The sequence below is a fragment of the Pandoraea iniqua genome, from assembly GCF_902459685.1.
Lineage (GTDB): Bacteria > Pseudomonadota > Gammaproteobacteria > Burkholderiales > Burkholderiaceae > Pandoraea > Pandoraea iniqua.
Genome location: NZ_CABPSF010000002.1, coordinates 914,529 through 970,215, shown reverse-complemented (window position 1 = coordinate 970,215; position 55,687 = coordinate 914,529). Strand labels below are relative to the sequence as shown.

General features: G+C 63.8%; 55 protein-coding genes (1 of these 55 running past the window's edge). 19 read left to right on the top strand and 36 right to left on the bottom strand.

Annotated elements, in window-relative coordinates; all coding sequences use genetic code 11:
• Positions 1–191 precede the first annotated feature (191 nt).
• Positions 192–1,082, bottom strand: a complete 891-nt coding sequence (locus tag PIN31009_RS10115) for an alpha/beta fold hydrolase (RefSeq protein ID WP_150790130.1) — start codon at positions 1,080–1,082, stop codon at positions 192–194.
• Between the two features lie 74 nt (positions 1,083–1,156).
• Positions 1,157–2,137 carry a ferritin-like domain-containing protein gene (locus PIN31009_RS10110; protein ID WP_150790129.1) on the bottom strand — a complete coding sequence of 327 codons (981 nt, stop codon included), beginning with the start codon at positions 2,135–2,137 and terminating at the stop codon, positions 1,157–1,159.
• Between the two features lie 49 nt (positions 2,138–2,186).
• Here PIN31009_RS10110 and PIN31009_RS10105 point away from each other — a divergent pair, with 49 nt between their 5' ends.
• The 3 genes from PIN31009_RS10105 (at position 2,187) to PIN31009_RS27880 (ending at position 4,382) form a co-directional block, all read left to right on the top strand.
• The gene (locus tag PIN31009_RS10105) at positions 2,187–2,711 is read left to right on the top strand and encodes a gamma carbonic anhydrase family protein (protein ID WP_058379389.1); all 525 of its coding nucleotides are present in this window, start codon (positions 2,187–2,189) and stop codon (positions 2,709–2,711) included.
• 248 nt (positions 2,712–2,959) lie between these two features.
• A complete protein-coding gene (hslO, locus tag PIN31009_RS10100; RefSeq protein ID WP_150684064.1) occupies positions 2,960–3,895 on the top strand; it encodes an Hsp33 family molecular chaperone HslO in 936 nt (311 codons plus the stop codon).
• Between the two features lie 7 nt (positions 3,896–3,902).
• On the top strand, positions 3,903–4,382 hold the full coding sequence (locus PIN31009_RS27880; protein WP_174997073.1) for a hypothetical protein: 480 nt from the start codon (positions 3,903–3,905) through the stop codon (positions 4,380–4,382).
• A 95-nt stretch (positions 4,383–4,477) separates the two neighbouring features.
• On the opposite strand, the gene ftsB is transcribed toward PIN31009_RS27880, so the two are convergent.
• The 9 genes from ftsB to PIN31009_RS10055 form a co-directional block, all read right to left on the bottom strand.
• Entirely contained in the window at positions 4,478–4,891 is a 414-nt protein-coding gene (gene ftsB / locus PIN31009_RS10095; protein ID WP_150684062.1) for a cell division protein FtsB, read from the bottom strand.
• 71 nt (positions 4,892–4,962) lie between these two features.
• A complete protein-coding gene (gene eno, locus PIN31009_RS10090; protein ID WP_058379392.1) occupies positions 4,963–6,246 on the bottom strand; it encodes a phosphopyruvate hydratase in 1,284 nt (427 codons plus the stop codon).
• A 391-nt stretch (positions 6,247–6,637) separates the two neighbouring features.
• Positions 6,638–7,492, bottom strand: coding sequence for a 3-deoxy-8-phosphooctulonate synthase (gene kdsA, locus PIN31009_RS10085; protein ID WP_150684061.1), 855 nt, complete (start codon positions 7,490–7,492; stop codon positions 6,638–6,640).
• Between the two features lie 36 nt (positions 7,493–7,528).
• Positions 7,529–9,187 carry a CTP synthase gene (pyrG, locus tag PIN31009_RS10080; RefSeq protein WP_150684060.1) on the bottom strand — a complete coding sequence of 553 codons (1,659 nt, stop codon included), beginning with the start codon at positions 9,185–9,187 and terminating at the stop codon, positions 7,529–7,531.
• 123 nt (positions 9,188–9,310) lie between these two features.
• Positions 9,311–10,141, bottom strand: a complete 831-nt coding sequence (locus tag PIN31009_RS10075; RefSeq protein ID WP_150684059.1) for an alpha/beta fold hydrolase — start codon at positions 10,139–10,141, stop codon at positions 9,311–9,313.
• A gap of 123 nt (positions 10,142–10,264) precedes the next feature.
• Complete coding sequence (locus PIN31009_RS10070) at positions 10,265–13,102, bottom strand: DNA internalization-related competence protein ComEC/Rec2 (protein WP_150790128.1); 2,838 nt, start codon at positions 13,100–13,102, stop codon at positions 10,265–10,267.
• 44 nt (positions 13,103–13,146) lie between these two features.
• The gene (locus tag PIN31009_RS10065; protein WP_150790127.1) at positions 13,147–14,013 is read right to left on the bottom strand and encodes a TatD family hydrolase; all 867 of its coding nucleotides are present in this window, start codon (positions 14,011–14,013) and stop codon (positions 13,147–13,149) included.
• A 195-nt stretch (positions 14,014–14,208) separates the two neighbouring features.
• On the bottom strand, positions 14,209–14,940 hold the full coding sequence (gene lolD, locus PIN31009_RS10060) for a lipoprotein-releasing ABC transporter ATP-binding protein LolD (protein ID WP_246185588.1): 732 nt from the start codon (positions 14,938–14,940) through the stop codon (positions 14,209–14,211).
• Entirely contained in the window at positions 14,933–16,186 is a 1,254-nt protein-coding gene (locus tag PIN31009_RS10055) for a lipoprotein-releasing ABC transporter permease subunit (RefSeq protein ID WP_150684056.1), read from the bottom strand. Before PIN31009_RS10055 ends, lolD begins: the two co-directional genes overlap by 8 nt.
• Before the next feature lie 216 nt (positions 16,187–16,402).
• Here PIN31009_RS10055 and PIN31009_RS10050 point away from each other — a divergent pair, with 216 nt between their 5' ends.
• Positions 16,403–17,482 (top strand): regulator, encoded by a 1,080-nt coding sequence (locus PIN31009_RS10050; protein ID WP_150790126.1) that lies wholly within the window; start codon positions 16,403–16,405, stop codon positions 17,480–17,482.
• Positions 17,479–19,176, top strand: coding sequence for a single-stranded-DNA-specific exonuclease RecJ (gene recJ, locus PIN31009_RS10045; RefSeq protein WP_150790125.1), 1,698 nt, complete (start codon positions 17,479–17,481; stop codon positions 19,174–19,176). Before PIN31009_RS10050 ends, recJ begins: the two co-directional genes overlap by 4 nt.
• A 41-nt stretch (positions 19,177–19,217) precedes the next feature.
• Here the strand turns inward: recJ and PIN31009_RS10040 are convergent, their stop codons facing one another.
• From PIN31009_RS10040 to PIN31009_RS10020, 5 genes are all read right to left on the bottom strand, one after another.
• Complete coding sequence (locus PIN31009_RS10040) at positions 19,218–19,718, bottom strand: cupin domain-containing protein (RefSeq protein ID WP_150790124.1); 501 nt, start codon at positions 19,716–19,718, stop codon at positions 19,218–19,220.
• Entirely contained in the window at positions 19,708–20,355 is a 648-nt protein-coding gene (locus PIN31009_RS10035; RefSeq protein WP_150790123.1) for a hypothetical protein, read from the bottom strand. The genes PIN31009_RS10040 and PIN31009_RS10035 overlap by 11 nt, the downstream gene beginning before the upstream one ends.
• A gap of 20 nt (positions 20,356–20,375) precedes the next feature.
• On the bottom strand, positions 20,376–22,571 hold the full coding sequence (locus PIN31009_RS10030) for a TonB-dependent siderophore receptor (protein WP_246185587.1): 2,196 nt from the start codon (positions 22,569–22,571) through the stop codon (positions 20,376–20,378).
• Positions 22,572–22,667: 96 nt separating this feature from the next.
• On the bottom strand, positions 22,668–23,717 hold the full coding sequence (locus PIN31009_RS28155; protein ID WP_246185586.1) for a helix-turn-helix transcriptional regulator: 1,050 nt from the start codon (positions 23,715–23,717) through the stop codon (positions 22,668–22,670).
• Positions 23,718–23,839: 122 nt separating this feature from the next.
• The gene (locus tag PIN31009_RS10020; RefSeq protein WP_150790122.1) at positions 23,840–24,745 is read right to left on the bottom strand and encodes a LysR family transcriptional regulator; all 906 of its coding nucleotides are present in this window, start codon (positions 24,743–24,745) and stop codon (positions 23,840–23,842) included.
• 195 nt (positions 24,746–24,940) lie between these two features.
• Between PIN31009_RS10020 and PIN31009_RS10015 the strand changes: the two genes are divergently transcribed.
• From PIN31009_RS10015 to lysS, 4 genes are all read left to right on the top strand, one after another.
• On the top strand, positions 24,941–25,183 hold the full coding sequence (locus PIN31009_RS10015) for a YjiS-like domain-containing protein (RefSeq protein ID WP_150684050.1): 243 nt from the start codon (positions 24,941–24,943) through the stop codon (positions 25,181–25,183).
• A gap of 140 nt (positions 25,184–25,323) precedes the next feature.
• Positions 25,324–26,428 (top strand): peptide chain release factor 2 gene (prfB, locus tag PIN31009_RS10010; RefSeq protein ID WP_174554614.1). Its coding sequence is split into 2 segments (ribosomal slippage): positions 25,324–25,395 and positions 25,397–26,428, totalling 1,104 coding nucleotides; the frame shifts between segments, so codons are not numbered across the junction.
• Between the two features lie 3 nt (positions 26,429–26,431).
• A complete protein-coding gene (locus tag PIN31009_RS10005) occupies positions 26,432–26,911 on the top strand; it encodes an Ivy family c-type lysozyme inhibitor (protein WP_150684049.1) in 480 nt (159 codons plus the stop codon).
• Positions 26,912–26,927: 16 nt separating this feature from the next.
• Complete coding sequence (lysS, locus tag PIN31009_RS10000) at positions 26,928–28,466, top strand: lysine--tRNA ligase (RefSeq protein ID WP_087722950.1); 1,539 nt, start codon at positions 26,928–26,930, stop codon at positions 28,464–28,466.
• 102 nt (positions 28,467–28,568) lie between these two features.
• On the opposite strand, the gene PIN31009_RS09995 is transcribed toward lysS, so the two are convergent.
• Positions 28,569–29,576: a hypothetical protein gene (locus tag PIN31009_RS09995; protein WP_150790121.1), complete on the bottom strand. Its 1,008-nt coding sequence runs from the start codon at positions 29,574–29,576 to the stop codon at positions 28,569–28,571.
• Positions 29,577–29,704: 128 nt separating this feature from the next.
• Positions 29,705–30,331: a hypothetical protein gene (locus PIN31009_RS09990; protein ID WP_150790120.1), complete on the bottom strand. Its 627-nt coding sequence runs from the start codon at positions 30,329–30,331 to the stop codon at positions 29,705–29,707.
• Between the two features lie 322 nt (positions 30,332–30,653).
• Here PIN31009_RS09990 and PIN31009_RS09985 point away from each other — a divergent pair, with 322 nt between their 5' ends.
• Positions 30,654–31,352 (top strand): glycine zipper 2TM domain-containing protein, encoded by a 699-nt coding sequence (locus PIN31009_RS09985; RefSeq protein ID WP_150684045.1) that lies wholly within the window; start codon positions 30,654–30,656, stop codon positions 31,350–31,352.
• Between the two features lie 92 nt (positions 31,353–31,444).
• On the opposite strand, the gene iscX is transcribed toward PIN31009_RS09985, so the two are convergent.
• The 12 genes from iscX to uvrB all read right to left on the bottom strand — a co-directional run bounded on the left by iscX (position 31,445) and on the right by uvrB (position 42,501).
• The gene (gene iscX / locus PIN31009_RS09980) at positions 31,445–31,639 is read right to left on the bottom strand and encodes a Fe-S cluster assembly protein IscX (protein WP_058379410.1); all 195 of its coding nucleotides are present in this window, start codon (positions 31,637–31,639) and stop codon (positions 31,445–31,447) included.
• 57 nt (positions 31,640–31,696) lie between these two features.
• Positions 31,697–32,038, bottom strand: a complete 342-nt coding sequence (fdx, locus tag PIN31009_RS09975; protein ID WP_087688231.1) for an ISC system 2Fe-2S type ferredoxin — start codon at positions 32,036–32,038, stop codon at positions 31,697–31,699.
• 23 nt (positions 32,039–32,061) lie between these two features.
• Complete coding sequence (gene hscA / locus PIN31009_RS09970) at positions 32,062–33,939, bottom strand: Fe-S protein assembly chaperone HscA (RefSeq protein ID WP_150790119.1); 1,878 nt, start codon at positions 33,937–33,939, stop codon at positions 32,062–32,064.
• Positions 33,940–34,026: 87 nt separating this feature from the next.
• On the bottom strand, positions 34,027–34,557 hold the full coding sequence (gene hscB / locus PIN31009_RS09965) for a Fe-S protein assembly co-chaperone HscB (protein WP_150790118.1): 531 nt from the start codon (positions 34,555–34,557) through the stop codon (positions 34,027–34,029).
• A 100-nt stretch (positions 34,558–34,657) separates the two neighbouring features.
• A complete protein-coding gene (locus tag PIN31009_RS09960; protein ID WP_150790117.1) occupies positions 34,658–34,960 on the bottom strand; it encodes a DUF3565 domain-containing protein in 303 nt (100 codons plus the stop codon).
• Complete coding sequence (gene iscA, locus PIN31009_RS09955; protein ID WP_058379415.1) at positions 34,926–35,249, bottom strand: iron-sulfur cluster assembly protein IscA; 324 nt, start codon at positions 35,247–35,249, stop codon at positions 34,926–34,928. The genes PIN31009_RS09960 and iscA overlap by 35 nt, the downstream gene beginning before the upstream one ends.
• A 37-nt stretch (positions 35,250–35,286) precedes the next feature.
• Positions 35,287–35,694 carry a Fe-S cluster assembly scaffold IscU gene (gene iscU, locus PIN31009_RS09950; protein WP_058379416.1) on the bottom strand — a complete coding sequence of 136 codons (408 nt, stop codon included), beginning with the start codon at positions 35,692–35,694 and terminating at the stop codon, positions 35,287–35,289.
• A gap of 18 nt (positions 35,695–35,712) precedes the next feature.
• Positions 35,713–36,936: an IscS subfamily cysteine desulfurase gene (locus PIN31009_RS09945; protein ID WP_058379417.1), complete on the bottom strand. Its 1,224-nt coding sequence runs from the start codon at positions 36,934–36,936 to the stop codon at positions 35,713–35,715.
• 31 nt (positions 36,937–36,967) lie between these two features.
• Positions 36,968–37,492: a Fe-S cluster assembly transcriptional regulator IscR gene (gene iscR, locus PIN31009_RS09940; protein ID WP_058379418.1), complete on the bottom strand. Its 525-nt coding sequence runs from the start codon at positions 37,490–37,492 to the stop codon at positions 36,968–36,970.
• 116 nt (positions 37,493–37,608) lie between these two features.
• The gene (locus PIN31009_RS09935) at positions 37,609–39,708 is read right to left on the bottom strand and encodes a site-specific recombinase (RefSeq protein WP_150790116.1); all 2,100 of its coding nucleotides are present in this window, start codon (positions 39,706–39,708) and stop codon (positions 37,609–37,611) included.
• Between the two features lie 107 nt (positions 39,709–39,815).
• Entirely contained in the window at positions 39,816–40,292 is a 477-nt protein-coding gene (locus tag PIN31009_RS09930) for a low molecular weight protein-tyrosine-phosphatase (protein WP_174997071.1), read from the bottom strand.
• A 121-nt stretch (positions 40,293–40,413) separates the two neighbouring features.
• Positions 40,414–42,501, bottom strand: a complete 2,088-nt coding sequence (gene uvrB / locus PIN31009_RS09925) for an excinuclease ABC subunit UvrB (RefSeq protein WP_150684281.1) — start codon at positions 42,499–42,501, stop codon at positions 40,414–40,416.
• Between the two features lie 320 nt (positions 42,502–42,821).
• On the opposite strand from uvrB, the gene PIN31009_RS09920 reads away from it, so the two are divergent.
• Positions 42,822–44,021, top strand: a complete 1,200-nt coding sequence (locus tag PIN31009_RS09920; RefSeq protein WP_150684040.1) for an amino acid aminotransferase — start codon at positions 42,822–42,824, stop codon at positions 44,019–44,021.
• Positions 44,022–44,316: 295 nt separating this feature from the next.
• Complete coding sequence (locus PIN31009_RS09915; protein WP_058379423.1) at positions 44,317–45,558, top strand: polyhydroxyalkanoate depolymerase; 1,242 nt, start codon at positions 44,317–44,319, stop codon at positions 45,556–45,558.
• Between the two features lie 88 nt (positions 45,559–45,646).
• Here the strand turns inward: PIN31009_RS09915 and PIN31009_RS09910 are convergent, their stop codons facing one another.
• Positions 45,647–46,285, bottom strand: coding sequence for a TetR/AcrR family transcriptional regulator (locus PIN31009_RS09910; protein ID WP_150684039.1), 639 nt, complete (start codon positions 46,283–46,285; stop codon positions 45,647–45,649).
• Between the two features lie 102 nt (positions 46,286–46,387).
• On the opposite strand from PIN31009_RS09910, the gene rsxB reads away from it, so the two are divergent.
• A complete protein-coding gene (gene rsxB / locus PIN31009_RS09905) occupies positions 46,388–47,269 on the top strand; it encodes an electron transport complex subunit RsxB (RefSeq protein WP_150790115.1) in 882 nt (293 codons plus the stop codon).
• Positions 47,270–47,337: 68 nt separating this feature from the next.
• On the top strand, positions 47,338–47,982 hold the full coding sequence (nth, locus tag PIN31009_RS09900) for an endonuclease III (protein ID WP_150684037.1): 645 nt from the start codon (positions 47,338–47,340) through the stop codon (positions 47,980–47,982).
• Positions 47,983–48,105: 123 nt separating this feature from the next.
• On the opposite strand, the gene PIN31009_RS09895 is transcribed toward nth, so the two are convergent.
• Together PIN31009_RS09895 and PIN31009_RS09890 are read right to left on the bottom strand one after the other, a co-directional pair.
• A complete protein-coding gene (locus tag PIN31009_RS09895; RefSeq protein WP_150684036.1) occupies positions 48,106–48,699 on the bottom strand; it encodes a malonic semialdehyde reductase in 594 nt (197 codons plus the stop codon).
• A 146-nt stretch (positions 48,700–48,845) separates the two neighbouring features.
• Complete coding sequence (locus PIN31009_RS09890; protein WP_150790114.1) at positions 48,846–49,754, bottom strand: DMT family transporter; 909 nt, start codon at positions 49,752–49,754, stop codon at positions 48,846–48,848.
• 89 nt (positions 49,755–49,843) lie between these two features.
• On the opposite strand from PIN31009_RS09890, the gene PIN31009_RS09885 reads away from it, so the two are divergent.
• Positions 49,844–50,275, top strand: a complete 432-nt coding sequence (locus PIN31009_RS09885) for a DUF1841 family protein (protein WP_087688244.1) — start codon at positions 49,844–49,846, stop codon at positions 50,273–50,275.
• Positions 50,276–50,438: 163 nt separating this feature from the next.
• Here PIN31009_RS09885 and PIN31009_RS09880 read toward each other — a convergent pair whose 3' ends face one another.
• Positions 50,439–50,840: a c-type cytochrome gene (locus PIN31009_RS09880; RefSeq protein ID WP_058380385.1), complete on the bottom strand. Its 402-nt coding sequence runs from the start codon at positions 50,838–50,840 to the stop codon at positions 50,439–50,441.
• 37 nt (positions 50,841–50,877) lie between these two features.
• Positions 50,878–51,234: a c-type cytochrome gene (locus tag PIN31009_RS09875; RefSeq protein WP_058379430.1), complete on the bottom strand. Its 357-nt coding sequence runs from the start codon at positions 51,232–51,234 to the stop codon at positions 50,878–50,880.
• Between the two features lie 281 nt (positions 51,235–51,515).
• On the opposite strand from PIN31009_RS09875, the gene PIN31009_RS09870 reads away from it, so the two are divergent.
• From PIN31009_RS09870 to PIN31009_RS09855, 4 genes are all read left to right on the top strand, one after another.
• Positions 51,516–52,358, top strand: coding sequence for an AAA family ATPase (locus tag PIN31009_RS09870; protein ID WP_087688245.1), 843 nt, complete (start codon positions 51,516–51,518; stop codon positions 52,356–52,358).
• A gap of 13 nt (positions 52,359–52,371) precedes the next feature.
• The gene (locus PIN31009_RS09865) at positions 52,372–53,547 is read left to right on the top strand and encodes a vWA domain-containing protein (RefSeq protein WP_150790113.1); all 1,176 of its coding nucleotides are present in this window, start codon (positions 52,372–52,374) and stop codon (positions 53,545–53,547) included.
• Positions 53,548–53,596: 49 nt separating this feature from the next.
• The gene (locus tag PIN31009_RS09860) at positions 53,597–54,820 is read left to right on the top strand and encodes a benzoate/H(+) symporter BenE family transporter (protein ID WP_150790112.1); all 1,224 of its coding nucleotides are present in this window, start codon (positions 53,597–53,599) and stop codon (positions 54,818–54,820) included.
• A gap of 103 nt (positions 54,821–54,923) precedes the next feature.
• Complete coding sequence (locus tag PIN31009_RS09855; protein ID WP_150790289.1) at positions 54,924–55,262, top strand: DUF2322 family protein; 339 nt, start codon at positions 54,924–54,926, stop codon at positions 55,260–55,262.
• Positions 55,263–55,391: 129 nt separating this feature from the next.
• On the opposite strand, the gene PIN31009_RS09850 is transcribed toward PIN31009_RS09855, so the two are convergent.
• On the bottom strand, positions 55,392–55,687 hold the end of the coding sequence (locus tag PIN31009_RS09850; protein ID WP_058379434.1) for a class I SAM-dependent methyltransferase. 535 nt of this gene lie beyond the right edge of the window; 296 of the gene's 831 nt are visible here — the last part of the coding sequence; its start codon lies beyond the right edge, outside the window; it ends in the stop codon at positions 55,392–55,394.

Genomic DNA, 55,687 nt, shown 5'->3' with positions numbered 1-55,687 from the left:
CGCGTCATCCGCACCGAAATCCGGCGCATGACGTCGTATGACGCATTCATTCTACCGCTCAAGTGGACGCGATGCGAGTCGCCATGTGGTTTTCGAGGCACGGTACTACGCGTGCGCAAGCGCTCGCCGGACGGGCTGGCGGCGCGTTTTCGCCGATGCCGCCGCTGCCGCCGCTGCGGGGCAAGCCAGCGTCAGTCGCGGCAAAAGTCGTCGATCAGCTTCGCCACCGCTTCCGGCTGGTCGTGGTGAAGCATGTGTCCCGCGTCGTCGACGAAGGCCTCGTTCAGATTCGGAAACACCTCGAAACGCTCGCGGAAAACCTCCTTGCCCTGCGCCCCCATAAAGTGGCGCAACACCTCCGAGTCGATGGCTTCCACATGCAATACCGGCGCACTGACGTTACTCCAAACCGCCATCGCTTCATCCAGACGATAGGGATAGGGGTTCGTCATCTTGTGCGCGGCGTCGGCCAGCAAGTGCCATTGACCGTCGCGCTCCTGACGCGCCCAACGCTGCGCCAGCCACTCGGCGCGCGCCGGCGACAATCGCGGGTTGGTCTTACGCAGCCGCTCGGCCACGTCGGCGTGCGTGGCATACGGGCGCAACGTCGGCGGGTTTTGCAGATCGTCCAGCCAGCGGCCCAACTGACGAATCGCTGCCAGCGGCTGCGAGGGCGGCAAGCCGAAGCCCTCCAGATTTACGAGACGGCGCACCCGCGCCGGCCGCACGCCCGCATACAGACATGCCACGTTGCCGCCCATGCTGTGACCGATCAGGTTGATGGCTTCGCCCGGTTCGGCATACACATCGATCAAGGCGTCGAGATCGCCGAGATAGTCGGGAAACCAGTAGCTGCCGCTGCGGCCGTCGGCGACCGGCCAATCGGTCAGACCGAAACCCCGCCAGTCCGGGGCGAGCAGATGCCAGCGCTGCGCCAGCGACTCCGCCACGAACTGGAACGAGGCCGACACGTCCATCCAGCCATGCAATAGAAACAGCTTCGGCGCGCCGGGCGTGCCCCATTGCCGCACATGGTGGCGCAGGCCGCGCACGGTAAGAAACTCGGATCGCGAATCGGTCATGACGCCGCCAGATAGTGAAGATCGAAACAATTAAGGAAAGTCGAGTATATCGGCATCAAAAACAGGACGACGCCTCACCCGCCCGCTTGCAACGCGGCCAATTCGTCGTCATCGAAACCCGCGGCGCGGCGCGCTTCGAGATTGAACGGACCGCGCAGTCGCGGGGCACCGTATTGGGCGGCCAATCGGGCATACGTTTCTACGGGTTCGCAACCGGCGCGCTCGCACCCCCAGCGGTACCAGCGGTTGCCGATGGCTACGTGACCGATCTCGTCGCGCAGGATGATGTCGAGAATCGCTGCGCCGGCCTTGTCGCCTGCGCTCGCCAGCTTGGCCCGAATCGGCGGGCTGGCGTCCAGCCCCCGGGCCTCCAGCGTGCGCGGCACCAACGCAAGGCGGGCGAGCCAGTCGCCCGCCGTCTTGCGCGCCATCACCCACAGGCCGTCGTGTGCCGGGAAACATCCGTAGCAGTAGTCGTCGCCCAGTGTCGTCAGATGTTCGGCCAGCAACGAGAAGTGATAGGCCTCTTCAGCGGCGACCAGCAACCAGTCGTCGTAGTAAGCGCTCGGCAGGCCATCGAAGCGCCACAAGGCGTCGAGCGCCAGATTGATGGCGTTGAACTCGATATGCGTAAGCGCGTGCAGCAACGCCGCGCGGCCCGCCACGGTCGTCACGGCGCGGTGCTCGAGCTCGCGGGGCGAGACGAGACGGGGCTCGGCCGGCCGGCCCGGGATGCCGGGCTCATCGACGCCATCGAGCTCACCTGCCACGCCGGCTGCGCTGCGTTCCCCGGCGCCATCCGCCACCGCGCTCAACTGCCGCTCGGGCTGCCAGATCGCATTCCCGGCGAGCACCGCTTCTCGCAGAGCGATCACGCCCGCCGCCTTCACGAACGGATCGCATTGCCGCAGCAGCGCCAATGCGCGCTCGCGAGCGCACGCGCCGGACACAGCAAACGGTTCGGCAGACGCGGGGCGATCGCGGGAATCGGGAGAATCGGGGGTATTGAGGCCAGTGGCGCTGTCACCGCCGGGCGCAGGAGTGAAATCGGGCATGACGTTACAATAGCAATTTCGTCGATTTTAACCGCGAACCAAAGCCGCCATGCCGATCTATAAACTTGGAGACAAGACCCCGCAGATCCACGAGAGTGCTTTCGTGGCAGACACCGCAACGATCATCGGCGAGGTGGTCCTTGCCGAGAACAGCAGCGTCTGGCCCGGGGTTGCCATTCGCGGCGATAACGAACCGATTCGCGTGGGTGTGGGCACCAATGTTCAGGAAGGGGCCGTCCTGCACGCCGACCCGGGTTTCCCGCTGACGCTGGCGCAAGGTGTCAGCATCGGCCATCAGGCGATGCTGCACGGCTGCACGGTGGGTGAGAATTCGCTGATCGGCATTCAGGCCGTGCTGCTCAATGGCGCGGTCATCGGCCGCGACAGTCTGGTGGGCGCCGGCGCGCTGGTCACCGAGCGCAAGACGTTTCCGGACCGCTCGCTGATCCTTGGCGTGCCCGCCAAGGTGGTGCGCGAGCTGACCGATGAAGAAGTGGCCAATCTCAAGCGCAACGCCGATACGTACGCGTCGCGCCGTCAGGTGTTCAAGGAACAACTGGTGCGCATCGGCTAAGCCGTTGCAGGGAGGGCGTTGCATGCGCCGGCCGGCCCGGTGCGTGGGTGCCCTCAGAAATGGGTTAAACGAGTGGGCTAAATGAGCTAAATGGGCCCGATACCGGCGAAACCGGTCAAAACGGGCCCCAGTGTTGAAAATGCGGCGCGTGCCCCCAGATATTGCAGCATCCACGTCAACCGCCGGCCCCGCGCGTGCCCTCCAAGGCACGATTCGCTGGCGTTGCCGCATTTTTCAGGAATTCGACCGTGTCCGATCAGCTTCAGAAATTCATGTTCGACGCCGCGCCCGTGCGAGGCGAATACGTCAGCCTCGACGCCACTTGGCGTGCCGTGCTCGAACGTCACAACTACCCGGCACCGGTCCGGCACCTGCTTGGCGAAATGATGGCCGCCGCCGCCCTGTTCACCGCGAACATCAAGTTCGACGGCGCGCTCATCCTGCAACTGCACGGTGACGGCCCCGTCAGCATGATCGTGGTCGAGTGCAATGCCGATTTCACGATGCGCGCCACCGCCAAGTACAGCGGCGACATTCCGGACGACGCCTCGCTCAAAGCGATGGTCAACGTGAACGGCCGCGCACGCTTTGCGATCACGCTCGATCCGCGCGTCAAGCAACCGGGTCAGCAGCCCTATCAGGGCGTGGTGGCGCTGTCCGACGAGCATGGCCCGCTGCCCGACATGGCGTCGGTGCTCGAGCACTACATGCACCACTCGGAACAGCTCGATACGCGCCTGTGGCTCGCGAGCGACGATACCCGCACCGTAGGCGTCCTGCTGCAAAAGCTGCCGGGTCACGGCGGCACGGCAGGCAGCGGCGCGGAACTAGCGCCGGAGATCGACGAGGACACTTGGAACCGTGTCTGCCAGTTGGGCAATACGCTCAAGCGCGACGAAATGCTCTCGACGGACCGCGAAACGCTGTTGCACCGCCTCTTCTGGGAAGAGACCGTGCGCGTGTTCGATCCGCAGACGGTCTCGTTTCGCTGCACCTGCTCGCGCGAGCGCGTCGCCAACATGCTGCGAACGCTCGGCGAAGCCGAAGTGATGAGCGTGTTCGACGAGCGCCCCAATGTGGAAGTGGCCTGCGAGTTCTGCCGCCAGACCTATCACTTCGACAAGGTGGACGCCGCGCAGCTGTTCTCGGAGCAGCCGCACTCGGCGCCTTCGCAGCATCATTGAGGTCGACATGACCCGACCGCAGCTCGCTTCCCCTGCCCGCCTCTCGCAGCGTCGACCCTCGCAGCTTCGACCCTCGCAGCGTCGCCCCTCGCTTCAACGGTTGAGCGGCGCGGCGGGTGCATGCCTGCTGACGCTGGTGGCAGGCTGCGCGCAATGGCAATTGCCGCCGCCGGACGCGCCGCCCGTGCGTTTGCCGGCGTCGCAACTGGAGCCGCAGCCGGCGCTGCCGGCCGCGTTGACGGCCGAGCAGCAGCAAGACCTGACACGCCTGAACAAGCGTATCTACGATGAACAGGAACGCACGATCGAGCGCGAGCGCCTTCAGCGCGCCATCGACGATGCGATGCGCAGCTACGCGAGCAACGCCTACTTCTACAGTGGCTGGGGCGGTCCGGGATGGTATGGCCCCGGTTGGTACGGACCGGGCGGCTACGGCCCGGGCTGGTACGGGCCACGCACGACGGTCGGGGTTGGCTTCGGCTTTTGACGTCCCGGCAGGCACAATAAAAAAGACGCTCATATGAGCGTCTTTTTTTCTTTCAACGTACGACTTCGTGCCACCGATCCAGCCAGCGGCAGCGATCAGTGATGCTGCGCCTTCTTGCCCTTGGCCTGCGTGGCCGGTGCGGCAGGCGGCGTATTGCCCACCGTCTTGTGGGCGGGTTCGTTCGACGACACGAGGGGCGCGTCCGTGCCCGAGGCGGCTTGCGGGCCGCCACTGCCGTCGGGTGCGACGAATTGCACGAACACCTCGCCGTCCTTGACCATTCCCAGCTCGAAACGAGCGCGTTCCTCGATCGCCGACGTGCCTTCCTGCAAATCCTGCACTTCGCCGGCAAGACGATCGTTACGTTCTTTCAACTGCTCGTTCTTCTGCTGTTCGGCGCTCAGTTGGTCGCGCAGTTCGTGCACATACAACCAACCACCGTGGCCGAACCAGAGCGGATACTGAATGACTGCCAACAGCAGCACCAGTACCAAGGTCACCATTCGCATGCTTTCGCCTGGCAGGAAATCCGGGAACGGGGCCCCGAGCGGACTCGGGGCTCACTTCCCGGGAATCGGAATTAGCGCAGATTGTAGAACGTTTCCTTGCCCGGGTACGTCGCGATATCGCCGAGATCTTCTTCGATACGAAGCAGTTGGTTGTACTTGGCGATACGGTCGCTACGCGAGAGCGAACCGGTCTTGATCTGACCGGCGTTGGTGCCCACGGCGATATCGGCGATCGTCGAATCTTCGGTTTCACCCGAACGGTGCGACACCACGGCCGTGTAGCCGGCGCGCTTGGCCATCTCGATGGCGGCAAACGTCTCGGTCAGCGTACCGATCTGGTTGATCTTGATCAGGATCGAGTTGGCCACGCCTTGCTCGATGCCTTGCTTCAGGATCTTGGTGTTGGTCACGAACAGATCGTCACCGACCAGTTGCACCTTCTTGCCCAGCTTGTCGGTCAGGATCTTCCAGCCGGCCCAGTCGTCTTCCGACATGCCGTCTTCGATCGACACGATCGGGAACTTGTCGCACAGCGCGGCCAGATAGTCGGCGAACTCTTCCGACGTGAGCGACAGGCCTTCGCCGGCCAGCTCGTACTTACCGTTCTTGAAGAACTCGGTCGATGCGCAGTCCAGCGCCAGCACGACGTCGTCGCCCAGACGGTAACCGGCCTTCTCGACGGCTTCCTCGATGGTCTTGAGGCACTCTTCGTTCGACGCGAAGTTCGGCGCAAAGCCGCCTTCGTCGCCCACGGCCGTGCTCATGCCCTTGTCGGCGATGATCTTCTTGAGGGCGTGGAAAATTTCGGCGCCGCAACGCAGGGCTTCACGGAAGCTGGTCTGGCTGACCGGCATCACCATGAATTCCTGAATATCGAGGCTGTTGTTGGCGTGCGCGCCACCGTTGACGATGTTCATCATCGGCACCGGCATTTGCATCGCGCCCGAACCGCCGAAGTAGCGATACAGCGGCAGGCCGGCTTCTTCAGCGGCAGCCTTGGCCACGGCCATCGACACGGCCAGCATGGCGTTCGCGCCGAGGCGCGACTTGTTGTCCGTGCCGTCCAGCTCGATCAGGGTCTTGTCCAGGAAGGCCTGTTCGGCGGCGTCCAGACCCATGATGGCTTCCGAAATCTCGGTGTTGATGTGCTCGACAGCCTTCTGCACACCCTTGCCAAGATAGCGGCTGCTATCGCCGTCACGCAGTTCGATGGCTTCGCGCGAACCGGTCGATGCGCCCGACGGCACCGCAGCGCGGCCCATCACACCCGACTCCAGCAGCACGTCGCACTCGACCGTCGGGTTGCCACGCGAATCCAGCACTTCGCGCCCGATGATATCTACGATTGCACTCATGAATTCCTCAATATCTGAAAGACAAAACGCTAAAGGGAACCTGCATCGCGCCGCAGCCCGTCAAGCCAAACCCACACCGGGCGCGAACAAGCGCGCCGAATCCTGACGTAGGCACCGATGCCGCGCTCGCGCGCGCATCGGCAAGGCATTACATAAACGGGGGAACAACGGCGCCTCGAAATGAGGCACGGCGGCCTGTGGGGTGACATCGATGCCGTCGGTGCGCTCGGCGTACGGCACGCTGGCATCTCCTTGGGGCTCGCCCCGCGGCGGGCACATTGTCCCGCTGCGCGACAAGCTTAACGACTCGACGCCAGGCTGCCAAGGCGTCGCACCGCTATACCCGTCCTGTGGGCGTACTGATAGTGGCCCCAGGACGGCGTGTCTCATTTCAGTTGAAATTGTTTTCCAGGAACTGGCCCTGCTTCACAGCGGCATCAATGGTCTTGAGCGTCGTGAGCAGTTCGCGCATGCGGCCGAGCGGCACGGCATTGGGGCCATCCGAGAGCGCCTTGGCCGGATCAGGATGGGTTTCCATGAACAGGCCCGACACGCCCACAGCCACCGCAGCGCGCGAGAGCACCGGCACGAATTCGCGCTGACCACCGGAGCTGGTGCCCTGCCCGCCGGGCAGTTGCACCGAGTGGGTGGCATCGAACACGACCGGCGCACCGGTCTCGCGCATGATCGCCAACGAGCGCATGTCCGAGACCAGATTGTTGTAGCCGAACGAGACACCGCGCTCGCAAGCCATGAACACGTCATCCGGCAGACCGGCTTCGCGGGCAGCGTCGCGGGCCTTGTCGATGACGTTGATCATGTCGTGCGGTGCGAGAAACTGCCCCTTCTTGATGTTCACCGGCTTGCCCGACTGGGCGCAGGCGCGGATGAAATCGGTCTGGCGGCACAGGAATGCCGGCGTTTGCAGCACATCGACGATCGGTGCGGCCACGGCCACATCCTCTTCGGTGTGCACGTCGGTGAGCACCGGCACGCCGAGCTGGCGGCGCACTTCTTCGAGGATCTTCAGACCGGCCTCGCGGCCCGGGCCGCGAAACGACCTGCCCGAACTACGATTCGCCTTGTCGAACGACGACTTGTAAATGAACGGGATGCCCAACGCGCCCGTAATTTCCTTGAGCTGACCGGCGACGTCGATCGTCATTTGCTCCGACTCGACGACACAGGTACCTGCAATCAGGAAAAACGGCTGGTCCAGACCAACCTCGAAACCGCACAGCTTCATGGGAACTCCTTGTTTCTCGCCCGCAGCAGCTCAGCCTCAGGCCGCTTTCTTGCGCGACTGCTGACCTGCCAGCGCCGCCTCGACATACGCCTTGAACAGCGGATGGCCGTCACGCGGCGTCGAGGTGAACTCCGGGTGGAACTGCACGCCCACGAACCACGGGTGCACCTGCTGCGGCAATTCCATCATTTCCGGCAGGTTTTCCGTCGGCGTGCGTGCCGAGATCACCAGACCGGCGGCTTCGAGCTGCGGCACATAGTGATTGTTGACTTCGTAACGGTGACGGTGACGTTCGTTGACCGTATCGCCATAGATGCGCGAGGCCAGCGTTTCGGTCTTGACCGGCACACGTTGCGAACCGAGGCGCATCGTGCCGCCCAGATCCGAATCTTCCGTACGTTGCTCGATCTTGCCGTCGCGATCCTGCCACTCGGTGATGAGCGCCACGACCGGGTGCGGCGACGACGGGTCGAATTCCGTGCTGTTGGCACCGCCGAGCTTGGCGACGTCACGCGCGAATTCGATCACGGCGAGCTGCATACCGAGGCAGATGCCCAGATACGGCACGCGGTTCTCGCGGGCGAAGCGAATCGCCTTGATCTTGCCTTCGGTACCACGACGGCCGAAACCGCCCGGCACGAGGATGGCGTCCAGATGCTTGAGCGCATCGGTGCCGTCCTTCTCGATCTGTTCCGAATCGATGTACTCGATGTTCACGCGCGTTTCCGTGTGGATCGCGGCGTGACGCAGAGCTTCGATGAGCGACTTGTACGACTCGGTCAGATCGACGTACTTGCCGACCATGCCGATCGTCACTTCGTGCTTCGGGTTCTCGACGGCCTGCACCAGACGGGTCCACATGGACAGGTCGGCCGGCTTCACTTCGAGCTTGAGTTCGTCGCAGATGATCTTGTCCATGCCCTGATCGTGGAGCATCTGCGGAATCTTGTAGATCGTGTCGACGTCCCACACCGAAATCACGGCGTCCTGCGGGATGTTCGCGAACAGCGAAATCTTGGCGCACTCGTCTTCCGGAATCTGACGGTCGGCACGGCACAGCAACACGTTCGGCATGATGCCGATCTCGCGCAGCTTCTGCACGCTGTGTTGCGTCGGCTTCGTCTTGAGTTCGCCGGCCGTCGCGATGTACGGCACGAGCGTCAGGTGCACGAAGGCCACGCTGTTGCGGCCCAGTCGCAGGTTCATCTGACGTGCGGCTTCGAGGAACGGCAGCGACTCGATGTCACCGACCGTGCCGCCGATTTCGACGATGGCGACGTCCGGATGGCCGTCCCATGCCGAGCGCGCGCCGCGTTCGACGAACGCCTGAATCTCGTTGGTGATGTGCGGAATGACCTGAACGGTCTTGCCGAGGTACTCGCCACGGCGCTCCTTACGGATCACCGATTCGTAGATCTGGCCCGTCGTGAAGTTGTTCGCCTTGCGCATCTTGGCGCTGATGAAGCGCTCGTAATGGCCAAGATCGAGGTCGGTTTCTGCGCCGTCCTCGGTAACGAACACCTCACCGTGCTGAAACGGGCTCATCGTGCCCGGATCGACGTTGATGTAGGGGTCAAGCTTGAGGAGGGTGACTTTTAGGCCACGCGATTCGAGAATCGCGGCCAGAGATGCGGCAGCAATTCCCTTACCAAGAGAGGAAACCACGCCGCCCGTGACAAAAACGAATTTAGTCATCGCAGTAATTGCTCGCGGGAAAGCCGGATTATACCCGAAAGCAGGCCCGCCCTCGACGTGCCAAACGGCAAATATTGGCCTTGACAGGAGTCGCGTGCGCCGTTCCCAGCAAGGCTGACGCGCTCAGGCGGCGAGCGGCCGGCGATAACCACCGCGTAGTTCCGTGAGCATGTCGCGTACCGCGGCAGCCGTCTCGAGCGGGCGCTCCATCGGGAACAGGTGGGTGCCCTGCACGTAACGCAAATGCGTGCCGACGATTTGCCGCGTCGCGCGCATGCCGGCCTGACGCAGCTCGCGCGACTCGGTGCCCGCGAGAAAGCCCACCGGCACCGGCACCCCGCGCATCGCCCGCACGGCCAGCAGCGGCGGCAACGTCAGGTAAATGCGGTATTCGATCTCGCGCGCGAACGCCAGCCGCCGGGCTTCGCCCTCGCCGGTCGGCAGCGTGCCGCAGTCGATGTAGTCGCGCAGCACGTCCTGATCCCAACTGGCAAACACCGGCTTGCTCGCGAAATGCTGCCAAGCCGATTCCCAGTCAGGCCAGCGATCGCGGCGCTTTTTGGTCACCCCGGCAGGCGACATCCGTTCATAAAGCCCGGTCAGCATCCCGAGTCGCAGCATCTGCGTGCGCCAGCCCGGCGTGACGATCGGCGAATCGATCATGACCACGCCCCGCACACACTGTGGCGCCTTGAGCGCCGCCATCAGACTCAGGAATCCGCCGAGGGAATGACCGACGAGCCAGACCGGCTCGCCGTGATATTGACGCGTGAGCGTGTCGACCAGCTCGTTGCGCAGATAGCGCCATCCCGGCGTCACCGGATAACGCGGATCGTGGCCGATACGGTCGATCGCGCGCACGTCGTACTCGTCGGCCAGCGCGCCGAGCATCTTGCGGTACACACCGGCCGGAAAGCCGTTGCCGTGCGAAAAATGGATGATGTCTCTTGTCATGGAATGTTCTTGTCTTGGCGCGCGCCTGCCTTATGCAATCCAGCAACCCAGCAACTCAGCAACACACTCCGCCAGTGCACGTCGGCGCATTCAGCGCCGATTGGCCGCGCTCGCCGGACCATTCTAGCGAACCGTCTGCCCGCGACCGGTAGAGGTTTCCGTCGAATCGGACGGGCCGGCAACGGCCGGCGCCTCCAGCGTTTGCGCCGACCAATACCGCCGATGGGCGTCGCGGAAGGCCAAAACGTCGATCCCCCGGCGCGAAAACGAGAACCGCACCGCCCCATGCCTGACGCTTTGCCAAACGCTCGCCCCCACGTCGCGATAACGCCCGACGACCGCCGGGCGGGGGTGCCCGAAGCGGTTACGGTACCCCGCTTGAAACACGACGTGACGCGGCCCAACCGCCTTCACGAACGCCGGCGTCGATGACGTCAGACTGCCATGATGCGGCGCGAGCAGGACGTCGGCATGCAGCAAACGGCGCGGATACCGGGTCAGCAGACGTTGTTCCTGCGGCGCTTCGGCGTCGGCGGCGAGCAACGCGCTGTGACGTCCGTTGGCGATGTGGAGCACACAGCTGAGGCCGTTCGGGCCCAGTCGCCCTGCCCAACCGGCTCGCAGAGTGGCCGTGTCGGGATGCAGGAAGCGGAACGTCACGCCGTCCCATGTCCATTGCTGGCCTGACCGGCACGTACGATGCGACTGCGCCTCGCGCCGGACGGGATGCGAGCCCGGCAACGACGAGATCACCGGCGTCGACGGATACGCTTTGAGCACGCTACGCGCCCCGCCATAGTGGTCGTCGTGGGCGTGGCTCACGATGAGCCCGTCGAGTCGTGCAACACCCTGCGCGCGCAGATACGGCACCACGACGTACTGCCCCGCATCCGCGCGCGAGCCCAGCGGCGGACCGGTATCGAACAGCAGCGTGCGTGTCGCTGTCTCGACGAGGACAGCGTTGCCCTGCCCGATATCCAGCATCGTCACGCGAAAGTCGCCCGTGGCAGGCCGTTGTGGCGACGAAAGCAAGGCGGGCCACAGTAGCGCGAAACCGGTCAGCCGCAGCGTCAGCCACCTTGTCACCGTGCGGTGTACCCAGCCCGAAGCGGGCCAAAGGCACGCCGCCACGCCGATCACCGCCAGCGCAGTCGTCCAGACCGGGGCGATGCCGGGACGCCAGACCGCCCATGGCCATTGAGATAGCATCCGCAGCCACTCCGCCAGCCAAACGACGGTGCCATGGGCGATAGCAAGTGCCACCTGCGCCGCAGACGCCGGCAACAGCAAGCTCAGCAACGCCAGCGGCGTGACGATCAGCGTCATGACCGGTATGGCGACCGCATTGGCGAGAGGACCGAGCAAGGGCACCGTGCCGAACCACGCCAGCGTCAACGGCACCATGCCCAGCGTGATCGCGAGTTGCGCGCGAGCCGCCTGCCCGAGCCGCGTCCGAAACCCGTGTCGCCACCGCGTGAGTGCGCACTGCTCGAACCGGTCGACGATAGGATCTTCGGCGGAAGGCGATTGCCCCCGCCTGCCCCCTGCCGCGCGACGACGCTCGCTTGCCTTGCGACGGCGGCCGGCGAGCACCAGCACGGAGACGGCACCAAAAGACAACCACAAGCCGGGGCTGACGACCGACCACGGGTCCAACGCGACAATGACAGCGAGCGCCCACGCCAGCACGTACGACGGCGCCGCCATGCGTCCGGTGAGCAGCGCCAGAACCAGAATCGCCACCATACCGACGGCCCGACGCGCCGGCACGCCCCACCCGGCAATTGCGCCGTAGGTCACTGCCGCCATCAGCCCCGCGACAGCAGCCGCTTTGGGCGCAGGCCACCCTAGCGGCAGGCCCACATGCCAACCTGCGGGCAGGCCGAACGAGCGCCGCCATAAATAACCGGCCAGCGAAGCCAGCGCCCCGGCCACCAGAGACACGTGCAGCCCCGAAATCGCCAGCAGATGACTCACGCCCGTATCGGCGAATATCTGCCAATCGTCTGGCGCGATATCGCCTCGTTCGCCGAGTGCCAATGCCATCAGCACACCGCCGTAGCGAGCGCCGGGCGCCAACGCGGCACGAAAATCGTCGCGCAACCGTTCGCGCCACGCCGCCAGCCGGTAACCCGGCGCAGGGCCGGCATCGAGGCGACGCGCGGCAGGCACGTCGAGCTGTACCGCGTTCCCGACAGCATCGCGCCTTCCATCGGGGCGGCTTGCGTGACTACCGTTCGCTCGCACATAGCCGGTGGCTCGAATTCCTTGCGAAAACGCCGCGAACTCGGCATCGAAACCATGCCAGTTGGCGAAACCCCGAGGCACGCTGAGTCGCACCGGCAAATGCCATCGCTCGCCTGCCCTCGGGACACGGCGCAGGCTTCGGCCCGCTTGCCCCGGCCAGACAAGCTGAATACGGCGCGGCACCGCTGCCACGGGTGGCTTCGGCCCGGCATTGGGCGATTCAACACGCCCCAAGCGCTCCCGCAAATCACCCTTGCGCCGGTGCAGGTCGTCCGTCAACGACGCCGCGTCCACATCGAAGACAAAGCGCAGTCCATCACCGGCGCTGACCGGCAGCGAGGCGACGACGCCCGTCACGATGATGTCCCGGCCTTCCATCGCCACAGGTAAGGCGTCGGCCAATCGTTGACCAGCCCGATACGCGGCCCATGTGAAGCCCAGCACGGAGACCGATAGCGCCAAAGCAATCAAGACACAGGCCTGCTGCCAAGCGCACAGGGAAAGCGCGGGGCGTCCCACCGGAACGTCGCCGGTCGCCGCCCGGGATGCACTAAAGCACCTGCTATTCCACGTCACCCCCAACCAGCCCCCCACCGCCATCAGCCCACCACCCGCAATGAGGCAGGCCACGGCAAGCCATCGTGCCGACGGCAGCTCGGCCGACTGTTGCAGCCACCCAATACCCGCGACCCAAGCGAGCAGCACGGTTCTCATGACGTCACCGCGTCACGACAGCAGATCCTCACGACGACGACGCGTCAGTGCGAACCAGACTCGCTTGAAGAGGAAGGAGAAGAAAGGAAAGCGGCATCTACATCAGCCGGCGCCCCGGGCGCCATCGCCATGGCAGCCCGCAAGCGCGGCAGCACACGCCACGCGTTGGCACAGGTGGCCGCCGACAGCACCTCGGGCGTCACGCCGCGCAGCTCGGCGAGTACATTTGCGATGCGCGGCAGTTCGACCGGGCTGTTGCGCTGCTTGTAGCGCCATTCGGGGGCGATATCGGGAGCGTCGGTCTCGAGCACCAGCGCATCGAGCGACAGATCCACCGCCAGCCGCCGGATCTGCAACGCGCGGTCGAACGTCATCTGCCCGCCAAATCCCAGACAGAAACCGCGTTCGATGAACATATCCGCCTGTTGACGGCTGCCGTTGAACGCGTGCGCGATCCCGCCCCGTGGCGTGTAGATGCGCAACTGCTTGAGCAGCGCGTCTTGCGAGCGCCGCACATGCAAGATCACCGGCAAATCGAAATCGCGGGCGATCTTCAGTTGTTCAACGTAGAAGAACTGCTGCCGCACCGGATCGAGCGTCTTGACGAAGAAATCGAGGCCGATCTCGCCGATGCCGACGAAGCGCGGGTCGCTCATCGCCTGTTCGACTGCGCGACGCAACGTCGCAATATCCTCGTCTTTCGCCCGCGGCGTGTAGAGCGGGTGAATGCCGAGCGCGTAAGCGCCGCCCGGCATCGCACGCGCGGCGGCACGCGCCGCGTCGAACGTCGCACATTCGACAGCGGGCACGACGAGCCCGTGCACGCCGGCGGCTTGCGCGTCGGCAATGACAGTGTCGCGGTCGGTGTCGAACTCACCGGCGTCGAGATGGCAATGGGTATCGATCCACATGGTCAGGTGTCCTTGAGCGCTAATTCTACGGGGCGATGACAAGGCTCGCATGCCCGGCGTTTCGTGACCATCGGACAACGCCGTGTCTGCCTCTCGGAATCTGCCGAATTCTCAGCGCAAAAAGCAAAACGCCGGGATCGTCCCGGCGTTCTGTGTCTCGCTTCGTACTAACGGCAGTTCATCAAGCCATCCGGCTCACGCCGCTTCCAGCACCCCGTCGCGAAGCCGCAGTGCGCGGTCGCAGCGCCGGGCCAGATCGATATCGTGGGTCACGATCACGAAGCTGGTCTTGAGCGTTTCCGACAGCTCCAGCATCAGCGAAAACACACTCTCGGCGGTATGTCCGTCGAGATTGCCGGTCGGCTCATCGGCAAGCACACACGCCGGTTGCGTCACCAGCGCGCGCGCCATGGCCACGCGCTGGCGCTCGCCGCCCGACAGTTCGCCCGGACGATGCTTCACGCGTGAGCCCAGCCCCACGCGCTCCAGTATCTTCATGGCGACTTCGCGCGCCTGCTCGGTCGGCATCCGGCGAATACGCAGCGGCATCGCCACGTTATCGAGCGCCGTGAACTCGGCCAGCAGATGGTGGAACTGGTACACGAACCCGAGCGATTGATTGCGCTGGTTGGTCTTCTCGCGCTCGCCGAGCGTCGAAAACGGCTTGCCGAGCAGCGAGACTTCACCGCGCGACGGGTCGTCCAGCCCGCCCAGCACATGCAGCAACGTGCTCTTGCCCGAGCCCGACGCCCCGACGATCGCCACCTTCTCACCGGCAGCCACATCGAGGCTGGCACCGGCTAGCACGGTCACGTTGAGTTCGCCCTGACGGAACGTTTTGTGCAGATCGCGGGCGCGCAGCACGGGGCCGTCATAAGCGAAATTCGACGCGGAATTCGGCGTGGTCGCCACGTTAGCTTTACTCATAGCGCAGGGCCTCCGCCGGTTTGACGCGCGAGGCACGCCAGCTCGGATAGATCGTCGCCAGTGCCGAGAGAATGAAGGAAATCACACCGATGCGGATCACGTCAGACGATTGCAGATCCGAAGGCAGTTCGTTGATGAAATAGATCGATTGCGGCAGGAAATGAATGCCCAGCATGCGCTCGATGAACGGCACGATGACGCCGATATTCAGCGAAATGAAGCAGCCCAGCGCAATCCCGAGCAGCGCGCCGATAAAGCCGATGGTCACGCCCTGCACGATGAAGATCTTCATGATCGAGCGAGGCTGCGCCCCCAGCGTGCGCAAGATCGCGATGTCCGCATATTTGTCGGTCACGGTCATCACCAGCGACGACACCAGATTGAACGCCGCCACCGCGATGATCAGCGTCAGAATGATGAACATCATCCGCTTCTCGGTCTGCACCGCGATGAACCAGTTCTTGTTCTGCTGCGTCCAGTCGCGCACCCACATGTTGCCCGTCAGCGACTTGGCGAGCTCGCGCGCCACGATCGGCGCCTGCTCCATGTCCTGAATCTTCAGCCGCACGCCGGTAGGCCCGTCGAGCCGGAACAGCGTTTCGGCGTCGTGCAGGTCGATCAGCGCCAGCGAACTGTCGTATTCGTAATGCCCGGCCGTGAAGATCGCCACCACGGTGAACTGCTTCACCCGTGGCAGCACCCCCGCCGGAGTAATCGTGCCCTGCGGAGCGACGAGCGTTATTTTGTCCCCGACGATCACCCCCAGACCGCGCGCCAGCTCACTGCCCAGTACGATGCCGAAGCTGCCGGGCGTCAGGTTTGCGAGCGTGCCGCCCGTGATCTGCTTGCCGAGATCGGACACCTTGGCTTCTTCGCTCGGCACGATGCCGCGCAGCACCACACCGCGCACGTTGTCGTCGCGTGTGAGCATGGCCTGCTCGCCCACGTACGGGGCGGCGGCAATCACGTTCTTGTTCTGCAATGCTTCGGTGGCCGTGCGCTGCCAGTCGGGCAGGTTGCCGTCGACCGCAAACACTTCGATGTGCGCCAGCACGGAGAGCATGCGGTCGCGCACTTCCTTCTGAAAGCCGTTCATCACGGAAAGCACCACAATAAGTGCCGCCACGCCCAGCGCAATGCCGGCCATGGAGATGAACGAAATGAAGGAGATGAAACCGTTGCCTGAGGATCGCTTGCCGGTGCGCGTGTAGCGCCAGCCGATCTGCCATTCGTATGGGAATTTCAAACGGATTCCTGATTCTTAATAAGGATCGATCGGAACGTGCTGTGCCGCGCGGGAGCGCATGGCAACGGCTTGTGGCGGCACCTCGCGCGACTGCCACCCCGGCCGTACCCGGCGCCGGGAGGGTGTTGCGGGCGTCGCAGCAGGCGGCACGTTCCGTACCTGACGTCAGGGTCACCCAACTGCCAGCGCGAAGTTTGCCATACAATTCGCCTCGACATGGATACACCTGCCCTGCACTTTCTTCTGCCGTTCGCGCTGCCCGCGTCGGCCCACTTGCCTGCATTGCTGGCTGGATTGGAGTTGCCTGCGCTCGAAAAGTTGCTCGCGCGCGGTGTCCAGTCGGCGCAGGACATTCCCGAAGACCCGTTTGTCCCCACGCTCCCGCACGAGCGCTGGCTGGCCGACGCCTTTGGCCTGCCCGGCGGACCCGCCCGGGCGCCGCTCGCGCCGTTCATGCTGTTTGAAGACAGCGGCTCGCTCGACACGCGCTTCTGGTACTGCGCCCAACCCGCGCACATCCACATTGCGACCGATCATCTCGTGCTGACCGACCCCGCCGAACTCGAACTGAGCAAGGAAGACTCGGCTGCACTCTTCGCCACCGCCCACGCCCTGCTGGCAGAAGAAGGCGGTGAGCTGATCGCCCCGCGCCCCGACCGCTGGTATCTGAGCGCACCGGTGCTTGGCGACCTGCTGACGGCCTCGCCCGCGCGCGCCGCCGGTCGCAACGTCGACATCTGGCTGCCGCAAGGCAAGGCCGAGCTGACGTGGCGCAAATGGCAGAACGAGGTACAGATGGCGTGGTACGGCCATCCGGCCAATCAGGCCCGCGAAGCCCGCCGTCTGCCGCCGGTCAACGCCATCTGGTTGTACGCCGGCGGTCAGCGCATTGCCGCCCCGCGCCTGAACCGGCCGTGCGTCACGGTGCTCGCCGACGCCCCTGCCACGCGCGGTCTCGCCCGTCATCTGCAAATTGCCCTGCACGACACCGCCGCCGGCATTGACGCCGCCAATGGCCGAACGCTCGTCCAGATCGATACCCTGACGTCCCATTTTCTGATGGAAGACTGGGCCCGCTGGCGCGACGCGCTCGTCGAAATCGACCGCCTCTGGCTGGCGCCCGCCCTCGAGCGGCTCGCCAAGGGCAATGCCCGCGAAGTGAGCCTCACGCTCTGCGGCGACAGCCACAGCGTGACGATCCTGTCGCGCAGCAGCGACCTGCGTAAGTTCTGGCGCCGCCAGCCGCTCGCCGCGCGCCTGCTGCCGCTCGCCCGCGTCGGCGAGGAGGTGGCATGACCGATATCGTCACCCGCATCGTCGACGACGGCATTGCCGACACGCTCGCTCGCGACGGCGTGCACCCCGTGCTGGCCCGCCTGTTTGCTTCGCGCGGCGTTGCCGCCAGCGAAGAAACCGAAACGGCGCTGGCGCGGCTCGTCCCGCCCACGCAACTCAAGGGCGCGCAGGACGCGGCCGTGTTTCTGGCCGACGCCATCGCGGCGGGCAAACAGATGCTCGTCGTGGCCGACTACGACTGCGATGGCGCCACCGCGTGCGCCGTGGCAGTACGTGGTCTGCGTATGTTCGGAGCGAAAGTCGACTACCTCGTGCCGAACCGGTTCGAGTACGGCTACGGCCTGACGCCGGAGATCGTGGCGCTTGCCGCACGCGGCAAGCTGGGGCCGCCGGATGTGCTGATCACCGTCGACAACGGTATCGCCAGCCTCGACGGCGTGGCCGCCGCGCAGGCGCTCGGTATCGAAGTGGTCGTCACCGACCACCACTTGCCCGGCAGCGAACTGCCGAATGCGCGCTGCATCGTCAATCCGAACCAGCCGGGCTGCGAATTCCCGAGCAAGAATCTGGCGGGTGTGGGGGTGATGTTCTACGTACTGCTCGCCCTGCGCGCCGAGTTGCGCCAGCGCGGCGCGTTCGACGCCCGTGAGCAACCGCGCCTCGACACCCTGCTCGATCTAGTGGCACTGGGCACCGTCGCCGACGTGGTCAAGCTCGACACCAACAACCGGATTCTGGTCGCGCAAGGCCTCTCGCGCATGCGCGCTGGGCGTATGCACCCCGGCATCAATGCGCTGTTCCGGGCGGCGGCTCGCAATGCGCGGCAGGCAGGCAGCTTCGATCTGGGCTTCGGTCTCGGTCCGCGTTTGAACGCGGCCGGCCGTCTGGCCGATATGTCGCTGGGAATCGAGTGTCTGCTGACCGACGACGACGCCCGCGCGTGGACTCTCGCCCAAGAACTCGACGCGATGAATCGCGAGCGGCGCGAGATCGAAGCCGGTATGCAGCAGGAAGCGCTGGCCGACCTTGCCCGCTTCGACCCGCGCGCGGCCACCACGTTGTGCGCGTTCAACGAGACGTGGCATCAGGGCGTGATCGGCATTGTCGCCGCACGTCTGAAAGAGAAGTTTTACCGCCCGACGATTGTGTTTGCGCCGGGCGACGATGGCCAGATCAAGGGCTCCGGCCGCTCGATTCCGGGCTTCCACCTGCGTGACGCGCTCGATCTCGTGACCAAGCGTGAACCCGGTCTGATCGGCAAGTTCGGCGGCCACGCCATGGCCGCCGGTCTGACGATTGCTGCGGACGATCTGACACGCTTTCAGGCCGCGTTCGAAGCGGTCGGTCAGGAATGGCTCGATGAGAAGACGTTATCGCGCGTGATCGAGACCGATGGCGATATCGGCGACGAGTGCTTCGTGCCGCCGTTCGTGGCGCTGCTCGATGCGCAGGTGTGGGGGCAAGGCTTTCCGCCGCCGGTGTTCTCGGGCGAATTCGAAGTGCTTTCGCAAGCGATCCTCAAAGACAAGCACCTGAAGCTGCAACTCGGCCGCGGCCGCATGCGCTTCAACGCCATCTGGTTCAATCATGCCGACACGCTGCCGAGCCGCGCACGATTTGCCTACCGGTTGGCGGCCGACACGTTCAACGGCGTGTCGCGCGTGCAGATGATCGTCGAGCACGCACAGGCGTGAATCGATAACGCGTGTCCGTGGGCGGTTCACGGACACGTGCATCATCCGAACGGCGCCGCTGCGCGCCGCGTGCGGCCGGTGGGCGTGACGAACGCCAGCACTGCCGGATCGAGCACCCGCACCCGGTGCCAGCAACGCGCGGGCACCACCGCCAGCCGGGGTCCGGCCAGTTCCAAGGTCCGGGTGACACCCGCCAGATCGACGTAATCGATCGCGAGCGTGCCGCGCGCCACCATCAGCAACTCATCGCCCGCTTCGTGACACTCCCAGACATCGGCATGCACCGAGGCATCGTCCGGCGCCTCGAACATGCCGATCATCCGGCGCGCCCCGCTGCGGGTGGCCAGCGTCGCCAGCATGCCGTCGTCGTAGAGCCCGACCAACGCGTCGCGCCCGGTGCCGCATGCCCACGGCAGACGCGCACCCAGCGCGCGTTCGCTATCGCTACTGGGCTCGCCTAGGTCGCCTAGGTCGCTTGGGTCACCCGAATCACGCTGGTTGCTTTCGTCATCGCCACCGTTATCGATGGCATCAGCGCCCATTCCCCGCCTCCCCGGAGGCCGCGCCGTTACCTGCGCTCGCGAACGACACCTTTGCCGATACGTGACGCGGCCCCATCACCCGCTGACCGGTCAACACGATCGTGCGCATCGCTTCGGCCCAGCCTTGCATCGACGACAACGCGACCTCGGCATGCACGACGCTCGTGCCGACCGAACTTGCGCGCTTCGGTGCCTTGCCCGCCGGCCAAGCGCGGCGCAGCTCGTCGTCGACCGGGGTGTCGTGAAAGCCACCGCTCATGGTGATGTCGAAGGCCAGCGTCGCGGGCTTCTCGCTACCCGCTTTGCCTGCCCCGCCAGTGCAATAAGCCATCCCGGACACACCAAAACGATGCTCGCCTTCCGAGACCAGCCCGGTCACCTGAAATGTGCGTTGACCGATCGCTGCGGCGCCGTCGCGCGGCGCCAGTACCAGCGCGATGGGCAACGGCCCTTCGCCTTCGAGTTGATAGGTGCCCTGCAACGTCGTCGTCATGACGGCAGACGTGCCACAGATCGATGCAGCTGGGGGCGCTTGCATCGCTGCGGTCTGCGCCACACCTGACATCGGCAGGCTCGCGCCGATGGCCAGCAGACAGGCGGCCAACATGGGGCGGATGAAATAGGTCGAGTGCTTCATGAATGCGTTCCTCGTGGGTGTCAGTAGTCGGTCCGCAACGTCAACATCACGCTGCGCGGGTTGCCGTAGTGGTTGTTCCAGCTCGCGTTTGACAGGCTCTGGTAGTAGCGGCGATCGAACACGTTGTTCAGATTGAGCGAGGCCGAGATGTGCTTGTTGTAGCGATACCCCGCCCGCAGATTGAGCGTCGCGTAGCCGCCCTGACGCAGCACGATGCCGTTGGAAGTGGCCGACGTCTCGCTCTGCACGTCAACACCGCCGCCCACGCTCCAGCGCCGCCCGTCGAACGGCAACTGGTAGTTGGTCCACACGCGCAGCAGATGGCGCGGCGCGAAATCTGCAAACGATTGCCCCTGCATCGTGGCATCGCTGAGGTACTTCGTCGTGTTGAAGGTGTAGCCGGCGAACACGTTCCACGCGTCGGTGATCTGCCCGCTGGCCTGCATTTCCACCCCCTGACTCTGCACTTCGCCCGACGCGATGTAGCGGCACGTCGTGCCCACACACGGCACGCTCGGGTCGGTCTGCGCGCGGTTCTTCTGACGAATGCGGAACACGGCGAGCGACACATCGAGCGCCCCGTCGAACAACTGCCCCTTCACGCCCGCCTCATAGCTCGCGCCGGTAATCGGCTTGAGCAGGCTGTTGCTTGCATCGAGGACGGTCTGCGGCTGGAAAATGTCGGCGTAGCTCGCGTAGAGCGACCACTTGTCGTTCAGATCGAAGACCAGCCCGCCGTACGGCGTGGCCCTCGCGCCGGTGCGATAACTGCTCGCAGGCGCGTGCTGATCCCACCACGAGACGCGTGCGCCGAGCACCAGCGTGAGCGGCTGGGCAAGGCGGATGCGTCCCATCGCGTAGGCACCGTTCTGCACGGTGCGCGTCGGTGTCACGCTCGAGAACGGGGTCGTGCCGGGCTCCCCAATCGAATTCGGATCCCATCGGTAGATGTCGACAGGCTTGCCGTTGATCGACGGCACCAGTGCCGCGCTACGCTGCTGCGTGGTCGCTTCCAGCCGTTGCAGGCCGAACAGCAGGTGGTGTTCGCGGCCGAACAACTTCACCGGGCCATCGATCTGCAAATCCACGCCGGTCTGCGTGTTGTCGAAACGATAAGCCGCGCCGGTCAGTTGGCTGCCCGCACCCGTCGCCGGATTGATCGCGCCAAACGCGACGCCGTATTTCAGGTCGCCGCCGGCGTCGAGATAGTTCGCCGAGAGCTTGGCGGCCCAGCCGTTGCCGAGCTGCTGTTCGAGCGTGCCGAAGACGCGCGTTTCGGTCCAGTCGAAGGTGTCCCACGACGAGCCGAGGAAGATCGAACGCGGCAGGTTAAGATCGCCGCCCTTCGTCGAGAACGGCACGCCTGCGAGATTTGGCGTCGAGGTAGTGCGCTGGTGCTGCACGCCAACGCGCAATAACGTAGAGGACGTCAGGTCGGCTTCTGCCACGCCGTACACGGTGGTGGCGTGCTGTTTGCCGAAGTCGTAATACATGCGCTGCCGGTCGTCCGACACGGCCACGCGTGCACGCAACGAACCGCTGGCGTTGAGCGGGCCGCCGATGTCGGCTTCTTCGCGATATCGGTCCCAACTGCCTAGCGTGACCGCCGCCGATGCTGCAAACGTCTTGCCCGGCAGTTTGTGCACGAGGTTGATCAGCCCGCCCGGGTTGCCGGTGCCGTGGAAGAGGCCCGTCGAGCCGCGAATGATTTCGACACGCTCGTAAGGCGTCATGTCCTGCGGGCCGGCGGCCGTGTTGGCCATGAGCACCGGTACGCCGTCTTGCTCGAAAGCGTCGAGCTTGAAACCGCGCGAGTAGAACGCGGTGGTCAGCAGCACATAGGGCTGCACGGTAATGCCGGGCACCTGTTGCAGCACATCCTCAATGCTGTGCGCCCCCTGCTGCTCCATGAGCTTTTGGTCGACGACGGTCACGGTTTGCGGCAGGTCACGCACGGACGGCGCGAGCTTACCGAGCACCGAGCCCTGCGCCGTTGTATCGCGCGTGGCGGAGGCACTGACATGGGTCGTCGGCAGCGCGGCCGTGTCAGTGCCGGTACTGGTGCCAGTGCTGGTGCCAGACGCGGCCTCCTGCCCCAGCGCAGGCATAGTCCCTGCGCCCATTACAACGGCCAGCGCCGCCATCGCGACGGCACGCCACACCCCGGGCGCCACCGTCGGCATTGCTTTGAAACCACTTGGAATATTCGAAGACATCAGCAGCACACCAACGAGATTGAAAATCAATCCCGCTATCGTGCCGAGGGGCAGGCGGATGCACTCGCGCTTGCATCACCTTCACTGGTGATTGCGTCACGAATACGGCGATACGCCTTCGCGTGTCAGCGTGTGCGGCAGCATGCCGAAGCGCGCACGGAAGGTTTTCGAGAAGTGGGAATCGGTATAGCCGCACTGCCACGCCGCTTCGCTCACGCTGATGCGCCGGGCGCTGAGCAGCGCATAGGCTTGTGTCAGACGGCGCTCTCGCACGTAACCGTGCACGGTGGTGCCGAATTGCTCGCGAAACCCTTCACACAGTTTGTTGACGTTGATGCCGACTGTGCGTGCCAGTTGCGGCAGCGACGGCGGTGTCTGCAATTGCTCGTCAAGCAGATCGCGCGCTGCGAGCAATGCTTTGCGCAGCGTTGCCTGACGTGCGGATTCGCCGCTCGCCGGCATGGCGGTGTTTGGCTGGAACGCGGCACAACGTGCCAGCGCTTCGAAGGTTTGTGCGACTAGCGCCAGTCGCTGCCACGGGGCGTCGGTGTCGGGGGATGACGCCATCATTGAGGCGTTGCTGGCATCCCCCGTCTCCGGCGTCGAAGCCATTGCGTTCGCCCAGCGCCATTCGTCGGCACTCATCGCGCGCGTCAGCACCGCGCTGTCCCCCGCCCAATCGCCCATCGCGCGGGCTTCGTTGCGGTGAGGAGGGTGACCGGTGCCATATGCCGCGTCACGCCATCGATGCGTCAGGGCGTTCGCATCGAGACCGCAAGTTGCGCGCAGATAATCTTCGGACAACCGCAGGCTGCAATACCGCAACGCCCCCGCGTGGCGATACACGTTGTCGATATCGAACGACGCCGCGCCGAAGCACACATTGACGCTCGCCGCCCCGGCCGTCAGCAGCGGCTCGCCGCAAGCGCCCCACTGCAACGTGCCATCCAGCAGGAAAACGATCTTGATGTCGCCCGCCGTCAGCGACTCACGAACAGACTCGCCCGCACTCGCGTGCTGAACACCTTGTGACAGCGACAACCCATCGAGATCGAACGAGCGGCGCCACGGCTGTCGCGCATGCGGAATCTGCAAATCGTGCTGATCGTGCTGATCAAGGTGAGCGCGTGGCGTGCCGGTGCACATCGTCGTTTCCGTCATCAAATGTTAATGAGACCCATTATCATTTGATGACGTCGCTAATGCAATCCAGTTAGGCAATCCAACCATGCAATCCAGTCATCGATCTTTCGCATGGCGCGGGAACGTCAGACCACGGGCGCTTCCTGCGCTTCCGACACATAGTCCCGCATGACCTTCAGGAACGCCTCGCGCGCCGGATGCACATCCACGCCACGATGCCGGACGAAGAAGTTCGGCACGGCGGCCAGATCGTCCAGCGCGTGCCCGACGATGGCCGCCTCTTGCCGGTAGCGTAGATACACGCCGCGCGGCACCAGCGAGTAACCGACGCCCGCGCCCACGCACGCCACGATCGTCGCGTAGCTGCCGTAGCTCAGAATGCGCCCCGGCGTGACGGTGTTCGCCGCCAGCCATTGCTCCATCGTGGCGCGATACGGACACCCCGGCGGCCACATCAGCAGCGTGGCGCCGGCCAGATCTGCCGCTTCGTGCACCGTATCGGCACGCGCCGGCGCGACCAGCACGATGGGCTCGCGATAGATTTCATCGGCCACCACAAACGCCTGCGCCTGTGCCTCCAGACACGCCGTGCCTGCGATGAGCGCCGCATCCACGCGGCCGTGCTGAATCTCGTCGAGCAGATTGAGCGAGGTGTCGGTCACCAGATTCAACCGCACCTTCGGATACGCCGCGTGAAAGCGCGCGAGCACCGCCGGCAGGCGCGACGTTGCCGACGATTCGATCGCCCCGAGCGAGAAGTCGCCCGACGGTTCGCTCGATGGATTCAACGCTGCGCTCGCCTCGCGCGACAGCGCGAGAATCCGGTCGGCATAGCCCAGCAAGGTGCGTCCGCTCGGCGTCAGTTGCAGACGCCGTCCCTGCCGGTGGAACAGCTTCACGCCCACCGTGTGTTCCAGCGAACGAATACGGGCCGTCACGTTCGACTGCACACAGTGCAACGCTTCGGCGGCGCCCAGCACACTGCCCTCGTCGACGATGGCCTTGAAGGTTTGAAGTTGCAGAAAATCCATGGTGCCGGGCTCGCTGAATGATCTCGGGGTGTGTCGTCGTGCGTCGACACTTCAATACTAGTGAATAAATCATACTCAACATTTCACTTTTTTAGTACCCGCAGAAGGCATAAGCTTCGGGTTATCCCTAGTTCGTTGCCGCCACAGCATCCCGCCACTGGCACTGCGCAACGCACCCGAAAAGGAAGTCACATCATGTTCCGCCCGCTGTCTGCCGCTAATGCCGCGAATGCCACCCAAGCCGTCAACGCCAACGTGCCGTCTGCCGTGCTCGCGCAGACCACGCCGCTCAGTCTGTTCTTCCGTACCGTCGACCAGTGGCGCGTGCGTTACGAACAAGGGCTGCAAGCCGAAGCCCTCGCCGCACTCGACGACGCCACGCTCGCCGACATCGGTTACGCGCGCGACGCCTTCGGCCTGCGCCATCAGGCACGCTGAGTCGAGATCGAGCGCCGGGCCCCATCGGGCCCCATCGATCAGGCAGGTGCAATGCGTCGAAAGTCGCCAAAAGGCCCCGGATTGGGGCCTTCGCTGCGTTATAATCGCGGTTTTCACCGAATTCGCACCTGTCATCACACATGGAAGCCGAACGCCTAAACGCACTTGAATCCCTCCTCGCCGACCTGCGCACCCGCGTCGGCGAGCTCAGGGGGTATCTTTGACTTCGATGTCAAACAAGCCCGCCTGATTGAAGTCAATAAAGAACTCGAAGACCCGAACATCTGGAACGATTCCAAGCGTGCGCAAGCGCTCGGCAAGGAAAAGAAGGCGCTCGACAGCATCGTCACCAACCTGACTGAGCTCGACGCCGGCCTTTCCGATACGCAGGAATTGTTCGACATGGCCCGCGAAGAAGGCGACGAAGACTCGCTGGTGGCGCTGGAAAGCGACACGCAGGTGCTCGCCGCGCGCGTGGGCGACATGGAGTTCCGCCGGATGTTCAACAACCCGGCCGACCCGAACAACGCCTTCATCGACATTCAGGCCGGCGCCGGCGGCACGGAAGCCAACGACTGGGCCGGCATGCTGCTGCGCCAGTACCTACGCTATTGCGAACGCAAGGGCTTCAAGGCCGAAGTGCTCGAAGTGTCGGACGGCGACGTCGCCGGCATCAAGAGCGCCTCGCTGAAGGTCACCGGCGATTACGCTTATGGCTATCTGCGCACGGAAACCGGCGTGCACCGCCTGGTGCGTAAGTCGCCGTTCGACTCGTCGGGCGGCCGTCACACGTCGTTCGCCAGCCTGTTCGTGTACCCGGAAGTGGATGACTCGATCGAGATCGACATCAACCCCGCCGACGTGCGTACCGACACGTACCGCGCCTCGGGTGCGGGCGGTCAGCACATCAACAAGACCGACTCCGCCGTGCGTCTGACGCACATCCCGACCGGCATCGTCGTGGCCTGCCAGAACGATCGTTCGCAGCACCGCAACCGCGCCGAAGCGTGGGACATGCTCCGCTCGCGCCTGTTCGAACACGAGATGCGCAAGCGTCGCGCCGAGCAGGACAAGCTGGAGTCGAGCAAGACCGATGTGGGCTGGGGTCACCAGATTCGCTCGTACGTGCTCGATCAGTCGCGCGTCAAGGACCTGCGCACGAGCGTGGAAACCGGCAATACCGGCAAGGTGCTCGACGGCGATCTGGACGACTTCATCTCCGCGAGTCTCAAGCAGGGAGTGTAAGGAATGGCGTTTGTCCGCACGCTAGCCGTGTGGGTGGTCGGTGCGTTGTGTCTGCAACGCGCCGCCATGGCGGGCCCGGCCAGTACACCGGGCGCGCCGGGTCCAAGCCCCGACACGGGGCCGTATCTGCACGAATTACTCAAGCGTCCGGATTTTTCGGGCGCTTATACGCGCATCGTGACGCCGCGCAACCTGCCAACGTGGGTGCGTCAGGGTGGCACGTCGACACCGTCGCAACGTGTGACGGTCGCCGGCAAGCCCTGGCTGCTCGTGCAGAGTTGCAAGCCGCACGACTGCCCGAGCGAGTATGTCCATATTTTGTACGAACCGCGCTCGCAGTCGATCGCGGCGCTGTTTGTGCGTGATCCGAGTGCTGCCGCCAATGCCGGCATGCATCAGGATCGCACCGAACTGATCTGGCTGGGCTCACCTGACGGCTCGCTCAAAAACGCCCTGCTCCACACGCTGCGCTTTACCGAATAACCTCATCGTTCGCACCATGACCGATCAAAACACTCCGGCCCAAGACCAGGCCAACGACGCCCCGCAAGACGACAACAAGCTGATCGCGGAACGTCGCGAGAAACTTCAGGCGCTGCGTGCCGAGGGCGTCGCCTTCCCGAACGACTTCCGCCCCGAGCAGCACGCCGGCGACTTGCAGGCGCGCTACGTGGACGTGCAGAACGACGTTCTCGAAGCCGAACCCGTCGCCGTGTCGGTGGCCGGGCGCATGATGCTCAAGCGCGTGATGGGCAAGGCCGCCTTCGCGACCGTGCAGGACAGCAGCGGCCAGATCCAGTTCTTCATCAGCCGCGACGACGTCGGCGTCGATTCGATGACCGCCTTCAAGGGCTGGGACATCGGCGACATCATCGCCGCACGCGGCACGCTGTTCCGCACCCGCACCGGCGAACTGTCGGTCAAGGTCACGGAATTGCGACTGCTCGCCAAGGCGCTGCGCCCGCTGCCGGACAAGTTCCACGGGCTGTCGGATCAGGAAACTAAGTACCGTCAGCGCTACGTCGACCTGATCACTTCGCCCGAAACGCGCAACACCTTCCGCGCGCGCGCCAAGGCCATCGCGTCGATTCGCCAGTACATGACCGATGCTGAGTTCATGGAAGTCGAAACGCCGATGCTGCACCCGATTCCGGGGGGCGCCGCCGCCAAGCCGTTCATCACGCACCACAACGCGCTCGACATGCAGATGTACCTGCGTATCGCGCCGGAACTGTATTTGAAGCGCCTGATCGTCGGCGGCTTCGAGCGCGTGTTCGAGATCAACCGTAACTTCCGCAATGAAGGCGTGTCGCCGCGCCACAATCCGGAATTCACGATGATGGAGTTCTACGCGGCCTACACGGATTACCGTTGGCTGATGGACTTCACCGAGTCGCTGATCCGCCGCGCCGCCATCGATTCGCTCGGCACCGCGACCATCCAGTATCAGGGCCGCGAGCTGGATCTGGCCAAGCCATTCCATCGCCTGACGATCGTCGAAGCGATTCGCAAGTACGCGCCGGAGTACACCGACGCGCAACTGGCCGATATCGAGTTCGTGCGTGGTGCGCTGGTCAAGTACGGCGTGAAGGTCGACGCACCGCAGTTCAAGCACGCCGGTCTGGGCGCGCTGCAACTGGCGCTGTTCGAAGAGACTGCCGAGAGCCAGCTCTGGGAGCCGACGTTCATCATCGACTACCCGGTGGAAGTCTCGCCGCTCGCACGCGCATCGGATACGGTGCCGGGCATCACCGAGCGTTTCGAGCTGTTCATGACGGGCCGCGAAATCGCCAACGGCTTCTCGGAGCTGAACGATCCGGAAGATCAGGCTGCACGCTTCCGTGCGCAGGTCGAGCAGAAGGATGCCGGCGACGAAGAAGCCATGTACTACGACGCCGATTACATCCGCGCGCTCGAGTACGGCATGCCCCCGACGGGCGGCTGCGGTATCGGCATCGATCGCCTGATCATGCTGCTGACCGATAGCCCGAACATTCGCGACGTGCTGCTGTTCCCGCACCTGCGCCGCGAAGACTGAGCGTCGCCCACGTCCGGGCCGCTTGGCCGGATGGCTGAATGTGAAAATGCCGCAGCGATATTCGCTGCGGCATTTTTTTATGCGGTTGTTCGGTGAAATGGATCAAGACGAAGGCGGTGCATCCGTCGTCGTTCGCTCGCGGCACGCGTTGGCGTGCAACGTCAGCGCATCACGGCCGGGACGCCGGGCATCCGCAGCGCGCCACCAGTCCCCCGGGCAGCGGCGCTCGAACAGCGAGGTCTCGATGGCGGGCACCGGCGCCCCGCCCTCCCCCGTTCGCGAGGCCACACGCGTCACATTCGTGAGGCAGTTGGAAAATCCCGCCGCGTGACTGTGCAACGACAATATCCGGGCCACACCGCTCGCCGGATTGAGCCGTGACGGGTCGACGGGCAAGCGATGGAGGATGTCGCGTCCGGTCGCGCGAAACAGCGCCGGATTGGGGTTGTCGTGCCACGTTCTTTCGTCGACCTTCGTCACCCGGCTCCACGTGGGCATGAGCGCCCACCAGCCCAAGTCATATTCCAGCGCCGCCATGGTGCCCGGCTGGTAACCGTCGTGGCGCATGTAGATCGAGGGCATCGACATCGACTCGGCGACGGGGAATTCGCTGGCCCGCGTACGGTTCGTGCCCGGCTCGCCGCCTTCGCTGCCTTCGTCGTGACCGCTCGATGTCTGCGTGGCCTCGGTCGCCGCGATGCCGAGACACGCCATGCGTTCCTCCAGTGCATCAACGAGCTGTTTACCGTCGAGACCGTTAGGACACCCGTCCATCGAGGCGACCACATCGAGTAACTCGACCCAAAACGCGCCGACCCTGTTTTCGGACAGAAAGCCGATGCGATCCGGCTCGGAATGCAGGTGCATGATCGTGCGCCCGTCCGACTGAACGTCCGCGGGGGCCCGCATAGGCAGCCACGTCGCGCAGTCTTCCCGGCGCAGTACGCGCTCACCGCCCGCATCGGGGGCCACACGAACGTCGCTGAGATCGTCGGCAAAGACAACGCGCGGGGTATCGGACATCGCAACCCACGCACCGGCGATCACCGTCGTCAGCGACGGCGCGGACAGCGCCGACGCCGACATTCCTGAAGTGCTCAGAGCAGGCATGTGTTTCTCCTGTAGCGGCATCGAATTGTGCCGCCAAGGAGTCTAGGATTCTGCACACTCCGCGTTATCGCGTATCTGAGCGGTGTTACGCGAAACGTGAACACGCGCCCGGCACGCCAATGTGCGCGTCAGAAAACCGGCACGCCGCGATAGGCGGACGGCCAGCCGCCATCCAGTCGCAGCCACGTGCGCGAGATCGGATGAATCGAGCCGTTCGACGATTCCTCGACCAACTGACGCAACGCGAGTGACGACAGCGTCTTCTCATCGGTCGGAAACGCCACGAGGAACGTACGGTTCACCGCCACGGCAGCGAATTCGCGGACACCGAAGTGCGCCACCATCGACTGATACAAGTTGCCGAGTACCAAGGCGCCCGCCGGGGCCATCCAGTTACCGCGCGAGCCGCCGAAATGCGTACCGTCGTCGAGGCATGCAATGCCGAATTCGAAGTGACGTGAATTCCACGCGCGCGACAGATTGGACGCCGCATGAGCGAACGCATCTTCGAACGTCATACCGGCGGCGGCCAGATCGCTGCCCTGCAAACGGCGCAGGCCCTGAGGGCCGTCCAACACCAGCGTGAGGAAGACGTCGTCGGAAAACGGTTCGCTGACGTCACCGTTCGGATCGCACGCATCCACCCAGTCACCGGGTACGACGTACGGATAGAGATGAAGTTGATTCGCGCTGTCCAGCGGCGCGTCCAGCAGTGGCAAGGTATCGGTCATGAGTCGCGTCGAGATCTGTTTCATTTGTTAGGACGTTCCGGTGCACGACAAGTGCCCGGAATAGGACACATCCGAAAAATCCCCTGTATTTCATTGACTTACACGATCCTATACGTACCGTGCGGGTGGTCCGGCACGCGAAACATCTTACATCGCGTTACAAAATGAAACGGTTGCCGCGCTTGCCGTGACGGACACTTCCGACATGCGAGATCACTTGATGCGCACCGTGAACGCTAACACGGTGTCATCCGGATGCCACGGATTCCGAGGCATCTACCGGCCGGAAAAAGACAAAAGGCCGGACAGCAAGGCGGCTCGCCAACCACACGATGGAGAAAACAACATGGATAACGATCTGCAACCGCGTCGCATGCATCCGCTGATCGCTGCTGCCGCCGGCAGCATCGTGGTCGTCAGCTTGCTCGGCGTTGCCGCCATTACGGGCGTGCTGCCCTCGGCGAAGAGCACCAACGGCCCTGCGCCGACGAGCGACGCTTCCAACTCGCCCAGCTCGCAATATGCGCTGACGCCGCCGCAGTCGTCTGCCCAATCCGCCACGGCTTCCCAACAGGCGCAGCAGGCTCAGGCGGCACAGCAGGCACAACAGGCCCAATACGCCCAACAGCAAGCCCCGCAGCGTGCTCCGGCACCGCAGCCGTCGTACGCGCAACAGTCGGCCCCGCCGGCGCAGCAACAGGCTGCGGCGTGCTCGAGCTGCGGCACGGTGCAGTCGGTGCAGCCGATCCGCACGCAAGGCCATGCGACGGGTCTGGGTGCCGTCGGGGGCGCTGTCGCCGGTGGCCTGATCGGTAACCAGTTCGGCGCCGGTAACGGCCGCACGGCGATGACTGTGGTCGGCGCGCTTGGTGGCGGTCTGGCAGGCAACGAGGTCGAGAAGAACGTGCGCTCGGACACTGTGTATCGCGTCTACGTGCGCATGGACACCGGCAAGACCCGCTACTGGACGTATCAGCAAGCGCCGGGCGTACAACCGGGTGACCGCGTGCGTCTGGAGGGCAACGGACTGGTGCGCGCTAGCTAACAGTCACATCGCACGCTTCGCAGAAACACAAAAGCCGCTCTTTCGAGCGGCTTTTGTTTTGACGGCATCGCAATGATCTGCGGCGCGGCCGATCAGCGGGCTTCGTCGATCCACGCCATCTGAATGGCTTCGAGCACCTTCTCACCGGCACGGTCGGCGGCATCGTCGAAACCGTCGAGTGCCATGACCCACTGATGCAGATCGGTAAAGCGCACGTATTGCGGGTCAACGTCGGGATGCGCGTCGGTGAGCGCAATCGCGATGTCCTGAATGTCGGTCCATTTCATGGGGCAAGCTCCTCGTTCTTGTCTGGCATTTCACGTGGCGACGCGATACCGCGACGCTCAGTGATTTTCCTTGGCGTGGTTGATCGTGTACTTCGGAATTTCGACCACGAGGTCGGTGTCGGCCGGCATCGGCGTCTGGCACGACAGGCGCGACGTCGGCTCCAGCCCCCACGCCTTGTCCAGCAGATCTTCTTCTTCGTCTTCCGCCGGTTGCAGCGCTTCGAAGCCCTCGCGCACGATCACGTGGCAAGTGGTGCAGGCACACGACTTTTCGCAGGCGTGTTCGATTTCAATGTCGTTGGCGAGCAGCGCGTCGCACACGGTGGTGCCCGGTGCAACCTCCAGCACGGCCCCTTCGGGGCACAGCTCGACGTGAGGCAATACAACGATTTGTGGCATGGCTTGCAGTTTCCGTGTGTGTCTTACAGTTTGTCGATGTCCGCCACGCGCCGGCCGGCCAGCGCTGCGCGGATGCTCTTGTCCATGCGACGCGCGGCAAAGGCGTCGGTCGCCTGCGACAGTGTCTCGGTGGCCGTCTTGATCGCGATCTGATCGTCGCCCGACGCCTTCTGGCGCAGGTCGGCCAACAGGCCGTCGATCTCGGCACGCTCATCGGCGTCGAGCAATTCAGGGTCGGCGGCCAGTGCACTGTCGATGGCCACGAGCAGACGCTCGGCATCCACCTGTTGCTCACGCAAGGCGCGGGCACGCATGTCCGTTTCCGCTGAGCCGAAGCTGTCTTGCAGCATGCGGGCGATGTCGTCGTCCGCCAGACCGTACGACGGCTTCACTTCGATCGACGCGGCCACGCCCGAGTGCATCTCTTGTGCCGCCACCGACAGCAAACCGTCGGCGTCGACCTGATACGTCACGCGAATGCGCGCAGCGCCCGCGGTCATCGGCGGAATGCCGCGCAGCTCGAAGCGGGCGAGCGAGCGGCAATCGGCCGCCAGTTCGCGCTCGCCTTGCAGCACGTGAATCGCCATGGCCGTCTGGCCATCTTTGAACGTGGTGAATTCTTGCGCGCGTGCGACCGGAATCGTGGCATTGCGGGGGATGATCTTCTCGACCAGACCACCCATCGTCTCGACACCGAGCGAGAGCGGAATCACGTCGAGCAGCAGCCACTCGTCGCCATCGGCCTGATTGCCGGCGAGCATATTGGCCTGCACCGCCGCGCCAAGCGCCACGACCTGATCCGGGTCGAGATCGACCAGCGGTTCACGGCCGAAGAACGTGGCAACGGCTGCGCGCACTTGCGGCATGCGCGTCGCGCCCCCCACCAGCACCACGCCCTTGACGTCTTCCGGGCCCATACCCGCGTCGCGCAATGCCTTGCGCATCGGGCCGATGGTGCGGTTCACGAGTTGTGCGCCCAGTTCGGTGAACTGCTCGCGCGTGAGCTTCAACGCGACCTGACGCTCACCAGACAACGTGAGCGCGATGTCGGCGTCTTGCGCATCGGTCAGGGCTTCTTTTGCCGTGCGGGCGTAGTCGAGCAACGCGCGCACGTCCTGCGAGGTCAGCGAAGCAGCGTCGAGACCCGCAGCGCCCACGGCCCAGCGGTAGATCACCTGATCGAAATCGTCGCCACCGAGCGCCGAATCGCCGCCGGCGGCGAGCACTTCGAACACGCCCTTCGTCAGACGAAGAATCGAGATGTCGAACGTGCCGCCACCCAGATCGTAAATGGCGTAGAGGCCTTCGGCCGCATTGTCCAGACCGTAGGCAATCGCGGCAGCCGTCGGCTCGTTGAGCAGACGCAGCACATTCAGACCGGCCAGACGCGCGGCGTCCTTGGTGGCCTGACGCTGGGCATCGTCGAAGTACGCGGGCACGGTAATCACCGCGCCGACGAGATCGTCACCCAAGGTGTCTTCGGCGCGCTGGCGCAACGTGGCGAGAATTTCGGCCGACACTTCGACCGGGCTCTTCACGCCACCGGCCGTGTTCATCTGCACCATGCCGGGGGCGTCGACGAAATCGTACGGCGCGTTGTCGGCGTGGGCGACATCGGCCAGACCCCGGCCCATGAAGCGTTTGACGGAAACGATGGTGTTGCGCGGATCGGTGGCGGCAGCCGCCTTGGCGTCGTAGCCGATCTGGGTGCGGGGACCGCCGAGATAGCGCACGACGGAGGGCAGCAAGACGCGGCCCTGTTCGTCGGGCAGCACTTCAGCGACACCGCTGCGCACGGCGGCCACGAGCGAATGCGTCGTGCCGAGATCGATGCCCACGGCGAGTCGCCGCTGGTGCGGCGCGGGGGACATGCCGGGTTCGGAAATTTGCAGAAGGGCCATAGCTTTGCAATACGGGCGACGCGCAGGCGCGTGCACCCTTGTTCTCAAGCGGTTCTCAGAATCATGTGACGGCGCCGCACCGGGCCGTCACGCGTTTTCCAGCATTTCGATGCGCTGCGCGATATCTTCTTCGGCGCGCGCAATAAACATCAGTTGCCGTACGGCTTCGGCGGCCGGCTGCCAAGCGGCGCTGTCGAGCCATTCACCCAGTTTGGTCAGGCGGGTGCGCCGGTCGTCGCGCAGCGTTTTCGCCAGCGCGTCGAGTGCGCCGACATTGCGGGCGGCGACGGCGTCGTCGATGGCTTCACGCCATTCCATCTGCTGCATCAGGAAATCGGGGGCCATCGCGGTGTTGTTCTCCGCGCCCACGTCGATGCCCTGCAAGGTCAACAGATAGGTGCCGCGCTGCAACGGGTCACGCAGCGTGCGATACGCGGCGTTGGCCTGTGCCGCCCACTGCATGGCGACCCGGCGCTCGGCATCGCTCGCGCTCGCAAAGCGATCCGGGTGTACCCGCGATTGCACCGCGCGGTACGCCGTCTCGAGCGCTTCGATGTCGAGCGCAAAGCGCTGCGGCAACTCGAACAGCGTGAAATAGTTGTCAGTCAATGCAGTCATCGCACCATCGTCTCTAGCGTCAGCCCGTAAAAAAAGCGGCTCGCGCCGCCTTGTTGCCTACGCTACTACCGCTCCGAACCTGTCGGAGCGCCAATCTCGCTTACTTCGCCGGCGAACGCTCGGGTATGTCGAACGCATCTGGCGCATCTGGCGTATCTGGCATATCCGGTGGTTCGCCGCGCTGGCATTTGCGACACGTCAGCACACTGCCGATCATCGCGTCGCGTCCTGCCGGGCTTTGCGTCCACGTCCGGATCTGCCAAGGCGGCAGATGCCGGACATGTTGCCCATGCCCACACGCCAGCCGGGCAACCCACTGGCCTTCGTCGTCCTGACGAAAGCCGGTGATCACGCGAGCCGGCGCGTCGTCAGACGCGGAACGACTCGCCGCAGCCGCACTCATCCTTGACGTTCGGATTATTGAAACGGAATCCTTCGTTCAAGCCTTCGCGCGCAAAATCCAGTTCGGTGCCGTCGATATACGGCAGACTCTTCGGATCGATGATCACCTTCACGCCGTGGCTCTCGAAGACGGTGTCTTCGGTTTCCACGTCATCGGCATATTCCAGCTTGTAGGCCAGGCCCGAGCAGCCGGTCGTCTTCACGCCCAGCCGCAGGCCCACGCCCTTGCCGCGCCGCGTCAGATAACGCGAAACGTGCTGCGCAGCCTTCTCGGTCAATGTGACAGCCATCTTTGCCTGCTTCCTTGTTAAGACTGAATGCGACGACTTAGGCAGCCTTGGCAGCTTCGGCCGACTCGCCGTGCTTCTGCTTGTAGTCGGCGACGGCAGCCTTGATTGCGTCTTCGGCCAGAATCGAGCAGTGAATCTTCACCGGCGGCAGTGCCAGCTCTTGCGCGATCTGCGTGTTCTTGATGTCGAGCGCCTGATCCAGCGTCTTGCCCTTGACCCATTCCGTCACCAGCGACGACGAGGCAATAGCCGAGCCGCAACCGTAGGTCTTGAACTTGGCGTCTTCGATCACGCCGGATTCGTTCACACGAATTTGCAGCTTCATCACGTCGCCGCAAGCCGGTGCACCGACCATGCCGGTACCCACCGCGTCGTCGCCCTTGTCGAACGAGCCGACATTACGCGGGTTTTCGTAGTGATCCAGAACTTCCTTGCTGTAAGACATGGCTAACTCCTTGAATGCTCAGTGTGCGGCCCACTGGATCGAGCTGATGTCGATCCCGTCCTTGTACATTTCCCACAACGGCGACAGATCGCGCAGCTTGCCGATCTTGCCCTTGAGCAGCTCGACCACGTAGTCGACTTCCTGCTCGGTCGTGAAACGACCCACCGTGAAGCGAATCGAGCTGTGCGCCAGTTCGTCGTTGCGACCCAGCGCGCGCAGCACGTACGAAGGCTCAAGCGAGGCCGACGTGCACGCCGAACCCGACGACACGGCCACATCCTTGATCGCCATGATGAGCGACTCGCCTTCGACAAAATTGAAGCTGATGTTCAGGTTGTGCGGCACACGTTGTTCCATGTCGCCGTTCACATACACTTCTTCCATTTCCGTCAGGCCGCGCAGCAGACGATCGCGCAGCATACGCACGCGCTCGTTTTCCGTGGCCATTTCTTCGCGCGCCAAGCGGAATGCTTCGCCCATGCCCACGATCTGGTGCGTGGCCAGCGTGCCCGAACGCATGCCGCGCTCATGACCGCCACCGTGAATCTGTGCTTCGATACGCACGCGCGGCTTGCGACGCACATACAGCGCGCCGATGCCCTTCGGGCCGTACGTCTTGTGCGCCGAGAAGGCCATCAGGTCGACTTTCAGCTTGTTCAGGTCGATGGGCATCTTGCCCGTGGCCTGTGCCGCGTCGACGTGGAAAATGATGCCCTTTTCGCGGCAGATCTCACCGATCGTCTCGATGTCCTGAATCACGCCGATTTCGTTGTTCACGGCCATCACCGACACGAGAATCGTGTCCGGGCGCAGTGCCGCCTTGAAAACGTCGAGATCGAGCAGGCCGTCATCCTTGACGTCCAGATACGTGACTTCGAAGCCCTCGCGTTCCAGTTCGCGCATGGTGTCGAGCACAGCCTTGTGCTCGGTCTTCAGCGTGATCAGATGCTTGCCCTTGCCTTGATAGAAGTGCGCGGCACCCTTGATGGCGAGGTTGTCCGACTCGGTAGCACCCGACGTCCAGATAATCTCGCGCGGGTCGGCACCCACGAGCTTCGCGACTTCCTCGCGAGCCTCTTCGACAGCCTGCTCGGCGGCCCAGCCGAACGAGTGGCTGCGCGACGCCGGGTTGCCGAACTGCTCGCGCAGGTACGGCAGCATCTTGTCCACAACACGCGGGTCGATCGGCGTGGTGGCGCTGTAATCCATGTAAATGGGAAGGTTGAGGGTGTCGTTTTTCATGGGGTGCTCCAGGATCGTGCCGTGGCGCCTGTTATGAACGGGCCATATCGAAGACCGAATTGGGAATGCGCGTGGCGATGGTCTGGCTGGTGCCGGGCTCGCGCGTGTCGCGCAGCACGGCCTGTTGGGCCTGTTTGCTGCGCTGCTGCTCGACCAGGTCGCGCAGCGAAACGGAATCGAGATACTCGACCATCTTCTGGTTGAGCGTCGCCCACAACTCGTGCGTCATGCAATGACCGCGATGGCCGTCCTGGCCCTTTTCGCAATTGCCCTTGCTACCGCACTGCGTGGCGTCGAGCGGTTCGTCGACCGCAATGATGATGTCAGCGACCGTCACCTCTTCCGCGCGGCGCGCCAGGCTGTAACCGCCGCCCGGACCGCGTACGCTTTCCACAATTTCGTGGCGGCGAAGCTTCCCGAACAATTGTTCCAGGTAAGAGAGGGAAATTCGCTGACGCTGACTAATGCCCGCAAGCGTCACGGGACCCGCGTCCTGGCGCATGGCCAGGTCGATCATCGCCGTAACGGCGAAACGGCCTTTCGTGGTAAGTCTCATGATGATGCAGGGGATTAATCTCGACTATTTTCGTCAAGTATAAATACCCCACGAAATTAGTCAACTACTTCTGGCCCATTTTTTGCGAAAGTTCCCTCGTCCGTTTGCGAAAAATCTTATTTTTCGGGACGAGCTTCGGGGCTCGCGGTGCGTAGCGGAAACAACAGCACCAGTGGATTGCGCAGCACGGCGCGCCAGATGGCGCGGTGGATTTGCCGACGGTCACCCAACCGCAGTGGACGCGATCGGAGCGCCATGTGGAATGCTAACGCAAAACTGACGCCGACGTTGAGCAGGGCCATCGACCCCACCCCCGCCACCGCCAGCCAAAGCGCGGCGTCGTGCAGCACCGGCAGGCCCAGTACGCCGATGGACGTGGCGATCGCCCCCGTCGACAGCGTGACGTGGCGCACTTCGAACGGCAACGCGAACGCAGTCAGTACGGCAGGCACCAGACCGAGCATGAACCCGAGCGTGAGGTTGCCGAGCACCGGCGCAATATGGCGACGGCACCAATCGGCGATACGCGCCGCCCCATTGCGGCCGAAAACAAAGCGCAGACGGCGGTTGTACGCCAGCACGTCGCCGATGCCATGCAGCGCGAACCAGTTGTCCGCCCAGCCGGAGATCAGGCTGGAGCACCACAGCAATACGCCCGTCATCGCGGCAAAGAGCGGCGTCACACCGAGAATCGAGAACGAATTCAGCGTGGCGTGCGCTTTTTCCGGCGGAATCGAATTCATACCCAGCGCCGCCGAGACGCCCCATTGCACCAGCAGGCAGAACGGAAACACCATCGCCAGATTGCCGAAGATGGCCGCCGCCTGCGTCCGCACGAGCGCAATGACTTCGCCGACAAAGGCGTCCATGCCGGCGGCCGTATCCACATCGTCGAGCTTGCTGGCGATGGCCGGTGCCGTCATGGCCGGCTGCTTGGTCGCCAGCGTGAAATGACAGAAATGCATGAACAGGAAGCAGATCGCGTAGTTCGCGCCCGCGAGGAAGCCTTCGACAATCGTCGGCAGGTGTGCACTCGTAATCAGAAACTTCACGTAGACCGTGACCACCGTCACCAGCCCGCCGCCACATGCCATCTTGAGCATCGACAGGTATTCGGGGCGCGTGCGGGCAATGTAATGCTCGCCGGTCTCCGCGCTGCGCTCGACTACCTTGCGCGCCAGCAATCCGAACGATGTGCGCGCCAGTTCTCCCACGCTCTGGCTCGCCCGATTCGCGCGTACCAGATCGGCCAGCAGCCGCACGCGCGCCGTCGCGTGATCGCTGTCGACCAGCCACGCTTCGAGCAGCCGCTCCAACCGGCGGATACGCGACTTCGCGCGCTCCACCAGAAACACGATGTCCACGCTCACGCCGTTCTCGTCCAGATGCGCGTACACCTGCCGCACGGCGCGGCCGCAATCGTCGAGCAGCGCCCGAAACACGTTGAGCTCCTGCACGAAACGCTGGCTCGGCGGCGCACCCGGCACGAGCTCTCGCCCGGCGTCCTCCAGCCCTTGCATGGCACGGCCGAGGCGATAGAACGGCGACTCCGTCACGCGCGGGTACGTCAGTCGCGAGCGCACGGCCTGCGACAACCCGGTCGAGGCGATTTGGTCGACCAGATGATGCATGGCGGCGAGCAGGTCTTCCGCAAAGGGATTCCAGTCGGTGTCTTCGTCGTCGGCCTCGCCGAAATGCAGCAGCGCGATGAGATCGGCCAGCAGCGCGGGCGGCATGTCGCCGATCCAGTCGGCGGCGTCGCCATCGGGGAACATCAGCGAACACAGGGCTGACAGATCGCGGCGCGTGGGCGGCGGCGGAATCAATGCTTTTTCGATGCGCTCGGCCAGCGCGCCCCAGAAGCCCGGGCGCACCGGCATGCCGGTATCGCACAACAGCGAAATCGCATCACTGTCGTTGATGACGCTGCGCAGCGTGCGCGCGACGGGCAAACGCCACGCCGGGTTGCGATCGAGCATTTGCAGCAGGTAGCGCAGGCGGGTGTGCGGCCGGTAGCGGGCGGCCTCCCCTTCGGCGCGGGCTTCGTTGGCGAGCGAACCGCGTTTTTGCACCCAGTGCGCCAACTCGATCAGCCATTGATTGCGCACGGCCAACGGTGCCGTCGGATCCGCATGCGCGAGCAGTTCATCGAGTTGATGGCCCGCGTGGCGTGAAGCACGCCATTTGCGCCAGTAGGACGTAAGGGTGTTGAGCATCTTTCGGGGGAATTCGGGCCGATCAGGCCGAGTTAGGACAGCGATGGCCCGAATGATAGCCCCTGAAGGCGCGTTTGGCGGCCAAAAATCTGGCGCAACGCCCCGTTTCAGCGTGCTTCGCGAAGCCGGGCGAGCAGCCCGTCCAGACCATCTTCGACGTAATCGAGCACGGTTTCGAAGCCGCGTTCGCCGCCGTAATACGGGTCGGGCACTTCGGTCGCGTCGTGGCGCGTCGCGAAGTCCATCAGCCGCACGATCTTGTGCCGGTATTGCGCGGGGCATTGCGCGGTGAGGTCGGCGACGTTCGCATCGTCCATCGCAACGATCCACGTAAAGCGCTCGAAATCGTCCGCCTCGACGCGGCGTGCACGCAATTCGCTCAAATCGTAGCCGCGCTTGGCAGCCGCGGCCTGCGTCCGCGCGTCAGGCGCATGGCCGATGTGATAGCTGTGCGTACCGGCAGAATCGACGCTCACCCTATCGGTCAGCCCGGCCTCTGCCAGACGATGACGAAAAATGCCGTCGGCACTCGGCGAGCGGCAGATGTTGCCCATGCAGACGAAGAGGACTGAGGTCTTTTTCATTGGAACCGTGGATGAGTTGCGAATATGGCGAACAGGAGATCCGGCGTCAGACTAACCAATGCGGTCATTCTGACGCCGGAAACGCATGCCGGTGCGAAGGGATCAGTGTCCGACACCCGCTTCAGAGCTTCGGCCCCAACTCGGCTTCGCTGGCCCCATCCGTGCCGAATACCAGCGCCTTGACGTGAAGCAGTTGATCGCGCACCTTTGCCGCTTTCTCGAACTCCAGATTGCGGGCGTGCTCCTGCATCTGCTTCTCGAGCTTCTTGATCTCGCGCGCAAGCTGCTTCTCGGACATGTCTTGGTAGTGCGCCTGCTCCTTCGCCTCGGCCAGTTCCGCCTTGGCGTCCTGCGGGTCGTACACGCCGTCGATGATGTCCTTGATGCGCTTCTTCACGCCGACCGGCACAATGCCGTTCGCCTCGTTGTGCGCCATCTGCTTGGCCCGGCGACGCTCGGTCTCGCCGATCGCGCGCTTCATCGAGTCGGTCATCTTGTCGCCATACAAGATCGCCGCGCCATTGACGTTACGCGCAGCGCGCCCGATCGTCTGAATCAACGAACGCTCCGCACGCAAAAAACCTTCCTTGTCGGCGTCGAGAATCGCCACCAGCGACACTTCGGGAATATCCAGCCCCTCGCGCAGCAAGTTGATCCCGACCAGCACGTCGAACGCGCCGAGCCGCAGATCGCGGATGATTTCCACCCGCTCGACGGTGTCGATGTCGCTGTGCAGATAACGCACCTTCACACCGTTATCCGAAAGATATTCGGTCAACTGCTCGGACATGCGCTTGGTCAGCGTCGTCACCAGCACGCGCTCGCCTACCGCCACCCGCTTGTTGATTTCACTCAGCACGTCATCCACCTGCGTGCGCGCAGGCCGCACCTCGATGGTCGGATCGATCAGCCCGGTCGGACGCACCACCTGCTCCACCACCTGCCCTGAACGCTTGCCCTCGTAGTCGGCCGGCGTGGCCGAGACGAAAACCGCTTGGCGCATCTTGCGTTCGTACTCGGCAAACTTGAGCGGCCGGTTATCGAGCGCCGACGGCAGCCGGAAACCATAGTTGACCAAGTTTTCCTTACGCGCCCGGTCGCCGTTGTACATGCCGTTGAACTGGCCGATCAGCACGTGCGACTCGTCCAAAAACATCAGCGCGTCGGGCGGCAGATAGTCGACCAGCGTCGGCGGCGGCTCGCCGGGCGCCGCGCCCGAGAGATGCCGCGAGTAGTTCTCAATGCCCTTGCAGAAGCCCAGCTCCTGCAACATTTCCAGATCGAAACGCGTGCGCTGCTCGAGCCGCTGGGCTTCGACGAGCTTGCCTTCCTTATAGAAGAAGTCGAGCCGCTCGCGAAGTTCGGCCTTGATGGTCTCGATGGCGCGCAGCACCGTATCGCGCGGCGTGACGTAGTGCGACGACGGATACACCGTGAAGCGCGGCACCTTCTGACGCACCCGGCCCGTGAGCGGGTCGAACAATTGCAACGTGTCGACTTCGTCGTCGAACAACTCCACGCGCAGCGCCAGCTCGGCGTGCTCCGCCGGGAAGATGTCGATGGTGTCGCCGCGCACGCGGAACGTGCCACGGCCGAAATCGGTCTCGTTGCGCGTGTACTGCATCGCAATCAGGCGCGCGATGATGTCGCGCTGCCCGATCTTGTCGCCCTGACGCACCGTCAGAATCATCTGGTGGTATTCGGTCGGATTGCCGATACCGTAGATCGCCGACACGGTCGCCACGATCACCACATCGCGCCGCTCCAGCAGGCTTTTGGTCGCCGACAACCGCATCTGCTCGATGTGCTCGTTCACCGACGAATCCTTCTCGATGAAGAGATCGCGTTGCGGCACATACGCTTCCGGCTGGTAGTAGTCGTAGTACGAGACGAAGTACTCGACGGCATTGCGCGGGAAGAATTCGCGGAATTCCGAGTAAAGCTGGGCGGCGAGGGTCTTGTTCGGGGCAAAGACGATGGCCGGGCGCCCCATGCGCGCAATCACATTGGCCATCGTGAAGGTCTTGCCCGAGCCGGTCACGCCAAGCAGCGTCTGGAACGCGAGACCGTCGTCGATGCCTTCGGTCAGTTGCGTGATCGCCGTGGGCTGGTCGCCCGCCGCAGGGAACGGGCAGTAAAGCTGGTAAGGCGAATCGGGGAACGTCAGGAACTTGCTCTCGTCGAGCGTGTTGTCAGCCGCAGGGATCATGGCGGGGGTGCGAGCCTGAGAGACGTAATCTGCCATTCTAGCGCGTCAGTCAATTCCTAGAGTCCCATGGGTGACAGGACGACTAAAGGACGGACATCCGAGTCTCGGCCGAATGGCACGCATGGCGGCCGTCAATCCCGGCCATCGGCTGATTTCTCGCCAATTTCTGGCATAAATTGGCAGTTTTCGTGCCGAAATGCCATGTATTCCTGCTGTGTGGCCTGCGGTTTACCACAAGCGCGGGCATTCTTCGTTAAAATGCTTCGTTGCACCTGACACTTTTGTGCCGCATTTTTCCACTACTGCCTCGAGCCGTCGAAATGACTCTCTTCTCCGCTGTCGAACTCGCCCCGCGTGACCCCATTCTTGGTCTGAACGAAGCCTTCAACGCCGATCACCGCACCGATAAAGTGAATCTGGGCGTGGGCGTGTATTTCAACGCGGAAGGCAAACTGCCCCTGCTCAAGGCTGTGAAGGCAGCGGAAGAACAACGCGTTGCCGCCGGCCTGCCGCGCGGTTACCTGCCGATCGAAGGCATTGCCGCGTACGACAAAGCCGTGCAAGAGATGCTCTTCGGCAAAGAGTCGCCGGTACTGACGGAAGGCCGCGTGATCACGGCGCAGGCGCTGGGCGGCACGGGCGCACTGAAGATCGGCGCCGACTTCCTCAAGCAACTGAACCCGAACGCCACGGTCGCCATCAGCGATCCGAGCTGGGAAAACCACCGCGCCCTGTTCACGCAAGCCGGCTTCAACGTCGTCTCGTACCCGTACTACGAAGCCGAAACGCACGGCGTGAACCTGTCGGGCATGCTCGACATGCTGGGCAAAGAGCCGGAAGGCACGATCGTCGTGCTGCACGCCTGCTGCCACAACCCGACCGGCGTCGACCTGACGATGGACCAATGGGCCCAAGTCGTGGAAGTCGTGAAGGCCCGCAAGCTGGTGCCGTTCCTCGACATCGCCTACCAAGGCTTCGGTGACGGCATCGACGCCGACGCCGCCGTGGTGCGCCTGTTCGCCGCCTCGAACCTGAACTTCTTCGTCTCGAGCTCGTTCTCGAAGTCGTTCTCGCTGTACGGCGAACGCGTGGGCGCCCTGTCGATCGTCACGAGCAGCAAGGACGAATCGACCCGCGTGCTCTCGCAGCTCAAGCGCGTGATCCGCACCAACTACTCCAACCCGCCGACGCACGGCGGCTCGGTGGTTGCCGCTGTCCTGAGCAACCCGGAACTGCGCGCCCTGTGGGAAGAAGAACTGGCCGAAATGCGCGAGCGCATCCGCGCCATGCGTCTGGCCTTGGTCGAGAAGCTCCGCGCCCACGGCGTGGAACGCGATTTCTCGTTCGTGATCAAGCAACGCGGCATGTTCTCGTACTCGGGCCTCACCGCCGATCAGGTCGAGCGCCTGCGCGAAGAGTTCGGTATCTACGCCGTGAGCACGGGCCGCATCTGCGTGGCCGCACTCAACGACAAGAACATCGACGTCGTCGCTTCGGCCATCGCCAAAGTGCTGCGCTAAGCGCGTCGGCAGGCGCAAGGGCGGAGACATCGGGCCAAGTTTGGCGTGATGCCCCGGCGATCTTGCGCCGCGCCATACGTGTCATGCGGCAGAATAAGAAAGCCCGCCTCACCGGCGGGCTTTTCTTTGCCCTGATTATGTTGCGCCGCAACAACGATAGTTTATAACAATGGGTCGAATAAGCTAAAACTATCGTCCTGATGCGGAAATGCCATACATCAGGGTTATGCTGCGTTGCACAGCCGCGATAAACGGTTGCATAATTGCCTCCATCACTCGCCTCAGGGCACACAACATGCTGTATCAGATTCACGAGTACAACCGCGCGTGGTTGAATCCCCTCACCACGTGGGCCAAAGCGGCCGCTACCACTTTCGTCAACCCGGGTAGCCTGCTCGCTATGATGCCCGGCGCCCCCCGCATTGCCGCCGGCTACGAGTTGCTCTACCGGCTCGGCAAGGATTACGAAAAGCCCGAATTCAACATCAAAGCCGTCGAAGTCGACGGGCACAACATTCCGGTCGTCGAAATGACCGCGATGGAGAAGCCCTTCTGCCGGCTGCTGCGCTTCAAGCGCTACGCGGATGACGCCAGCGCCGTCGGCCAGCTCAAGGACGACCCGGTGGTTCTGGTGGTCGCCCCGCTGTCGGGCCATCACGCCACGCTGTTGCGCGATACCGTCACGACGCTGCTCAAAGACCACAAGGTCTACATCACCGACTGGGTCGACGCCCGCATGGTCCCGCTCGAAGACGGCGCGTTCCATCTGGACGACTACGTCGCCTACATTCAGGAATTCATTCGCCACATCGGCGCCGAAAACCTGCATGTGATTTCGGTGTGCCAGCCGACCGTGCCGGTGCTCGGCGCGATTTCGCTGATGGCCTCGAACGGCGAGAAAACGCCCAAGACCATGACGATGATGGGTGGCCCGATCGACGCTCGCAAGAGCCCGACATCGGTCAACTCGCTCGCCACGAACAAGTCGTACGAGTGGTTCGAGAATCACGTGATTCATGCGGTGCCGGCTAACTATCCGGGCTCGGGCCGTCTCGTCTACCCCGGCTTCCTGCAACACGCCGGGTTTGTCGCGATGAATCCGGACCGCCATCTGAAGTCGCACTGGGATTTCTATCTGGACCTGATGCGCGGCGACAGCGATGACGCCGACTCGCACCGCCGCTTCTACGACGAGTACAACGCCGTGCTCGACATGGCCGCCGAGTACTACCTCGACACCATCAAGACGGTGTTTCAGGACTTCAGTCTGGCGAGCGGCACGTGGGATGTGTCGGGGCAGCGCGTGCGTCCGCAGGACATCAAGACCACGGCGCTCTTCACCATCGAAGGCGAACTGGACGACATTTCGGGCAGCGGCCAGACGCAGGCCGCGCACGAGCTGTGCACGGGCATTCCGGCCAAGCGCCGGGCGCACTTCACGGCACCGGCGTGCGGCCACTACGGGATCTTCTCGGGCAGCCGCTGGCGCAACGTGATCTACCCGCAGATCCGCGACTTCATCGCCAAGAACAGCTGATCAGGGTAGCGGTCAGTCGATATCAAAAAACCGCCGTGTGAGCTTCGGCCCACACGGCGGTTTTTTCATTGTCCAACGATGCAAAAACTCAGCGGGCGCGCAGCGAATCGATCAGCACCTGCGTGTTGAACGCCGAATACGTCTTGCGCGTGTCGTCGGCCATCACGTCGCGGCCCATGACGATGGACAGCGTGTGGCGGTTCGACATCACGTAATAGCCCATCGCCGAGATCGTCACGTAAAGATTGACCGGATCGATGCCGGTGCGAATCTCCCCGCTCACTTCACCGCGCTTGAGCGTTTCCGCGAGCAATTCCACGATCGGCGAGACTTGCTGACGAATTTCGGTCGACTGACGCATCGACTTCGCTTCGTGCAGGTTCTCGTTGTTGATGAGCTGGATCAGCGCCGGGTGCTCGGCGTAGTAGTCCCACACGAAGTGGGCCAACGCCGCGACCGCGTCGAGCGGGGGCAGCGCATCGAGCTTGAGCGCGTGTTCGGCGCGATTGAATTCTCCATAGACTTCTTCGAGCACCGCCAGATAGAGCTGGTCCTTATTGCCGAAGTAGTAATAGAGCATGCGTTCATTGATGTCCGCTCGGCGCGCAATACTGTCCACGCGCGCGCCGCTCGAACCCCTCTCGGCAAACTCCTCGATCGCAGCTGCCAGAATTCGCTGGCGGGTACGCTCGGGGTCCCGTTTGATCTTGGTTTCTGGCGTCGTCATGATCGGCCGGTCGTTCTCAACGGGCGGAATTATGGCACAACGGTTTCAGTGTTTCCGCAAAATGCAGGATAATTCGTTTTTCGCCGAATCCCCCACAAAGACGTGTCCGAAGTCAACGCGCTCGCGCAGCGCATCGATGCCCTATTGCCCCAGACGCAGTGCACCAAGTGCGGTTACGCCGGTTGCCGGCCGTATGCCGACGCCATCGCCAGCGGGCAGGCCAGCTATAACCAGTGTCCGCCGGGCGGTGCCGAAGGCGTTGCACGTCTGGCGAAGCTGCTCGGCCGTCCGGTGATCCCGCTCAACCCCGAGAACGGCGTCGAACGCCCGCGCCCGCGTGCCGTCATCGACGAATCGCTGTGCATCGGCTGCACGCTCTGCCTGCAAGCCTGCCCGGTCGACGCTATCGTCGGTGCCGCCAAGCTCATGCACACCGTGATCGAAGACCGCTGCACGGGCTGCGACCTGTGCGTGCCGCCCTGCCCCGTCGACTGCATCGAGATGGTGCCGGTCACCGGCGAGCGCACCGGCTGGGACGCGTGGTCGGCCACGCAGGCCGACGAAGCCCGCGTGCATTTCGAGGGGCATCAGGCCCGTCTCGCGAAGGACAAGGCCGAGCGCGAAGCCCGTCTGGCCGCCCGCGCGGCACGCGTGGCACCGACAGCCCCCGCCGCGCCGGACGCCGCCACTGCCTCGACGGCCCCGCAGGGCGAGACAACGCCGGCAACCGCCGCCGCGACCCCACCCGCCGCAGAAGATGCTGCTGCCGCTGCCGCCGCCCGCAAGCAGGCCATCATTCAGGCTGCGCTGGAACGTGCCCGGCAGAAGAAGGCCGCTCTCGCCGAACAGGGTTTGGGGCCGAAGAACACCGAGAACGTGTCCGCCGAAGTGCAGGCACAGATCGACGAAGCCGAAGCGCGTCGCAAGCGCCTGAGCCTGACCGGTACGTCCGACGAGCAAGACAAGACGCCAGACAAGCCATAAACCGCCTTGCCGCGACGCGCCACACCGCCAACAAGCTTAGCCAAGCCGCCACCGCCCACGCCGCCATCATGAACGACGCCAAACGCCGAGCCCTGTTCGAGACGTTGCAGCAACTCAACCCGAACCCCACGACGGAGCTCGAGTACACGTCGCCCTTCGAGTTGCTCATCGCCGTGCTGCTGTCGGCGCAGGCAACCGATGTCTCGGTCAACAAGGCCACCCGCAAGATGTACGCCGTGGCGAACACGCCCGCGAAGATGCTGGCGCTCGGCGAAGCCGGCGTGTCCGATTACATCAAGACGATCGGCCTGTATCGTACCAAGGCGAAAAACGTCATCGCGACGTGCCAGATGTTGCTCGATCTGCATGGCGGCGAAGTGCCTCGCTCGCGTGAAGCGCTGGAAGCGCTGCCGGGCGTCGGCCGCAAGACGGCCAACGTGGTACTCAACACGGCCTTCGGCGAAGACACGATTGCGGTCGATACGCATATCTTCCGCGTGGCCAACCGCACCGGTCTGGCACCGGGCAAAGACCCGCTGGCCGTCGAACTGGCGCTGGAGCGGGTCATCCCGCGCGAATTCAGGCACGACGCTCATCATTGGCTGATCCTGCACGGCCGCTACGTCTGCAAGGCGCGCAAGCCCGAGTGCTGGCATTGCGCCATCGAGCCGCTCTGCGACTTCCGTCCGAAGACGCCCGCGCCGAAAAACTGAAGACGGCCGAAGCCAACGCAATACCGGCACCCGCCATGCAAAACGGGCGCTCCCATCGCAGGGAGCGCCCGTTTTGTTTTGATCTTCCGAAGCCATGCCGGTCGCGCCGGCACGTCAGAAAAATCAGATGATGCGAGCCGCTTCGTCGAACGACAGACGCGGGTTGCGCGGGAACAGCTTGGCGTGATCGCCGTAGCCGAGGTTACAGATGAAGTTCACGCGCCACTCGGTGCCGGCGAAGAACGTGTCGTTGACCTTCTGTGCGTCGAAACCGGCCATCGGGCCAGTGTCGAGGCCCAGCGCGCGGGCGGCGAGAATGAAGTAGCCGCCTTGCAGCGAGCTGTTCATGTGCGCAGCACCGGCGGCCTTGGCGGCGTCGCCCGAGAACATCGGCACCATCTTTTCGGCACCGTTCGGGAACAGCTTCGGCAGGTGCTCGTAGAACTTCAGATCGAAGGCGATGATCGCCGTCACCGGTGCCGTACGCGTCTTTTCGACGTTGCCCGGTGCCATGCATTCGATCAGCTTGGCCTTCGCCTCGGCGCTCTTGACGAACACGATGCGCGCGGGCGTCGTGTTGGCCGACGTCGGGCCCCACTTCACGAGGTCGTACAGCTCACGCAACGTCTCGTCGCTGACCGGCTTGTCGAGCCACTCATTGTGGGTTCGTGCGTCGGTGAACAGTTGGGCGATGGATTCTTTGGCGATAGTGCTCATGGCAATGACCTCGGGTAATGAAGCGCAAATTAAAGCGTGTAGCGAAGACGTGTGGCGACACATAAAGCGAACGGCGATTGTACCGTTGCCCGGCGACCGTCGCTGGCGAGACAAAATTCGCGGCGCGCCCGCCGGAACCAGCGATTTCAGGACGCGGCCGCCGAGCCTCGGGCCGACAACCAGAGCACACCGGCCAGAATCAGGACGCCGCCGCCGAGCTGCGCGGCGGTGAGCGTTTCGCCTAGCAGCATGGCCGCGAGCAACACCGTAACGACGGGCTCCAGCGTGGAGAGCATGGACGCACGCCCGGCGCCAAGGCGCTGCAAGCCGGCAAAGAAGGTCAGGATGGCGATGACCGTGGAACACACGGCAATCGCCACCAGCGCCGCCCAGCCGCCCGTATTCGCCGGCCAGTGCAGCGACAGCCCCTGCCCGGTACGGACCAGCGCCATCGCACTGAATGAGACGGTGGCGGCCAGACACACGAGGGTCGCGGTCGCGCGAGGATCCACGCCGCGCGTGAGCTTCGCCCCGACCACGATGTAGCACGAGTAGATCAGCGCCGACCCCACGGCCAGCGCCATGCCGAGCGGCTGCCCCTGCCCGCCGCCCACGGTGAGCGCGGTGCCGAGCGAGCACAACAGCAGCGCGCCGAGCTTCACGGGCGTCAGGCGCTCGTGCAGAAAGATGGCCGCCAGCACCGTGACGAAAACCGGATAGAGATAGAGCAACAACGCGACCAGCGACGCCTGCGCGTATTGCAGTGCGCCGAAGTAGCACAACGACTGCCCCACGTAGCCGATGCCGCCCATCAACGCGATACCGAGCGATTGCCGCCGCGACGGGAAGGTCACCCGCCGCACCCGGCACCAGACGAGCAGCAATAGCGCCGCCACGAAGAACCGGAACAGCAGCATGGCGAAGAGATCCGCGCCGGACGCGCTGGCCGCACGCGCGAAGATCGCCATCGCCCCGAATGCCGACGCGGATACCGCGATCAACGCGATACCGCCCCAAGCCGATGGCGGGCGGGCATTTTGGACGGTGGCAGGCATAGCGGAGGATTGGGGGCTCTGCGACATGATTAAGCGAATTGAGCGACAATACGGCCTGTTTGGCGTCACGAGAACCCCACGGAGTCCCCATGTTCAATCCCAGCCGCGATGAAGTGCGGCAATTTTTCTGCACGACTTGGCAAAAGCAACGCGACGGCAACATCCTCACGCCGCTCGAAACGATTGCCGCCGACTGGATCAACGAACATCCGGAATACCACGACGCGTTGGGCGACACCGAAGAAGCCAGCGCGCGCGACTACTCGCCCGAAGGCGGCCAGACCAACCCGTTCCTGCACCTGTCGATGCACTTGGCGATCAGCGAACAGGTCTCGATCGATCAGCCGCCCGGCATTCGCGCTGCGTACGAGAAGCTGACCAACCGCCTCGACTCCCCGCACGAAGCGCAGCACCGCATCATGGAGTGTCTGGGACAAACGCTGTGGGAAGCGCAGCGCAGCGGCCAGCCGCCCGATTCCGACGCCTATCTGCAACGCATCGAGCAGCAAGCCTCGCGTTAAGTTGCCCAGCGCGCAGCATAACAACGACAAGCGCGGCAGGCGTGGCAAGAACGACAAGAACGAAGAAAACGACGGATGCCGTGAGGCAACCGTCGTTTTTTGCTTTCTGAACGACGCCGCGTAACTTCGCTACGTCGCCACGCCGCTATTCAGCTATCCCGCCTTACTTCTTGGTGACCAGATCGCCGGGCAGCGACTCGATATACGCGGCCATGTCCTTCAGCTCTTGCGAGGTGAACGGACGCGGCTTGCCGTCTTTGCCGATCGTTGCCGGGTTGGACATCACCTGCGTCTTCATGATGGCGTTGCTACGCCCGAAGACGAGACTCTGTTCGTTCTGATACGCCCGCAGCGCGTTGTACACATAGTCGGCGTACTGCCCTGCCAGCTTCGGATACTCCGGCGTGATCGGTGCGTTCAGGTTCGCGCCGTGGCAGCTCACGCACATGCCCTTGTCGACGAGTGCCTTGCCGTTGGCGATATTGCCCGCAGCATGAGCGGCACCGGTCAGACCGGCCAGCGTGGCGCCGAGCGCCAGGGACGCCGCGAGTGCGGCCTTTGCCATCGAATGCTTCATCGTGTTCTCCTCAGCCACGCACGTTTTACTTCTGGGGATTGACCGGCGTCGACGCCGTTTGCGCCGCGTAGTACGCGGCAATGTCGACGATGTCCTGCTCGGTCAACGTGGCTGCGATGCCATGCATCGTCTGGAACTTGCGATCGCCCTTGGCGTACTCCTTCAGGGCATTTTCGATGTACTTGGCATTCTGTCCGCCGATCCGGGGCACGTGATACACCTCGGGAAACGCGGTCCGATAATCGGGAATGCCGTGGCAGCCAATACACATGGCGACCTTGTCCTTTGCCGCCTCGGGATTGGGCTTGAGTTCGGCCGCATGAAGCGCGGTGAGCGACGTGCTGCCGAGCGCCAGCGCCATCATCGTGAGGAACTTTTTCATGGTCTTCTTGGGAACGTTTTTGGTTGGAATACCGGCCCGCAACACGCAGGTCGCCGTCCCGACTCCAAGGCAGACGACCCGTGAAAAAAGCAATCGATTGTAACCCACACCCCCCAATGCGCAAACTCGGGGCTGACCCGCACAGTTCTCCGAAGTTTTTTCGCAAGCTGTTGATGCGGCAAGACATTTTGAAAGCGCCAGCGAGCCGTATGTGCATTGTCTTATACTGAAGTTTTTCCCTGCCCGGCCGGTTGGCCGGCTGTTTGCGGACGGCTCTGACAATGCGCTTCGAAGGCTCCTCCCAGTACGTCGCCACCGACGACCTCAAACTCGCGGTGAACGCGGCGGCCACCCTGCAACGCCCCCTGCTCATCAAAGGCGAACCCGGCACCGGCAAGACCATGCTGGCCGAAGAAGTCGCCGCGGCGCTCGACATGCCGCTGCTGCAATGGCACGTGAAGTCGACCACCAAGGCACAGCAAGGCCTCTACGAATACGACGCCGTCTCGCGTCTGCGCGATTCGCAACTGGGCGACGAGCGCGTGCGCGACATCGCCAACTACATCGTCAAGGGTGTGCTCTGGCAGGCGTTCGAGGCCGAGCAACAGACGGTGCTGCTCATCGACGAAATCGACAAGGCGGACATCGAATTCCCGAACGATCTGTTGCGCGAACTCGACCGCATGGAGTTCTACGTCTACGAGACGCGCCAGCTCGTGAAAGCGCGCCACCGGCCGCTCGTGATCATCACGTCGAACAACGAGAAAGAACTGCCCGACGCCTTCCTGCGCCGCTGCTTCTTCCACTACATCAAGTTCCCCGATCCGTCGACGATGCAGTCGATCATCGACGTGCACTTCCCGAACATTCGCCATGAACTGGTCAATGCCGCGATGGCGACGTTCTTCGAAGTGCGCGAGATTCCCGGCCTGAAGAAGAAGCCGTCGACCTCGGAGCTGATCGACTGGCTCAAGCTGCTGATGGCCGAAGAGATCGGCCCCGACGCGCTGCGCAGCGCCGACAACAAGCTGGCCATCCCCCCGCTCGCCGGTGCCCTGCTCAAGAACGAACAGGACATGCATCTGTTCGAGCGCCTCGTCTTCATGAACCGCGCCAACCGGTAAGCGCGCCACCGTCATGCTGATCGACTTCTTCTACACCCTGCGCGCGGCCAAGCTGCCCGTTTCGGTCAAGGAATACCTGACGTTGCTCGAAGCGCTGCAACGTCAGGTCATCGCGCCCTCGCTCGACGAGTTCTACTATCTGGCGCGGCTCTCGCTCGTGAAGGACGAGAAGCACTACGACAAGTTCGATCAGGCGTTCGGCGCGTACTTCAAGGGCGTGCAGCAGTTGGTGGATGCCTCCGGCGAAGTGCCGCTCGACTGGCTCAAGAAGCGCATGGAGCGCGAGCTCTCGCCCGAAGACAAGGCGCGCATTCAGGCGCTGGGCGGCCTCGACAAGCTCATGGAGCGCCTGAAGGAACTGTTCGACGAACAGAAAGGCCGTCACGAAGGCGGCAGCAAATGGATCGGCACTGGCGGCACGTCGCCGTTCGGCAATGGCGGCTTCAACCCCGAGGGCATTCGCATCGGCGGCGAGAGCAACGGCAACCGCACGGCCGTCAAAGTGTGGGATCAACGCAGCTATCGCGATTACGACGACACGGTCGAACTCGGCACGCGCAACATCAAGGTGGCGCTGCGCCGCCTGCGCAAGTTCGCGCGCGAAGGCGCCGCCGAAGAGCTCGATCTGGACGATACGATCCGCGCGACCGCGGCCAACGCCGGCTGGCTCGATCTCAAGCTCGTGCCGGAACGCCACAACAATGTGAAGGTGCTGATGCTGCTCGATGTGGGCGGCTCGATGGACGACCACATTGCGCGTACCGAAGAGCTGTTCTCTGCGGCCAAATCCGAATTCAAGCATCTTGAGTTCTACTACTTCCACAACTGCGTCTACGACTATCTGTGGCGGCAGAACCGGCGGCGTCATAACGAACGCTTCGACACGTGGGACGTGCTGCGCAAGTACCCGCCCGACTACAAGCTGATCTTTGTGGGCGACGCCACCATGAGCCCCTACGAAGTGCTGCAACCGGGCGGCTCGGTGGAATACAACAACAAGGAAGCGGGTGCCGTCTGGCTGCGCCGCTTCATCGATCGCTTCCCCAAGCACGCGTGGCTCAACCCGGAGCCCGAGGCGCTATGGCAGTATCGGCAATCGATTTCGGTGATTCGCCAGCTCTTCGCGAACCGGATGTACCCGATTACCCTCGCCGGCCTCGAGACGGCGATGCGCACGCTCAGCAAGTAAGCCCTGCCGGCCCCGCGCCATCATAAGAACTAAACAACACGAGACACTCATGACGTCCAGTACCACGCCGCAGCCGCCGCTGCCGCCACTGCCCCCACTGCCACCATTAAGGCCACTCGCGGACACCTCGCCCTCGGCCATCGTCGCCGGCTTCGTGGCGATGATGACCGGCTACACCAGCTCGCTCATTCTGATGTTTCAGGCCGGACAGGCCGCGCACCTCACGCCGGGTCAGATTTCCTCATGGATCTGGGCGCTGTCGATCGGCATGGGCGTCACGACCATCGGACTATCGCTGCGCTACCGCACGCCCGTGGTCATCGCGTGGTCGACGCCGGGCGCTGCGCTGCTGATCACGTCGCTGCCGGGCGTGCCCTACAGCGAAGCCATTGGGGCCTTCATCGTCTGCAACGCGTTGATTGCCATCTGCGGACTGACGGGCGGCTTCGAGACCATCATGCGGCGCGTACCGCCGGCGCTGGCATCGGCGCTGCTCGCGGGCATTCTGTTTCGCATCGGGCTGGAAATCTTTGTCGCGGCACAGCATCAGACGGCGCTCGTGCTCGCCATGTTCTTCACGTATCTGATCGTCAAACGCTTCGCCTCGCGCTACGCGATTCTGCTGGCCCTCATCGTCGGCACCGCCGTCGCGGGCGGCCTTGGCCTGCTGGATTTCAGCCACTTCGACATCGCACTCGCCAAACCGGTGTGGACGACGCCGTCGTTCTCGCTCTCGGCCACCATCAGCATCGCGATTCCGCTGTTCGTCGTGGCCATGGCTTCGCAGAACGTACCGGGCCTTGCGGTGCTGCGCGCCGATGGCTATAAGGTGCCGGCCTCGCCGCTGATCTCGACCACGGGCATTGCGTCGGTCTTGCTCGCCCCGTTCGGCGCACACGGTATTCATCTGGCCGCGATTACCGCCGCCATCTGCACTGGGCGCGAAGCCCATGAAGACCCCAACAAGCGCTACACGGCAGCCGTCTGGTGCGGCGTGTTCTATCTGATCGCGGGCACGTTCGGCGCAACGATTGCCGCGCTGTTTGCCGCGTTCCCGAAGGCACTGGTGGTGTCGATTGCGGCGCTCGCGCTGTTCGGCTCGATCATGAACGGGCTGGCCAATGCGATGAGCGACACGAAGCAGCGTGAAGCGGCGCTGATCACGTTCATGGTGACGGCCTCGGGGCTCACGCTGCTGTCGATCGGCTCGGCGTTCTGGGGGTTGATCGCAGGCGTGGTGACGCTGGCGATTCTTCAGTGGCGGCGCGCCTGAACCGGTGCGTATCGAAGTGATACCATTCGGCCCGCAACGTATTTCGACGCCGACATGATGTCAGGCAATTTCAGGCAATTTCAGGAGTAGTAAGACAATGGCAGTGATCGAACCGACCCCGGTCTTCAAGGAAAACCTCGCACTGATGGCCGCGGCCGGCAGCATCGACGGGATTGCCCGCATCGAACTGCGCGATGGCAGCGGCGCCGTCGTGGCAACCATCGAGAACGCACCGGGCAAGCAAGGCTCGCTCGCGGTGTATCACTATCTGAAGCAAGCCTTCGGCACGCTCGACGCCACTGCCGCCGAACACGGTCTGGCCGTGTTTGCCGAGCACACCGCCGACGCGCGCAATCGTCCGGGCGCTCACCCGAACGTCGATCGCCTGCTGGCCGTGATTGCCGGCGGCGGTGCACTGACCATCGACGAGATCGCGGCATAACGCCTACGCGTTTTTGCGCAGTGCCATGAAAAAAGCCAGCCTTTCGGCTGGCTTTTTTCACGTCTGGGAGACGCCGTCGGATCGAAGCCAACAGATCGACGGCAGCGTGTCGACGGCAGCGGGTCGACCTTAGATCGTCAGCACCGGGCCGCCGTCACCGTTGGCCGAGCGCAATTGCTTGACCCAGCGCTTGGCGGGCAGGCCCGTTGCGGCTTCCACGATCTTGGCGCGGGCTTCCACGTCCTTCCATTCGACCGACAGCAGCGGGCCGTTGAACGCCAGCACGATCACATTGCCGTCGTGCACTTCCGGGAATTCGATCACGCGGTTGTCGAACGCCTGACGCAGGCGGCGAATGTTCTTCGGGTAGCTGTCGTGATCGCCGAACAGGTTCATCGTCAGCATGCCCGGTGCGCGCAACGTCG

What these genes read in the sequence shown, in the direction of transcription:
- PIN31009_RS09870 (WP_087688245.1), top strand. Translation starts at nt 51,516, where the DNA reads ATGCGCTTCGAAGGCTCCTCCCAGTACGTCGCCACCGACGACCTCAAA.
- PIN31009_RS09875 (WP_058379430.1), bottom strand. Translation starts at nt 51,234, where the DNA reads ATGAAAAAGTTCCTCACGATGATGGCGCTGGCGCTCGGCAGCACGTCG.
- PIN31009_RS10020 (WP_150790122.1), bottom strand. Translation starts at nt 24,745, where the DNA reads ATGGATTTTCTGCAACTTCAAACCTTCAAGGCCATCGTCGACGAGGGC.
- fdx (WP_087688231.1), bottom strand. Translation starts at nt 32,038, where the DNA reads ATGCCACAAATCGTTGTATTGCCTCACGTCGAGCTGTGCCCCGAAGGG.
- hscB (WP_150790118.1), bottom strand. Translation starts at nt 34,557, where the DNA reads ATGACTGCATTGACTGACAACTATTTCACGCTGTTCGAGTTGCCGCAG.
- PIN31009_RS10075 (WP_150684059.1), bottom strand. Translation starts at nt 10,141, where the DNA reads ATGACAAGAGACATCATCCATTTTTCGCACGGCAACGGCTTTCCGGCC.
- hscA (WP_150790119.1), bottom strand. Translation starts at nt 33,939, where the DNA reads ATGGCCCTTCTGCAAATTTCCGAACCCGGCATGTCCCCCGCGCCGCAC.
- nth (WP_150684037.1), top strand. Translation starts at nt 47,338, where the DNA reads ATGAACGACGCCAAACGCCGAGCCCTGTTCGAGACGTTGCAGCAACTC.
- PIN31009_RS28155 (WP_246185586.1), bottom strand. Translation starts at nt 23,717, where the DNA reads ATGTGCACCGGCACGCCACGCGCTCACCTTGATCAGCACGATCAGCAC.
- PIN31009_RS09945 (WP_058379417.1), bottom strand. Translation starts at nt 36,936, where the DNA reads ATGAAAAACGACACCCTCAACCTTCCCATTTACATGGATTACAGCGCC.
- lysS (WP_087722950.1), top strand. Translation starts at nt 26,928, where the DNA reads ATGACCGATCAAAACACTCCGGCCCAAGACCAGGCCAACGACGCCCCG.
- PIN31009_RS10070 (WP_150790128.1), bottom strand. Translation starts at nt 13,102, where the DNA reads ATGAGAACCGTGCTGCTCGCTTGGGTCGCGGGTATTGGGTGGCTGCAA.
- PIN31009_RS27880 (WP_174997073.1), top strand. Translation starts at nt 3,903, where the DNA reads ATGACCCGACCGCAGCTCGCTTCCCCTGCCCGCCTCTCGCAGCGTCGA.
- PIN31009_RS09985 (WP_150684045.1), top strand. Translation starts at nt 30,654, where the DNA reads ATGGATAACGATCTGCAACCGCGTCGCATGCATCCGCTGATCGCTGCT.
- PIN31009_RS10040 (WP_150790124.1), bottom strand. Translation starts at nt 19,718, where the DNA reads ATGGGCGCTGATGCCATCGATAACGGTGGCGATGACGAAAGCAACCAG.
- PIN31009_RS09990 (WP_150790120.1), bottom strand. Translation starts at nt 30,331, where the DNA reads ATGAAACAGATCTCGACGCGACTCATGACCGATACCTTGCCACTGCTG.
- PIN31009_RS09885 (WP_087688244.1), top strand. Translation starts at nt 49,844, where the DNA reads ATGTTCAATCCCAGCCGCGATGAAGTGCGGCAATTTTTCTGCACGACT.
- iscX (WP_058379410.1), bottom strand. Translation starts at nt 31,639, where the DNA reads ATGAAATGGACCGACATTCAGGACATCGCGATTGCGCTCACCGACGCG.
- PIN31009_RS09890 (WP_150790114.1), bottom strand. Translation starts at nt 49,754, where the DNA reads ATGCCTGCCACCGTCCAAAATGCCCGCCCGCCATCGGCTTGGGGCGGT.
- PIN31009_RS09860 (WP_150790112.1), top strand. Translation starts at nt 53,597, where the DNA reads ATGACGTCCAGTACCACGCCGCAGCCGCCGCTGCCGCCACTGCCCCCA.
- PIN31009_RS09915 (WP_058379423.1), top strand. Translation starts at nt 44,317, where the DNA reads ATGCTGTATCAGATTCACGAGTACAACCGCGCGTGGTTGAATCCCCTC.
- PIN31009_RS09960 (WP_150790117.1), bottom strand. Translation starts at nt 34,960, where the DNA reads ATGAGTGCGGCTGCGGCGAGTCGTTCCGCGTCTGACGACGCGCCGGCT.
- PIN31009_RS10015 (WP_150684050.1), top strand. Translation starts at nt 24,941, where the DNA reads ATGTTCCGCCCGCTGTCTGCCGCTAATGCCGCGAATGCCACCCAAGCC.
- PIN31009_RS10030 (WP_246185587.1), bottom strand. Translation starts at nt 22,571, where the DNA reads ATGTCTTCGAATATTCCAAGTGGTTTCAAAGCAATGCCGACGGTGGCG.
- PIN31009_RS09865 (WP_150790113.1), top strand. Translation starts at nt 52,372, where the DNA reads ATGCTGATCGACTTCTTCTACACCCTGCGCGCGGCCAAGCTGCCCGTT.
- PIN31009_RS09930 (WP_174997071.1), bottom strand. Translation starts at nt 40,292, where the DNA reads ATGAAAAAGACCTCAGTCCTCTTCGTCTGCATGGGCAACATCTGCCGC.
- PIN31009_RS09880 (WP_058380385.1), bottom strand. Translation starts at nt 50,840, where the DNA reads ATGGCAAAGGCCGCACTCGCGGCGTCCCTGGCGCTCGGCGCCACGCTG.
- PIN31009_RS10035 (WP_150790123.1), bottom strand. Translation starts at nt 20,355, where the DNA reads ATGAAGCACTCGACCTATTTCATCCGCCCCATGTTGGCCGCCTGTCTG.
- uvrB (WP_150684281.1), bottom strand. Translation starts at nt 42,501, where the DNA reads ATGATCCCTGCGGCTGACAACACGCTCGACGAGAGCAAGTTCCTGACG.
- PIN31009_RS09935 (WP_150790116.1), bottom strand. Translation starts at nt 39,708, where the DNA reads ATGCTCAACACCCTTACGTCCTACTGGCGCAAATGGCGTGCTTCACGC.
- PIN31009_RS10065 (WP_150790127.1), bottom strand. Translation starts at nt 14,013, where the DNA reads ATGTGGATCGATACCCATTGCCATCTCGACGCCGGTGAGTTCGACACC.
- PIN31009_RS10050 (WP_150790126.1), top strand. Translation starts at nt 16,403, where the DNA reads ATGGATACACCTGCCCTGCACTTTCTTCTGCCGTTCGCGCTGCCCGCG.
- pyrG (WP_150684060.1), bottom strand. Translation starts at nt 9,187, where the DNA reads ATGACTAAATTCGTTTTTGTCACGGGCGGCGTGGTTTCCTCTCTTGGT.
- lolD (WP_246185588.1), bottom strand. Translation starts at nt 14,940, where the DNA reads ATGAGTAAAGCTAACGTGGCGACCACGCCGAATTCCGCGTCGAATTTC.
- PIN31009_RS10005 (WP_150684049.1), top strand. Translation starts at nt 26,432, where the DNA reads ATGGCGTTTGTCCGCACGCTAGCCGTGTGGGTGGTCGGTGCGTTGTGT.
- iscU (WP_058379416.1), bottom strand. Translation starts at nt 35,694, where the DNA reads ATGTCTTACAGCAAGGAAGTTCTGGATCACTACGAAAACCCGCGTAAT.
- ftsB (WP_150684062.1), bottom strand. Translation starts at nt 4,891, where the DNA reads ATGCGAATGGTGACCTTGGTACTGGTGCTGCTGTTGGCAGTCATTCAG.
- recJ (WP_150790125.1), top strand. Translation starts at nt 17,479, where the DNA reads ATGACCGATATCGTCACCCGCATCGTCGACGACGGCATTGCCGACACG.
- iscA (WP_058379415.1), bottom strand. Translation starts at nt 35,249, where the DNA reads ATGGCTGTCACATTGACCGAGAAGGCTGCGCAGCACGTTTCGCGTTAT.
- PIN31009_RS09895 (WP_150684036.1), bottom strand. Translation starts at nt 48,699, where the DNA reads ATGAGCACTATCGCCAAAGAATCCATCGCCCAACTGTTCACCGACGCA.
- PIN31009_RS09995 (WP_150790121.1), bottom strand. Translation starts at nt 29,576, where the DNA reads ATGCCTGCTCTGAGCACTTCAGGAATGTCGGCGTCGGCGCTGTCCGCG.
- iscR (WP_058379418.1), bottom strand. Translation starts at nt 37,492, where the DNA reads ATGAGACTTACCACGAAAGGCCGTTTCGCCGTTACGGCGATGATCGAC.
- PIN31009_RS10115 (WP_150790130.1), bottom strand. Translation starts at nt 1,082, where the DNA reads ATGACCGATTCGCGATCCGAGTTTCTTACCGTGCGCGGCCTGCGCCAC.
- kdsA (WP_150684061.1), bottom strand. Translation starts at nt 7,492, where the DNA reads ATGAAGCTGTGCGGTTTCGAGGTTGGTCTGGACCAGCCGTTTTTCCTG.
- PIN31009_RS10105 (WP_058379389.1), top strand. Translation starts at nt 2,187, where the DNA reads ATGCCGATCTATAAACTTGGAGACAAGACCCCGCAGATCCACGAGAGT.
- eno (WP_058379392.1), bottom strand. Translation starts at nt 6,246, where the DNA reads ATGAGTGCAATCGTAGATATCATCGGGCGCGAAGTGCTGGATTCGCGT.
- PIN31009_RS10110 (WP_150790129.1), bottom strand. Translation starts at nt 2,137, where the DNA reads ATGCCCGATTTCACTCCTGCGCCCGGCGGTGACAGCGCCACTGGCCTC.
- PIN31009_RS09920 (WP_150684040.1), top strand. Translation starts at nt 42,822, where the DNA reads ATGACTCTCTTCTCCGCTGTCGAACTCGCCCCGCGTGACCCCATTCTT.
- PIN31009_RS09910 (WP_150684039.1), bottom strand. Translation starts at nt 46,285, where the DNA reads ATGACGACGCCAGAAACCAAGATCAAACGGGACCCCGAGCGTACCCGC.